General features: G+C 59.9%; 52 protein-coding genes and 1 pseudogene (1 of these 53 cut by a window edge). 11 read left to right on the forward strand and 42 right to left on the reverse strand.

Going from position 1 to position 56947, the window contains the following annotated elements; all coding sequences use genetic code 11:
- Window positions 1-205: 205 nt before the first annotated feature.
- The 6 genes from CLH61_RS15260 to CLH61_RS15285 all read right to left on the reverse strand — a co-directional run bounded on the left by CLH61_RS15260 (window position 206) and on the right by CLH61_RS15285 (window position 6161).
- Window positions 206-838, reverse strand: a complete 633-nt coding sequence (locus CLH61_RS15260; protein ID WP_228152674.1) for a protein-methionine-sulfoxide reductase heme-binding subunit MsrQ — start codon at window positions 836-838, stop codon at window positions 206-208.
- Entirely contained in the window at window positions 838-1806 is a 969-nt protein-coding gene (gene msrP, locus CLH61_RS15265; RefSeq protein WP_099615633.1) for a protein-methionine-sulfoxide reductase catalytic subunit MsrP, read from the reverse strand. Before msrP ends, CLH61_RS15260 begins: the two co-directional genes overlap by 1 nt.
- A 144-nt stretch (window positions 1807-1950) precedes the next feature.
- Window positions 1951-2781, reverse strand: a complete 831-nt coding sequence (gene pssA / locus CLH61_RS15270) for a CDP-diacylglycerol--serine O-phosphatidyltransferase (RefSeq protein ID WP_099615634.1) — start codon at window positions 2779-2781, stop codon at window positions 1951-1953.
- 85 nt (window positions 2782-2866) lie between these two features.
- Window positions 2867-3883, reverse strand: a complete 1017-nt coding sequence (gene ilvC / locus CLH61_RS15275) for a ketol-acid reductoisomerase (protein WP_099615635.1) — start codon at window positions 3881-3883, stop codon at window positions 2867-2869.
- 65 nt (window positions 3884-3948) lie between these two features.
- Complete coding sequence (gene ilvN, locus CLH61_RS15280; protein ID WP_099615636.1) at window positions 3949-4440, reverse strand: acetolactate synthase small subunit; 492 nt, start codon at window positions 4438-4440, stop codon at window positions 3949-3951.
- Between the two features lie 2 nt (window positions 4441-4442).
- Window positions 4443-6161 (reverse strand): acetolactate synthase 3 large subunit, encoded by a 1719-nt coding sequence (locus CLH61_RS15285; RefSeq protein WP_099615637.1) that lies wholly within the window; start codon window positions 6159-6161, stop codon window positions 4443-4445.
- Window positions 6162-6633: 472 nt separating this feature from the next.
- On the opposite strand from CLH61_RS15285, the gene CLH61_RS15290 reads away from it, so the two are divergent.
- Window positions 6634-7098, forward strand: coding sequence for a DUF4124 domain-containing protein (locus tag CLH61_RS15290; protein ID WP_099615638.1), 465 nt, complete (start codon window positions 6634-6636; stop codon window positions 7096-7098).
- Window positions 7099-7179: 81 nt separating this feature from the next.
- Here CLH61_RS15290 and clpB read toward each other — a convergent pair whose 3' ends face one another.
- From clpB to rluD, 3 genes are all read right to left on the reverse strand, one after another.
- Window positions 7180-9756 carry an ATP-dependent chaperone ClpB gene (gene clpB, locus CLH61_RS15295; RefSeq protein ID WP_099615639.1) on the reverse strand — a complete coding sequence of 859 codons (2577 nt, stop codon included), beginning with the start codon at window positions 9754-9756 and terminating at the stop codon, window positions 7180-7182.
- 147 nt (window positions 9757-9903) lie between these two features.
- Complete coding sequence (gene pgeF / locus CLH61_RS15300) at window positions 9904-10647, reverse strand: peptidoglycan editing factor PgeF (RefSeq protein ID WP_099615640.1); 744 nt, start codon at window positions 10645-10647, stop codon at window positions 9904-9906.
- The gene (rluD, locus tag CLH61_RS15305) at window positions 10637-11614 is read right to left on the reverse strand and encodes a 23S rRNA pseudouridine(1911/1915/1917) synthase RluD (protein WP_099615641.1); all 978 of its coding nucleotides are present in this window, start codon (window positions 11612-11614) and stop codon (window positions 10637-10639) included. The genes pgeF and rluD overlap by 11 nt, the downstream gene beginning before the upstream one ends.
- A gap of 137 nt (window positions 11615-11751) precedes the next feature.
- Here rluD and CLH61_RS15310 point away from each other — a divergent pair, with 137 nt between their 5' ends.
- Window positions 11752-12585 (forward strand): outer membrane protein assembly factor BamD, encoded by an 834-nt coding sequence (locus CLH61_RS15310; protein WP_099615642.1) that lies wholly within the window; start codon window positions 11752-11754, stop codon window positions 12583-12585.
- Window positions 12586-12627: 42 nt separating this feature from the next.
- On the opposite strand, the gene CLH61_RS15315 is transcribed toward CLH61_RS15310, so the two are convergent.
- Entirely contained in the window at window positions 12628-14295 is a 1668-nt protein-coding gene (locus tag CLH61_RS15315) for an NAD+ synthase (protein ID WP_099615643.1), read from the reverse strand.
- 84 nt (window positions 14296-14379) lie between these two features.
- Between CLH61_RS15315 and CLH61_RS15320 the strand changes: the two genes are divergently transcribed.
- Both CLH61_RS15320 and CLH61_RS15325 read left to right on the forward strand, forming a co-directional pair.
- Window positions 14380-16032, forward strand: coding sequence for a sensor histidine kinase (locus CLH61_RS15320; RefSeq protein ID WP_099615644.1), 1653 nt, complete (start codon window positions 14380-14382; stop codon window positions 16030-16032).
- 27 nt (window positions 16033-16059) lie between these two features.
- Entirely contained in the window at window positions 16060-17442 is a 1383-nt protein-coding gene (locus tag CLH61_RS15325; protein WP_099615645.1) for a sigma-54-dependent transcriptional regulator, read from the forward strand.
- 67 nt (window positions 17443-17509) lie between these two features.
- Here the strand turns inward: CLH61_RS15325 and CLH61_RS15330 are convergent, their stop codons facing one another.
- The 5 genes from CLH61_RS15330 to CLH61_RS15350 are packed head-to-tail and all read right to left on the reverse strand — an operon-like array spanning window position 17510 to window position 24189.
- Window positions 17510-21568, reverse strand: a complete 4059-nt coding sequence (locus CLH61_RS15330) for a pilus assembly protein (RefSeq protein ID WP_099615646.1) — start codon at window positions 21566-21568, stop codon at window positions 17510-17512.
- Entirely contained in the window at window positions 21565-22125 is a 561-nt protein-coding gene (locus CLH61_RS15335) for a pilus assembly PilX family protein (RefSeq protein ID WP_099615647.1), read from the reverse strand. The genes CLH61_RS15330 and CLH61_RS15335 overlap by 4 nt, the downstream gene beginning before the upstream one ends.
- Window positions 22126-22128: 3 nt before the next feature.
- A complete protein-coding gene (locus CLH61_RS15340) occupies window positions 22129-23211 on the reverse strand; it encodes a PilW family protein (RefSeq protein WP_099615648.1) in 1083 nt (360 codons plus the stop codon).
- On the reverse strand, window positions 23204-23680 hold the full coding sequence (pilV, locus tag CLH61_RS15345) for a type IV pilus modification protein PilV (protein ID WP_099615649.1): 477 nt from the start codon (window positions 23678-23680) through the stop codon (window positions 23204-23206). Before pilV (CLH61_RS15345) ends, CLH61_RS15340 begins: the two co-directional genes overlap by 8 nt.
- Entirely contained in the window at window positions 23677-24189 is a 513-nt protein-coding gene (locus CLH61_RS15350) for a GspH/FimT family pseudopilin (protein ID WP_099615650.1), read from the reverse strand. The genes pilV (CLH61_RS15345) and CLH61_RS15350 overlap by 4 nt, the downstream gene beginning before the upstream one ends.
- Before the next feature lie 252 nt (window positions 24190-24441).
- Between CLH61_RS15350 and CLH61_RS15355 the strand changes: the two genes are divergently transcribed.
- A complete protein-coding gene (locus CLH61_RS15355; RefSeq protein WP_099615773.1) occupies window positions 24442-25017 on the forward strand; it encodes a GspH/FimT family pseudopilin in 576 nt (191 codons plus the stop codon).
- Between the two features lie 34 nt (window positions 25018-25051).
- Here CLH61_RS15355 and CLH61_RS15360 read toward each other — a convergent pair whose 3' ends face one another.
- The 13 genes and pseudogenes from CLH61_RS15360 to murJ form a co-directional block, all read right to left on the reverse strand.
- Complete coding sequence (locus CLH61_RS15360) at window positions 25052-25489, reverse strand: type IV pilin protein (RefSeq protein WP_099615651.1); 438 nt, start codon at window positions 25487-25489, stop codon at window positions 25052-25054.
- Between the two features lie 6 nt (window positions 25490-25495).
- On the reverse strand, window positions 25496-29113 hold the full coding sequence (locus CLH61_RS15365; RefSeq protein WP_170003761.1) for a pilus assembly protein: 3618 nt from the start codon (window positions 29111-29113) through the stop codon (window positions 25496-25498).
- 22 nt (window positions 29114-29135) lie between these two features.
- Entirely contained in the window at window positions 29136-29705 is a 570-nt protein-coding gene (locus tag CLH61_RS15370; protein WP_099615653.1) for a pilus assembly PilX family protein, read from the reverse strand.
- Complete coding sequence (locus tag CLH61_RS15375; protein ID WP_099615654.1) at window positions 29695-30801, reverse strand: PilW family protein; 1107 nt, start codon at window positions 30799-30801, stop codon at window positions 29695-29697. Before CLH61_RS15375 ends, CLH61_RS15370 begins: the two co-directional genes overlap by 11 nt.
- The gene (pilV, locus tag CLH61_RS15380) at window positions 30801-31250 is read right to left on the reverse strand and encodes a type IV pilus modification protein PilV (RefSeq protein ID WP_099615655.1); all 450 of its coding nucleotides are present in this window, start codon (window positions 31248-31250) and stop codon (window positions 30801-30803) included. The genes CLH61_RS15375 and pilV (CLH61_RS15380) overlap by 1 nt, the downstream gene beginning before the upstream one ends.
- Window positions 31241-31639: a GspH/FimT family protein gene (locus tag CLH61_RS15385; protein WP_265734794.1), complete on the reverse strand. Its 399-nt coding sequence runs from the start codon at window positions 31637-31639 to the stop codon at window positions 31241-31243. Before CLH61_RS15385 ends, pilV (CLH61_RS15380) begins: the two co-directional genes overlap by 10 nt.
- Window positions 31640-31642: 3 nt before the next feature.
- A pseudogene (locus CLH61_RS18685) lies at window positions 31643-31780 on the reverse strand (type IV pilin protein); the annotation flags it as partial.
- A gap of 140 nt (window positions 31781-31920) precedes the next feature.
- A complete protein-coding gene (gene ispH / locus CLH61_RS15390) occupies window positions 31921-32874 on the reverse strand; it encodes a 4-hydroxy-3-methylbut-2-enyl diphosphate reductase (RefSeq protein ID WP_099615657.1) in 954 nt (317 codons plus the stop codon).
- Window positions 32875-32940: 66 nt separating this feature from the next.
- Window positions 32941-33393 (reverse strand): FKBP-type peptidyl-prolyl cis-trans isomerase, encoded by a 453-nt coding sequence (fkpB, locus tag CLH61_RS15395; RefSeq protein ID WP_099615658.1) that lies wholly within the window; start codon window positions 33391-33393, stop codon window positions 32941-32943.
- A 5-nt stretch (window positions 33394-33398) separates the two neighbouring features.
- On the reverse strand, window positions 33399-33905 hold the full coding sequence (lspA, locus tag CLH61_RS15400) for a signal peptidase II (RefSeq protein ID WP_228152669.1): 507 nt from the start codon (window positions 33903-33905) through the stop codon (window positions 33399-33401).
- A gap of 11 nt (window positions 33906-33916) precedes the next feature.
- A complete protein-coding gene (gene ileS, locus CLH61_RS15405) occupies window positions 33917-36736 on the reverse strand; it encodes an isoleucine--tRNA ligase (protein ID WP_099615660.1) in 2820 nt (939 codons plus the stop codon).
- A 15-nt stretch (window positions 36737-36751) separates the two neighbouring features.
- Window positions 36752-37723 carry a bifunctional riboflavin kinase/FAD synthetase gene (ribF, locus tag CLH61_RS15410; protein ID WP_099615661.1) on the reverse strand — a complete coding sequence of 324 codons (972 nt, stop codon included), beginning with the start codon at window positions 37721-37723 and terminating at the stop codon, window positions 36752-36754.
- A gap of 120 nt (window positions 37724-37843) precedes the next feature.
- A complete protein-coding gene (murJ, locus tag CLH61_RS15415; RefSeq protein ID WP_099615662.1) occupies window positions 37844-39424 on the reverse strand; it encodes a murein biosynthesis integral membrane protein MurJ in 1581 nt (526 codons plus the stop codon).
- A gap of 200 nt (window positions 39425-39624) precedes the next feature.
- Between murJ and rpsT the strand changes: the two genes are divergently transcribed.
- Window positions 39625-39894, forward strand: a complete 270-nt coding sequence (rpsT, locus tag CLH61_RS15420) for a 30S ribosomal protein S20 (RefSeq protein ID WP_099615663.1) — start codon at window positions 39625-39627, stop codon at window positions 39892-39894.
- 176 nt (window positions 39895-40070) lie between these two features.
- Here the strand turns inward: rpsT and proB are convergent, their stop codons facing one another.
- From proB to rplU, 4 genes are all read right to left on the reverse strand, one after another.
- Window positions 40071-41195 (reverse strand): glutamate 5-kinase, encoded by a 1125-nt coding sequence (gene proB, locus CLH61_RS15425; protein WP_099615664.1) that lies wholly within the window; start codon window positions 41193-41195, stop codon window positions 40071-40073.
- A gap of 24 nt (window positions 41196-41219) precedes the next feature.
- The gene (cgtA, locus tag CLH61_RS15430; RefSeq protein WP_099615665.1) at window positions 41220-42419 is read right to left on the reverse strand and encodes an Obg family GTPase CgtA; all 1200 of its coding nucleotides are present in this window, start codon (window positions 42417-42419) and stop codon (window positions 41220-41222) included.
- 164 nt (window positions 42420-42583) lie between these two features.
- Window positions 42584-42844 carry a 50S ribosomal protein L27 gene (gene rpmA, locus CLH61_RS15435; protein ID WP_099615666.1) on the reverse strand — a complete coding sequence of 87 codons (261 nt, stop codon included), beginning with the start codon at window positions 42842-42844 and terminating at the stop codon, window positions 42584-42586.
- 37 nt (window positions 42845-42881) lie between these two features.
- Window positions 42882-43193, reverse strand: a complete 312-nt coding sequence (gene rplU, locus CLH61_RS15440) for a 50S ribosomal protein L21 (protein ID WP_099615667.1) — start codon at window positions 43191-43193, stop codon at window positions 42882-42884.
- A gap of 298 nt (window positions 43194-43491) precedes the next feature.
- Here rplU and ispB point away from each other — a divergent pair, with 298 nt between their 5' ends.
- Window positions 43492-44460: an octaprenyl diphosphate synthase gene (gene ispB, locus CLH61_RS15445; protein WP_099615668.1), complete on the forward strand. Its 969-nt coding sequence runs from the start codon at window positions 43492-43494 to the stop codon at window positions 44458-44460.
- Between the two features lie 51 nt (window positions 44461-44511).
- Here ispB and CLH61_RS15450 read toward each other — a convergent pair whose 3' ends face one another.
- On the reverse strand, window positions 44512-45498 hold the full coding sequence (locus tag CLH61_RS15450) for a glutathione S-transferase family protein (protein ID WP_099615669.1): 987 nt from the start codon (window positions 45496-45498) through the stop codon (window positions 44512-44514).
- A 97-nt stretch (window positions 45499-45595) separates the two neighbouring features.
- Here CLH61_RS15450 and CLH61_RS15455 point away from each other — a divergent pair, with 97 nt between their 5' ends.
- Window positions 45596-46507, forward strand: coding sequence for a LysR family transcriptional regulator (locus CLH61_RS15455; protein WP_099615670.1), 912 nt, complete (start codon window positions 45596-45598; stop codon window positions 46505-46507).
- A 112-nt stretch (window positions 46508-46619) separates the two neighbouring features.
- The gene (locus tag CLH61_RS15460) at window positions 46620-48143 is read left to right on the forward strand and encodes a WS/DGAT/MGAT family O-acyltransferase (protein WP_099615671.1); all 1524 of its coding nucleotides are present in this window, start codon (window positions 46620-46622) and stop codon (window positions 48141-48143) included.
- 56 nt (window positions 48144-48199) lie between these two features.
- Here CLH61_RS15460 and CLH61_RS15465 read toward each other — a convergent pair whose 3' ends face one another.
- Window positions 48200-48865, reverse strand: a complete 666-nt coding sequence (locus CLH61_RS15465) for a DUF2057 family protein (protein ID WP_228152670.1) — start codon at window positions 48863-48865, stop codon at window positions 48200-48202.
- A gap of 254 nt (window positions 48866-49119) precedes the next feature.
- Between CLH61_RS15465 and CLH61_RS15470 the strand changes: the two genes are divergently transcribed.
- Entirely contained in the window at window positions 49120-49323 is a 204-nt protein-coding gene (locus tag CLH61_RS15470; RefSeq protein WP_099615673.1) for a DUF6316 family protein, read from the forward strand.
- A gap of 35 nt (window positions 49324-49358) precedes the next feature.
- Here CLH61_RS15470 and CLH61_RS15475 read toward each other — a convergent pair whose 3' ends face one another.
- The 8 genes from CLH61_RS15475 to glyA all read right to left on the reverse strand — a co-directional run bounded on the left by CLH61_RS15475 (window position 49359) and on the right by glyA (window position 56012).
- On the reverse strand, window positions 49359-49886 hold the full coding sequence (locus tag CLH61_RS15475; RefSeq protein WP_099615674.1) for a phosphatidylglycerophosphatase A family protein: 528 nt from the start codon (window positions 49884-49886) through the stop codon (window positions 49359-49361).
- Window positions 49883-50839 carry a thiamine-phosphate kinase gene (gene thiL, locus CLH61_RS15480; protein ID WP_099615675.1) on the reverse strand — a complete coding sequence of 319 codons (957 nt, stop codon included), beginning with the start codon at window positions 50837-50839 and terminating at the stop codon, window positions 49883-49885. The genes CLH61_RS15475 and thiL overlap by 4 nt, the downstream gene beginning before the upstream one ends.
- Before the next feature lie 3 nt (window positions 50840-50842).
- On the reverse strand, window positions 50843-51328 hold the full coding sequence (nusB, locus tag CLH61_RS15485; RefSeq protein WP_099615676.1) for a transcription antitermination factor NusB: 486 nt from the start codon (window positions 51326-51328) through the stop codon (window positions 50843-50845).
- Complete coding sequence (gene ribH, locus CLH61_RS15490; protein ID WP_099615677.1) at window positions 51328-51804, reverse strand: 6,7-dimethyl-8-ribityllumazine synthase; 477 nt, start codon at window positions 51802-51804, stop codon at window positions 51328-51330. The genes nusB and ribH overlap by 1 nt, the downstream gene beginning before the upstream one ends.
- Before the next feature lie 51 nt (window positions 51805-51855).
- Window positions 51856-52971: a bifunctional 3,4-dihydroxy-2-butanone-4-phosphate synthase/GTP cyclohydrolase II gene (gene ribBA / locus CLH61_RS15495; RefSeq protein WP_099615678.1), complete on the reverse strand. Its 1116-nt coding sequence runs from the start codon at window positions 52969-52971 to the stop codon at window positions 51856-51858.
- Window positions 52972-53045: 74 nt separating this feature from the next.
- Complete coding sequence (gene ribD, locus CLH61_RS15500) at window positions 53046-54161, reverse strand: bifunctional diaminohydroxyphosphoribosylaminopyrimidine deaminase/5-amino-6-(5-phosphoribosylamino)uracil reductase RibD (RefSeq protein WP_099615679.1); 1116 nt, start codon at window positions 54159-54161, stop codon at window positions 53046-53048.
- Window positions 54158-54694 (reverse strand): transcriptional regulator NrdR, encoded by a 537-nt coding sequence (gene nrdR, locus CLH61_RS15505; RefSeq protein ID WP_099615680.1) that lies wholly within the window; start codon window positions 54692-54694, stop codon window positions 54158-54160. Before nrdR ends, ribD begins: the two co-directional genes overlap by 4 nt.
- Window positions 54695-54758: 64 nt before the next feature.
- Complete coding sequence (glyA, locus tag CLH61_RS15510) at window positions 54759-56012, reverse strand: serine hydroxymethyltransferase (protein WP_099615681.1); 1254 nt, start codon at window positions 56010-56012, stop codon at window positions 54759-54761.
- Window positions 56013-56332: 320 nt separating this feature from the next.
- On the opposite strand from glyA, the gene ettA reads away from it, so the two are divergent.
- Window positions 56333-56947 carry the start of an energy-dependent translational throttle protein EttA gene (ettA, locus tag CLH61_RS15515; RefSeq protein WP_099615682.1) on the forward strand. It continues 1047 nt past the right edge of the window, so 615 of the gene's 1662 nt are visible here — the first part of the coding sequence; the start codon lies at window positions 56333-56335; the stop codon falls past the right edge of the window.

Genomic DNA, 56947 nt, shown 5'->3' on the forward strand with positions numbered 1-56947 from the left:
AGAACTTTCAAACTCAATTTCTTCAATACTTTCAAACGGTTGTCTTTCGATTTTTGGCCCGCCCTAGTGGCTTGCCCCTCGAAAGAGATGCGCATTCTACAGACCCCAGCCGGGGTGTCAACGGGGTTTATCAACAATCTTCAACTTATCTCGGATTCCCCCTACGCCATTGTTCAGAATGCACCCAATGCGTTCAGAAAACAACCTATGCAGAGGGTGCTCCGCGCCTCCCTGCCCTAAGCAGGCGCGACCATCGCACTCTTACCACCAACAGAACCAGAACAACCACCCCATAAGCCAGCATTTCGCCAATGTCACTGCGCGCCTGCCAGAAAAAATGCACCCACGCCAACAGGACAATCACATAAACGGATCGGTGAAGGGTTTTCCAGCGCCGACCCAAGCGTCGCATCATGCTATTCGTCGACGTGACGGCCAACGGGATCAGCAACACGAACGCCAGAAAACCAGCAATGATGTATGGCCGCTTGGTAAAGGTCGCCCACACATCACCCCAGCCAAGAATAAACTGGAGAAATGCCAGCAGGTGCAGAACAGCATAGAAAAACGTGAACAATCCCAGCATTCGGCGAACTCTGAGCCACCCCACCCAACCAGTCCAGCGCTTCAGCGGCGTTAATGCCAGGGTCGCCAGTAGCAACTGGAAGGCAGCAATCCCCAAGCTTTCGGTAATCTGCTGCCCCGGGTCCGGGCCCAGACCACTGCCAACCAGCCGAGACAACAGAATTGCCAAGGGCAGAAACGCCATGAACGCCACCAACACTTTGAATGCCCGCACCGCTCGAGGACGATTCAGCACAGCACCTGCCATCCCCATCAATAGAACTTCTCCAGATCCATCCCTTTGTAGAGGTGGCTAACCTGCTCCCCATACCCGTTAAATTTCACCGTCTCCCGCCAGTTAGGGCTCAGCAAGCCAGAAGGTAACCGACGCTCTCGCTTCTGACTCCAGCGGGGATGATCTACCTCCGGATTAACATTGGCATAGAAACCATACTCCTGGGGCGCGATAAGCTCCCAGGTTGTTTTCGGCCGCTCTTCCTGAAAACGGATCCGCACAATCGACTTGATGCTCTTGAAGCCGTACTTCCAGGGTACCACCAGACGCAACGGAGCACCGTTCTGGTTTGGCAACTCCCTGCCATAAAGACCCACCGCCAAAAATGCCAATTCATTCATGGCTTCGTCCACACGCAAACCTTCCCGGTAGGGCCAGTCAATGGTACTGAACAGCGACCGTTGTCCTCGCATCTGCTCCGGATCGTGCAGTGTCTCGAAGTACACGTACCTGGCCGAGGATGCCGGCTCAAAGCGCTTGAGAAGCCCGGCCAGGGGGACGCCGACCCACGGAATCACCATGGACCAGGCCTCCACACACCGCAGACGATAAATCCGCTCTTCGTACTGCGACGGCTGCAACAGGTCTTCAAGGTTATAGGTTCCGGGCCGGCCACAGGCGCCGTCGACTTTCACCGTCCATGGACTGACCGACATTTCCCCCGCATAGCGGGCCGGATCATCCTTGCCGGTGCCGAACTCATAGAAATTGTTGTACCGGACAACGTCTTCGTATGGCGTAAGCTTCTCGGAAGTCGACATTTCCGGGCGAGACATCGACGGAAGCTCCTTGCCCGGCACCGACGCTGCCGCGAGCAGCCCGGGCAAAGCTACCCCGGCTGACGCAGCAAGCGCACTCACCATAAAGGAACGGCGGTTCAGGTAGATCGCTTCCGGGGTAACGTCATTCTCGGGCAAGGCCCAGGCAGGACTGTTCTTGATAAGCATGCAGCATCTCCACTAACCGCCGAATGGACACTACGGTTGACCGGAGAAATGCCTGGAAATTCCCCCCGACGGCGACACCGCCAGGGGAATATCTTCGTGTTTCCGGCCCACTGATTCCGCGCCGGACAACAGCGGAGGGGATAACTACTGGCGGCGGGGCTTTCTTACCAGGGCACGGAACGGGCCGGACAACGCATAGATCAGGAAACCACTGAACAATACGGTTGCCGGGTCCAGGGCGATCACTACAAAAATCAGCACCACCAGCAAAATTGCAGCAAACGGTACCCGACCACGCATATCCAGATCTTTGAAACTGCGGTAAAGGATGTTGCTCACCATCAACACCCCACAGCCACCGACCACCACGATCGTCATGGCCGTCAGCCATCCGGCAGGCTCGAAGGTGTGGAAACACCAAACCAGCCCGGCGACACAGGCAGCAGCGGCCGGACTCGGCAATCCGACAAAGAACTTCTTGTCGACCGAGCCGATCTGGGTGTTGAAACGCGCCAGCCGCAAGGCCGCACCGGCAACATAGATAAAGGTGATAGCCCAGCCAAACTGGTCCAGGTTATTCAGGGACCAGAAAAATGCCACCAGCCCCGGTGCCACCCCAAAGGCCACCATATCGGCAAGACTGTCGTACTCTTCGCCAAACTTGCTTTGGGTATTGGTAAGGCGTGCCACCCGCCCGTCCAGGCCATCCAGAATCATGGACACAAAGATCGCGATGGCGGCATTATCGAACACGCCATTGGCCGCAGACACGATGGCGTAGAATCCGGAAAACAGGGACGCCGTGGTCAGTGCGTTAGGCAGCAGGTAAATCCCCTTGCGTCGAACAGGCGCTCCCTCAACCAACTCCTCCTCGACCACTTCGCCGGAATCCGGATCAACCACGGACTCCTCTGGCGGGTTAACGGCAGATACTTCGACCGGATCACTTTCCGGGTGTTTTTTTTCGTCAGTCATTCCAATCATTCCGGACAACGTGTGAGTGGAGTATATACAAAAAACGCGGCCTCTTGGGCCGCGCTTTTCAGATCTGGCCGGAGGCTCAGTTCTTGCTCTTGTCCACGATCTTGTTCGCGGAGATCCACGGCATCATACCGCGCAGCTTCTCACCCACCTGCTCAATCGGGTGGGCAGCGTTGTTGCGACGGGCGGCCGTCATGGACGGATAGTTGTGTGCGCCTTCGGAAATGAACATCTTGGCGTACTCACCGCTCTGGATGCGCTTGAGTGCGTTGCGCATGGCTTCGCGGGACTGCTCGTTGATGACTTCCGGACCAGTCACATACTCACCATACTCCGCATTGTTGGAGATGGAGTAGTTCATGTTCGCAATGCCGCCTTCGTACATCAGGTCAACAATCAGCTTGAGCTCGTGCAGACACTCGAAGTAAGCCATTTCCGGCGCATAACCGGCTTCAGTCAGGGTATCAAAACCGGCCTTGACCAACTCAACCGCACCACCACACAGAACCGCCTGCTCACCGAACAGATCAGTTTCAGTCTCGTCTTTGAAGGTTGTTTCGATAATACCGGTACGACCACCACCCACACCGCTGGCGTAGGACAGCGCGACGTTCTTGGCGTTACCGGAAGCGTCCTGGAAGATCGCGATCAGGTCAGGAATACCGCCACCCTTGACGAACTCGGTGCGCACAGTGTGGCCCGGAGCCTTCGGAGCGATCATGATGACATCCAGATCCTTGCGCGGCACGATCTGGTTGTAGTGGATAGCAAAACCGTGGGCAAATGCCAGGGTGGCGCCCTGCTTCAGGTTCGGCTCGATTTCGGCCTTGTAAAGCTGAGCCTGGAACTCGTCCGGAGTCAGAACCATAACCACGTCGGCTGCCGCAACGGCGGTCGGTACGTCAGTTACCTTCAGGCCATGGGCCTCAGCCTTGGCGATGGAGGATGAACCCGGACGCAGGGCGACCGTCACGTCAACACCGGAATCCTTCAGGTTGCACGCGTGGGCGTGACCCTGGGAGCCGTAGCCGATGATGGCAACTTTCTTGCCCTGGATGATGGAAAGGTCACAATCCTTATCGTAATAAACCTGCATGAGAAACCTCTTCTTTGTGATGGCTCCCCGGGGAGCCATGTTTGTGCAATTGATTGGCGAGCTGCTTAAAGGCTCAGTACTTTTTCACCGCGGGCAATGCCGGAAACACCGCTACGCACGACTTCAAGCACACCGGCAGTACCGACGGCCTGGATAAAACCATCGAGTTTGTCACTGTCACCGGCCAGCTGAACAGTGTAAACCGAGCTGGTCACGTCGACGATCTGGCCGCGGAAGATATCCACCGTGCGCTTGATTTCGGCGCGCTGGGAGCCGGTGGCCTTCAGCTTGACCAGCATCAGCTCCCGTTCGATGTGGGCGCCTTCCGTCAGGTCCACCAGCTTGACCACCTCAATCAGCTTGTTGAGCTGCTTGGTAATCTGCTCGATAACCTTGTCGGAGCCGGTCGTGGTTACGGTCAGCCGTGACAGGGTCGAATCCTCGGTGGGCGCCACCGTCAGGGTTTCGATATTGTAGTTGCGCTGGGAGAACAGCCCAACCACCCGCGACAGGGCACCCGGTTCGTTCTCAAGCAAAACAGAAATGATTCGACGCATGATCACACCCTCTCCGTCTTGCTGAGCCACATGTCTTTCATCGAGCCGCGAGCGACCTGCATCGGGTACACGTGCTCGAACCGATCGACATAGATATCAACAAACACCAGCTTGTCCTTCATTGCCAGGACTTCTTTCAGCTTCGGCTCAAGATCTTCCTTGCGATCGATCCGCACGCCAACATGACCGTAGGCTTCCGCCAGCTTGATGAAATCCGGCAGGGACTCCATGTACGACTGGGAGTGGCGGGACTCGTAGTTCATGTCCTGCCACTGCTTGACCATGCCCAGGGCCTGGTTATTCAGGTTGATGATCTTCACCGGCAGGTTGTACTGCTTGCAGGTGGACAGCTCCTGGATATTCATCTGGATGCTGCCTTCGCCCGTGACACACAGCACTTCGTCGTCCGGATGTGTCAGCTTCACACCCATGGCCGCCGGCAGACCGAAGCCCATGGTGCCGAGGCCACCGGAATTGATCCAGCGATTGGGCTTGTCGAACTTGTAGTACTGGGCGGCAAACATCTGGTGCTGCCCCACGTCGGAAGCCACGAAGGCGTCGCCATTCGTCAGCCGCCACAGCGTCTCGATCACCTCCTGGGGCTTGATCACCTCAGGGTTGTTCTCATAACGCATACCGTGAAATGCACGCCATTCCTCGATCTGTTTCCACCAGGCCGACAGCGCCTCGGCGTCCGGCCGGGCCTTGCTCTCCCGGACCAGGGCGATCATTTCCTTCAGCACGGCGTCCACCGGCCCAACAATGGGCACGTCGGCATCAATGGTCTTGGAAATGGAGGCCGGGTCGATGTCGATGTGGACAATACGGGCCCCCGGGCAGAACTTCTCGGTGGCGTTGGTGACCCGGTCATCGAACCGCGCACCTACGCAGAGGATCAGGTCCGAATGGTGCATCGCCATGTTGGACTCATAGGTACCGTGCATACCGAGCCAACCCAGGTGCTGTTTGTCGGTCGCCGGATAGCAGCCAATCCCCATCAGCGTGTTGGTGATCGGATAGCCCAGCATCCGCACGAGTTCCGTCAACTGATCGGAAGCCTTACCCAGAATGACACCACCACCGGCATAGATGATCGGACGCCGGGCGGCGAGCAGCATGTCCACAGCCTTCTTGATCTGGCCGGCATGGCCACGGATCGCCGGGTTGTAGGAGCGCAGTTTGACCTTCTTGGGGAAGGCATACTCAAAACGCTCGTTCGGCGTGGTCATATCCTTCGGGATGTCCACGACCACCGGGCCGGGGCGGCCGGTTGAGGCGATATAGTAGGCTTTACGGATCACTTCCGGGATCTCTTCCGGATGACGCACGCTGAGGTTGTGCTTCACCACCGGCCGGGAAACGCCGATCATATCGGTTTCCTGGAAGGCGTCTTCACCGATCAGGGTGGACGCGACCTGACCGCACAGAACCACCATGGGGATGGAATCCATAAATGCGGTGGCGATGCCGGTAATAGTGTTGGTGGCTCCAGGACCCGAGGTCACCAGTACGGTACCTGGTTTTCCGGTCGCACGGGCATAGCCGTCGGCCATATGGACCGCAGCCTGTTCGTGACGAACCAGGATATGCTTGACTTTGTCCTGCCTGAACAGCGCATCATAAATATGAAGGGCTGCACCACCCGGATAGCCGTAAATGTATTCGATCCCTTCATCCTGCAAGGACCGGATCAGCATGTCGGCGCCAGACAATAACTCCACGATTTTCTACCCTCTGCTACGAGTGAATGAGCCGGGAATTCTCCCGGTTGCCTGGATACCCGGGCTCAGGCTTCTTGTGGAAGCAGGGCCGGACGTTCCGCCACACCAGTATAAAAAGAGGTTGTCTCCTGGCCGGCCGTACTCCTGAGGGTTGCGGAAAACGGCCAATCAACGGGTTGCACGTAAGCAACAACCATTCCACGAAAAGACTCGCGGACGTTCAGTGTGGTAATTAACGGGGGATACTTGCTCGGGATTGCCTGCCGTATTGACCCCTGTCTTCAGGCAATCGGTAATTCTGACAGGGCGAAACTCCCTGTCAATAGCGGTGTATGCATTCTCTCCTTATACTTTCTTCCAGATTTTGAACTAAGCTTGGAAAAAACCGCCTGATCAGTGGCATTATGGGGAAAATAAAGGAGGCCCGGCTGACGCTGACCTCTGCCAATGACTAACCATCGCGAGTAAAGGCATGAATTCCAGAACCTTCATCCTGGCCCTGGCTATTGCTGTAACACCAGGCATTGCCACCGCGGCCTCCGTTTATAAATGGACCGACGAAAACGGTATCACCCACTTCGGAGACCGCCAGCCTACCGGCAAGAATGCCGAAACGGTGAACGTCCGCACGGGCTCGCCCGCCGGAGCCGTCAAACGCCAAAGCCCACAGGACCGGGTAGAAAGCATGGCGCAAGAGCAGGAACAGACTGCCGAGCAGGAACGCCTGTCCGCCCAGGAAGAAGCCCGACAAAAGCAGCGCAAGGCCAATTGCGAGACCGCCCGCAGCAACCTGAGCATCCTGCGTACCAGCAGTCGTATCCGGATCGAGGAGGATGGCCAGCAGCGCTACCTCAGCGCCGAGGAAATCGAAGAACAACGGGTGAAGTTCCAGGAAATCGCCGACCAGAACTGCGATCCGGAACCCACGGAAGACTGAGCGTGCGGCCAGCATGGGCCGCTGCAAAACAAAAATGGCCGGGCAAATGCCCGGCCATTTTTGTTGCAACTCGCTTTAAATTCAGGCCTTGCTGAACACCAGCTTGTGATCATCCACCGAAACGCGGATGGTGTCGCCTGAAACAAAGGCACCTTTCAGCAGCTGCTGCGCCAGCGGGTTTTCAATCATCCGCTGGATTGCCCGCTTCAACGGTCGCGCACCATATACCGGGTCATAACCCACAGCGGCCAGCAGCTCCATGGCCGCCTCGTCCAGCACCAGCGACATGCCCTGCTCGCCAAGGCGCTTGCCGAGCATACCGATCTGGATCTTCGCGATGCCCTGGATCTGATCGCTGGCAAGGGGATGGAAGACCACCACTTCGTCCACCCGGTTGATGAATTCCGGCCGGAAATGGGTACCGACCACTTCCATGACGGCTGCCTTCATATCCTCGTAGTTTTCCTCACCCGCTTTTTGCTGAATAACGTCAGAACCCAGGTTTGACGTCATCACAATCACGGTGTTGCGGAAGTCCACGGTGCGGCCCTGGCCATCGGTCAGGCGGCCGTCGTCCAGCACCTGAAGCAGGATGTTGAAGACATCCGGGTGGGCTTTCTCCACCTCATCCAGCAACAGCACGGAATACGGCCGGCGGCGCACCGCCTCGGTCAGGTAACCGCCTTCCTCGTAGCCCACGTATCCGGGAGGGGCACCAATCAGCCGTGCCACCGAGTGCTTCTCCATGAATTCGGACATATCAATTCGAACCATGGCTTCCTCTGTGTCGAAGAGGAACGACGCCAGCGATTTGCACAGCTCGGTCTTACCCACCCCGGTCGGCCCGAGGAACAGGAACGAGCCGTTGGGCCGGTTCGGATCAGACAACCCGGCACGGGACCGGCGCACGGCATTGGCCACCGCCTCGACTGCTTCATCCTGACCGATCACCCGGTCGTGCAGAGCCTCTTCCATCCGCATCAGCTTGTCGCGCTCGCCCTCCAGCATCTTGGACACCGGAATACCGGTCCATTTGGACACCACCTCGGCAATTTCTTCATCGGTCACCCGATTACGCAACAGTTCCATCTTTTGCATCTCGGCCTGCCCCGCCATTTCGAGCTGCCGTTCAAGCTCGGGGATTCTGCCGTACTGGAGCTCGGACATCTTGCCCAGGTCACTCGCGCGACGGGCATTCTCCAGGTCGATGCGAGCCTGCTCCAGGTCGCTCTTGATCTTCTGGGAGCCGTGCAGGGCTGCCTTTTCGGAATTCCACACCTCCTCCAGGTCCGAGTATTCCCGCTCAACCTTGGCGATGACCTCGGACAGCTCCTCGAGACGTTTCTTTGATGCGGCGTCGGTTTCCTTTTTCAGCGCCTCACGCTCGATCTTCAGCTGGATCAGCCGCCGCTCGAGACGGTCCAGCGCCTCCGGCTTGGAGTCCATTTCCATGCGGATCTGGCTGGCAGCTTCGTCTACCAGATCAATCGCCTTGTCCGGCAACTGCCGGTCGGTGATGTAGCGATGGGACAGCTTGGCGGCTGCGATGATGGCGCCGTCGGTTACCTCGACACCATGGTGTACCTCGTAGCGCTCCTTCAGGCCGCGGAGAATGGCAATGGTGTCTTCCTCGCTGGGCTCGCTGACCAGAACCTTCTGGAATCGACGCTCCAGGGCCGCGTCCTTCTCGATGTTCTCACGGTATTCGTTAAGAGTCGTCGCACCTACGCAGTGCAGCTCACCGCGGGCCAGGGCAGGCTTGAGCATATTGCCGGCATCCATCGAGCCCTCGGCCTTACCGGCACCGACCATGGTGTGAATCTCATCGATAAACAGGATGATCTGGCCTTCCTGCTTGGACAGCTCGTTCAGCACTGCCTTCAGGCGCTCCTCGAATTCACCGCGGAACTTGGCACCGGCAATCAACGAGCCCATGTCGAGGGACAACACCTTCTTGTCCTTCAGGCCGTCGGGCACTTCGCCGTTCACAATACGCTGGGCCAACCCCTCAACAATGGCGGTCTTGCCCACCCCGGGCTCACCAATCAGCACCGGGTTGTTCTTGCGGCGACGCTGCAACACCTGAATGGTGCGGCGGATTTCATCATCACGTCCGATAACCGGATCAAGCTTGCCGGCGGCGGCACGCTCGGTCAGGTCAATCGTGTACTTGGACAGAGCTTGACGGTTCTCTTCAGCACTGGCATCACTCACCGGTTCGCCTCCACGGATATCATCAATCGCTTTTTCCAGGGCCGCTCTATCGACGCCCTGCTCTTTCAGCACCCGACCGAGGGTACCGCGGTCTTCCAGCGCCGCCAGCAGCATCAGCTCACTGGAAATAAACTGGTCCTGACGCTTCTGGGCCAGCTTGTCGGCAATATTGAACAGCCGCCCCATGTCATTGGAAATCCCGACATCCCCCGCAGACCCCTGGACGACGGGGAGGCTGTCAATTTCCCGGGCAACCGCCTGGCGCAAACGGCCCGGATCTGCGCCGACCTGTTTCAACAGCGGTTTTACGGAGCTGCTGTCCTGGTCCAGCAAGGCCTGCATCAGATGCACAGGCTCAATAAAGTTATGGTCCTTGCCCACCGCAAGGGACTGGGCATCCGCAAGGGCGGTCTGCAACCGGCTGGTAAGCTTGTCGATTCGCATAGTGTGTCGATCCCTAATCTCTGTCGTTCGGTGCCACCGGCCCGGTAAATCGGCGGGCAACACCAGATTGCTTTGACATTTAATGTAGGGGCTCGCGGGCCGACTTCAAGCTGGGGGGCACGCTAATGGCCCGGAACTTGACCGGTATCAGGTAAGCCAGATGATGCTCGCCATGCGACCGGTCTGGCCGTCACGACGATAGGAGAAGAAGCGGGCCGGGTCACTGACAGTGCATAAACCTCCGCCATAGATCTCGGCCAGGCCAATGCCGGACAGGCGCTGACGGGCAAGCATATAGATGTCGGCCATGAAATGACCGGGGCGGGCACCGGTCGGCGTAAAAGCCGTCGCAGCTTGAGGATCGCAACCGACAAAAGCCTGCCGGACCTCCGGCCCCACCTCAAAACAGGCCGGACCAATCGCGGGCCCCAGCCAGGCCATCAGCCCGGATGGATGGCCAAGCGACTTTGCTGTGCGCTCCAGCACGCCATCGCACAAACCGCGCCAGCCGGCGTGGGCCGCGGCAACCCGGGTGCCGGCCCGATCGCAGAAAAGCACCGGCAGGCAGTCGGCAGTGAGGATCGCGCACACCGTGTCCGGCACGGTCGTGAAACTGGCATCGGCCGGTGGCACGCCACTGACCGGCAACTCGACTATCGAGTTGCCGTGAACCTGATCAAGCCAGCCAAAGCGCTGGCCTGCGATACCACAGTAGCGCGCCAGGCGCTCCCGATTCTCCCGGACTGCCGCAACGTCATCTCCCACATGGCTGCCGAGATTCAGACTCGCCCAGGGTGCCGGGCTGACTCCACCCAACCGGGTCGTACACAGCGCCCGGACATTCGCGGGCGCCGGCCACTCCGGTATCAGGAGGGTTTGCTCAGAAATCATCACGCTCGAGATCCTGGACGTGCTTGCGCAGGGCGGCCAGCAACCGCTCCATATCCTCCGGCAAGGGCACTTCCCAGCTCATCTCCGCTCCGGTTGCCGGGTGCTCAAGGGTCAGCTTGCGGGCATGGAGAGCCTGCCGGTGGAAGGCGGACAACACTTCCCGCAGCTCATCGGTAGTGCCTTTGGGGAGGCGAATCCGGCCGCCATACAACTGGTCACCCACCAGTGGATGTCGAACGTGGGCCATGTGGACCCGGATCTGGTGGGTACGGCCGCTTTCGAGTTTGCAGCGGACGTGGGTATGGGCGGCAAAGCGCTCGATCAGGCGATAATGGGTAACCGCCGGTTTGCCAGTACCGACCACCGCCATCTTCTTGCGCTCACGGGGGTGGCGGCCGATAGGTGCATCCACCGTCGCACCGCCGGTCAGTGTCCCGACAACGACCGCTTCGTATTCGCGCCCCATGGTACGGGTCTGCAACTGGTCCACCAGAGAGGTATGCGCGATCAGACTGCGGGCCACCACCATGATTCCGGACGTATCCTTATCAAGACGGTGGACGATGCCGGCACGGGGCAGGTTTTCAACCTCCGGGGCATAATGCAGCAACGCATTCACCAGGGTACCGGCAGCATGACCTGCGGCCGGGTGGACCACCAGGCCGGCGGGTTTGTTGATCACCAGCAGGTGTTCGTCCTCGTAGACGATATCCAGGGTGATGGACTCCGCCTCCCAGCTCACCTGGGCTTCGGGCTCGGCATCCAGCTCGATCCGGTCATCCAGCATTACCCGGTCCCGGGGCTTGCAGGTCTTGCCATTTACCGTCAGGGCACCGCTTTTGATCCAGCCCTGCAGGCGAGACCGGGAGTGTTCCGGCATCAGCTCCGCAGCCGCCTGATCGAGGCGCTTGTCGCTCAGTGACGAGGGTACGGTAAAGGTTGCAGTAATACGATTTTCAGCAGTCATTCATGCCCCAGGGCCAGTTTGGGTGTTACGCTTGGTCCGGATTGGCAGCTCAGGGTACCGGGACACTGCACAAGGGCAGACAACCCCGCTACAATGGCCAACCAATCCGACGCTTCATCATTATACGGGAATCCGGCATGAGATCGTTTGTTCGTTTTACAGCAGTGTTCGCCATGGCGTTACTGATCAGCGCCTGCGCCTCCAACAAACAGGAGGAAGTGCTGCCGGAGGAGAGCTACTACGAGAAAGCCCGCGAGGCCATGAACTCGGGCAACTTCAACGAGGCGGAACAGAACCTCGATTTCCTTGAAACCTACTACCCGTTCGGCCGCTACGCCGAGCAGGCCCAGCTGGACCTTATCTACGCCCGCTACCAGAATCTCGACCTGGAAGGAGCCCGGGCTGCGGCAGACCGCTTCCTGCGCCTCAATCCGCAGAGCGAACACGCGGACTATGCACTCTATATGCGCGGAGTCGCCTCGTACAACCTCGATGTTGGCCTGGCTGCCCGTTACTTCCCCACCGACGTCAGCGCCCGCGATCCCGGTGAGCAGCGCCAGGCCTTCCGGGACTTTTCCGAACTGCTTAACCGTTATCCCGCCAGCGAGTATGCAGCGGACGCCCGCCAGCGCATGATTGCCATTCGCAACCGGTTGGCCGAACTGGAGGTGCATGCAGCCCGCTACTATATCAAGCGCGAAGCGTACGTGGCTGCCAATAACCGGGCCCGTTTTGTCGTGGAAAACTACTCGACGTCCCCCGCCGTGGAAGAGGCTCTGATTATTCTGGCGGAAACCTACCAGGCCATGGACCTGAGCAAAGCCGCCGACGATACCATTGCCATGCTGGCAGCCAACTTCCCGGACAGCGATGCCTTTGACGACAACAAGCAGTTCCAGCCCAGCAAGCTTAAGCGGGAAAACCGCTCGCTGACCAGCGTGATCACCTTCGGCCTGTTCGGCGACGAATAATAGGCCCGGGCGGGTGCCCTGCCAGCTACCCGCCCAAGGCCCTCACTTGCCGCTCTTCCAGCCGTTGGTGATCGGATAGCGGCGATCCTTGCCAAAGCCACGCTCGGTAATGCGCACCCCGATGGGTGCCTGGCGGCGCTTGTATTCGTTGATATCCACCAGCCGCACCACGCGATCCACGTCGGCACGCGCAAAGCCTTCCGCTACGATGGCATCGGCACTGAAATCCCGCTCAACGTACAGATTGAGTATCTGGTCCAGCACGTCGTAGCCCGGCAGACTGTCCTCGTCCTTCTGGTCCGGCGCCAGTTCCGCTGAAGGTGGCCGGGTAATCACCCGCTCGGGAATCACCGCAGACACCGTATTACGGTAACGGGCCAGGCGGAACACCAGGGTTTTCGGCACATCTTTCAGCACATCAAACCCGCCGGCCATGTCACCGTACAGGGTGGAATAGCCAACCGCCATTTCACTCTTGTTGCCGGTGGTCAGCACCAGCGAACCAAACTTGTTGGACAGCGACATCAGCAAGACGCCCCGCAGCCGTGCCTGCAGGTTCTCTTCGGTGGTATCCGGCCGGGTGCCGTTGAATGGCGCGGCCAGGGTGGCCATGAACGCATCGTACATCGGTTCTATAGAGAACACGTCGTACTGTACGCCGAGTGCTTTTGCCTCCGCCTCGGCATCTTCCAGGCTCATGCTGGAGGTGTAGCGGAATGGCATCATCACCGCCCTCACCCGCTCGGCACCGAGGGCATCCACCGCAATTGCGACGGTCAGCGCCGAATCGATGCCACCGGAGAGACCGAGTACCACCGAGCGGAAACCGTTCTTGTTGACGTAATCCCGTACCCCCAGCACCAGCGCCCGGTAGACATTCTCTTCCAGGGACGGCTCGGCCAGCGGCGGCTGCGACACCGGCTGGCAATGGTGCTCATTGAGAAACTCCACCGGGAACAGTCCTTCGGCAAACTGGGGCACCTCCACCGCCAGGGCACCAGAGTGATCGAACACCATGGAGCCGCCGTCAAACACCAGCTCGTCCTGCCCGCCCACCAGGTTGGTATAGACGATGCTGACCCGGTTCTCGCGGGATTTACGCTCCAGCAGCGACTTGCGACGGGCCTGCTTGTCGATGTCATAGGGTGAGGCATTCAGATTAAGGACCAGTTTTGCACCGGCGGCGGCCGCTTGTTCCACCGGACCATCGTGCCAGATATCCTCACACACGGTGATCCCCACCGGGATCCCGCGAATGTCCAGAACACAGGGTTGCGAACCGGCTGCGAAATACCGCTTCTCGTCAAACACCTGGTAGTTGGGAGGGAACTGCTTGAAGTAGCGGGCGCGCACCTGCCGGCCCTCGATCACCAGCGCCGCGTTGTACAACAGGCCGCCATGACGGACCGGTGCACCAATGACCACCACCGCCGCAAAATCCTCCTGCAGCAGGCTGTCCAGCGCCTCCTCGATGCGCAGGTCCAGACTGGGCCGCAACAACAGGTCCTCGGGAGGGTAGCCGGTCAGGCAGAGCTCCGGAAACACCACCACATCCGCCTGATGGTCCTGCTCGGCCTTGCGCACCGCTTCGATCACAGCACGGGTGTTACCCGGGATATCACCCACCAGGAAATCCGTTTGCGCCATCACCAGTCGCAGGCGGTGGGCGGAACTGGCGGCGCGCGCTGGCGCTTCGGCGGGACGGGACATAAAGCGGCTCCTGTAACTCATTGCCATGAAAAGGCTATTATAACCCCCTCAGGCACAGGAATTCTCCCGGGAAACCCGCAAACAATGGTCAATACTGCTCCACCCAGCACCGGCAACTGGCCACAGGCCCCCCTGCTGGCCCAGCGCGGCAAGCTGTTTCGCATCTACAACCACTACCGGGTAGTGATCAGCCTGCTGTTACTTGGCCTGCTGTTTGTCGACCCGGCCAATTTCGACAGCCGGTTCCGGATGCTGGACTACTACCAGGCCGGGGTGGTGACCTACCTGGCCATTAACGGCTTTATTTCCCTGATCATGTTCGCCGGCTTCCAGCCCCAGCAACGCCACATCACCCTGTCGATTCTGGCGGACATCCTGATGATGCACTGGCTGCTGCTGTTCAGCACCGGCATCACCAACGGGCTGGCCAACCTGGTGATTGTGTCCGTTGCCGCTGGCAACATTCTCACGCCAAGCCGCGTCGGCACCTTCTATGCCGCCCTCGCCGCCATCTGTTCGCTGGGCATTTCCCTGTGGGCGGTGATTGCACTGGACGCCCACGCCGACGACATCGTACGGGCCGGCTCGCTGGGCATCCTCTACTTTGCCGCCGCCTTTGTTCTGCAATACATTTCCCGGCGGATGATCCGCAGCGAAGCCCTTGCCTCCTCACGGGCCCAGAGCCTGGCGGAACTGGAACAGATTAACCGCCAGATTATCCAGCGCATGCGCACCGGCATCCTGGTCATGGACCACCTCGGACAGATCCGGCTGGCCAATGCCGCTGCCGAGGAAATGCTGTTCGAGCACACCGTCGAGGACGACAACCGGCTGCCGGCACGGGGCCGCGCCCTGCCCGTCACCTTGCGGGAAGGCCTGAACCACTGGCTACAGGACCCCAACCGGCGGGTAGAAACCTTTCAGCCAACCCCCGGCTCCCCTGTCCTGCAGGCCAGCTTCACCCGCCTCGACCAGGAACGGGGCGACCAGATCCTGGTGTTCATCGAAGACACCAGCAAAGTGACCCAGCAAGCCCAGCAGATGAAACTGGCTTCGCTGGGAAGGCTGACTGCAGGCATCGCCCATGAAATCCGCAATCCGCTTGGCGCCATTAGCCATGCCGCGCAACTGATGGCGGAGTCCGGTCACCTTGAGGCCAGCGATCGTAAAATGCTCGACATCATCCAGCGTCATTCCCGACGTGTTAACGGCATCATCGAAAACGTACTGGACCTGTCCCGCCGCCGGCCCGCCGATACCGACCTGATCGATGTCGGGCAATGGCTCAGTGAGTTCCGCGAAGACTACCTGCACACCGTCGGTGCCAATGGCAGTGCCAATCCCCCGGAGATCAGCCTCCACCTTGCCGAGGGCACGCCACCGGCACGCTTCGACCGCAGCCAGATCGAGCAAGTGCTGGTCAACTTGTGTGACAATGGCCTGCGCTACAGCGCGCAACACTGCGGCCACCCTAGCCTGGAGTTGTCGGCAGGGGCCACCGCCGATGGCCAGAAAGCCTACGTTGACGTGCGGGACTTTGGTCCGGGCATCTCCCCGGAGAACCGCACCTCGGTATTTGAGCCCTTCTTCACAACCGACAAAAGTGGCACCGGACTCGGTCTTTATCTGGCGCGGGAACTGTGCGAGGCTAATCAGGCCCATCTGTCTCTGCTGGACGATGGCCAGCCGGGGAGCTGCTTTCGCATTACCTTTGCCCACCACGGTCGGCTGATCTGAACAACAACCGGAAACTGACACCACCTGATGACCAATCACACCGCGCTCATTGTTGACGACGAACCGGATATCCGGGACCTGCTGGAGATTACCCTCACCCGGATGGGCATCAACACCCTCACCGCACCCGACATTTCCAGTGCCAGGGCGCTGCTGGCAGAGCACCAGCCCCAGTTGTGTCTCACCGACATGAACCTGCCCGACGGCAATGGTATCGACCTGGTAGGCTGGATTGGCCAGAACTGCCCCAACACCCCTGTCGCAGTCATTACCGCCTACGGCAACATGGATACTGCCATCGAAGCCCTGAAGGCGGGTGCCTTTGATTTCGTCTCCAAACCGGTGGAACTGCCACGGCTGCGGGAGCTGATCAACAGCGCCCTCAAACTGTCGGACGCTCCGGCCGACGCAGCTACCCTGGGTGATGATCCCGGGCTGTTACTGGGCAATTCGGCGGAGATCAAACGGCTACGCAGCCAGGTGAGAAAGCTCGCCCGCAGCCAGGCGCCGGTCTTTATCAGCGGCGAGTCCGGCAGCGGCAAGGAGCTGGTGGCGCGGATGATTCACCTGCAGGGGCCGCGGGCAGAAGGGCCGTTTATCGCCGTCAACTGCGGCGCCATCCCCTCCGAGCTGATGGAAAGCGAATTCTTTGGCCACAAAAAGGGCAGCTTCACCGGCGCGGTGGACAACAAGGACGGCCTGTTCCGCTCGGCCGATGGCGGCACCCTGTTTCTCGACGAGGTAGCGGATTTGCCGTTGGCGATGCAGGTCAAACTGCTGCGGGCCATCCAGGAAAAAGCCGTGCGACCGGTGGGTGACACCAAGGAAATCCCGGTGGATATCCGGGTACTGAGTGCCACCCACAAGAACCTGCCGGAACTGGTCCGTGAAGGCAGCTTCCGCCAGGACCTGTTCTACCGCATCAACGTCATTGAACTGGCGGTCCCCCCGCTGCGGGAACGACCGGACGACATTGCGCTGCTGGCCCGTCATATTCTCGAGCGCATTGCCCGGGAATACGAATGTGAGCCGGCTACCCTGGCGCCCGCCGCCCTGGAGCGACTGAAAGCCTATCGCTTCCCCGGCAACGTGCGGGAGCTGGAGAACATCCTCGAGCGGGCGTTCACGCTTTGCGACAACGATCAGATTGGCGCCGGGGACCTGCACCTGGGCAATGCTCCGCAACCGCTGGCAACCTCCGACGCCACAACCGACAGCCGCGACGATCTGGTGGCGCCGGAACTGCCCGACGGCGACATCGACCTGGAGGGCTTCCTTGAAACCATCGAGCGTCAGGCCATCGAGAAAGCCCTGGAAGCAACACGCTGGAACAAGACCGCCGCGGCCAAGAAGCTGGGCATCAGCTTCCGCGCATTGCGCTATCGGCTGAAGAAGCTCGGGATGGAGTAGGAAACCCGCCGCCAGCATGACTCGGGGCAGCCCCTGGCTGCCCCGAATACCACTCCCGCGAACCGAATCAGCGACTGATCAGCTCGCGCCAGCCCAGCCGGCCGCGGAGAGTCTGGTCGCCGAAATCCACCACGTTTTCGTTGGTGAAGTCCTGCAGATCGCCGATCCCGCCCGCGGTATTATCGAACATCACATTACCCAGAATGCGTGACATCGACAGGATTCCACCGGTGAAATAGAAACCCGAGGCCACCAGATCCTGGCTGTTTACCTGGCCGTCGCCGTTGGTATCAAACACCTGGCGCCCCGGATCCGTGCCGTCCAGATCCACAAACATGCGGAAGCTGGCACCGTTGGAGGCGCAGTCGTTGGTGGGCGGGATGGTGGTGTTGAACAGTATGGTGTTACCCCGCACCTGCGGCACCATCACCACCCGCTCCCCGGAGATAGTGTCAAAATCGATATACCAGCCGGAGTATTCACCGTTTTTGTCGCCCCAGGCCAGGCTGTCACTACTCAGGTTGCGCACCAGGCCGTCTGCCGTCACGGTTTCGCTGATATCCCGGGCCAGCAGGTCTGCCTTCGTCAGTGCCGAACTGCCCGAGTCCCAGACTGCGTAAAACGACTGCGTCGCCGGCGTGACCAGCACGTCATCCTGGCTCAGGTACTGCCCGGTTCCGAACAGCACCAGCAGGTTAGGGGCGTTCTGGCTGGTGGATTGCACATAGGGGTTGCGCACCACCATTGGCGCCGAAGTTACCGGTTGCCCTGAAGGTGCTGTGAACAACGGTACCGGCACGTCAGTGCCACTGACCTTCTGGTTGTAGGCGCTACTCCACGCATCCGTGGCGGCATCGTAGGCAAACGCCCAGATCCGGCCATCCAGGTCACTGGCGAAGATCCGGTCCACGAGTTTGTCCGCGTCAAGATCGATCAGGCGCAGGTCGGCGTTCATCCCGCCGGATTCCGGCCCTGCATCAACTTCATAAAACCAGTAATCGCTGTTCTCCGTCCAGGTACCGTCCAGACCACCTTCGAGGCGCAGCATGAAAAGTCCGGTACGCCCGCTCGGCGCATCCAGTCCGTTGCCGAACACCGCCACCCACTCATAGCCGGAACCCAGGTCCGTCAACATGACGTTGACCGGCTCGATTACATAACCGAGGTCATCACTGACAAACTCCCAGAGTGCGAGATCACCCGCATCGAACTCACTGACCGCATCCGGATCAGTGATATCCAGCGCAAACAGCCCACGCCCGCCAGCCCTCAGGCCACCGATCAGGAGCGTCCGCCACTGGTCGCCGCTACCAACATCAATAAAGGCATCGGCCACCGTTGGCGTCAGGTCGACATAGTAACGGTGCAGATAGGCCGGATCCGTCAGGTAATTGAGCCCCTGCCCCGGCTGGTCACTGAACACGAGGTTGGGTACATAGGCGAACAGCTCGGTACCGCCGGTAGCTTCCCGGGTCGCGTCGAAGGCGTGGAGCATGCCGTCGTTGGCGCCGACGTAGACTACCGGTGTGCGCGCCGAAATTGCGTCGGAATTGCGGAAATCGGAATAGCGGGCGCCTTCCGCGCCATAGGGCGGCACATCTGGCCAGCCCATCCCGGGACGATCAACAAACACTGGCGCGCTGTGCACGATATCCCCGAGACGACTGTCACGGATCCGGAACGGCCCTGCCGGCACTTCGCTGCCACGATCGCCACGGAGATAAGCCAGCCGGTCCTTGGCGAGGTCCTCGGCCGCCGCGGCGTCCAGCGCGTCGGTGCCCACCAACAGATCCGCCCTCTGAGCGGTCGTCAGTGCATCCCAGCTGAATGCCACGCCGGTTCCCGAATCCGGGTTGTAGGTGATGATGTCCCGCGGGCTGGCACTCAGGTTACGGTCATCCAGCCGGGCACCGGCTTCCCACACCACCTCCCCGATGTAGGACCCTGACTCATCCTGCACCAGACGGCCATTGTTGCTGTTAAGGCCGCGCGCCGCCAGCTGGCCACTCCAGCGCCGGCTGTTGAAAATCGCACTGAAGATCAGTGAATCGGATTCCACCGTGGCGCTGCTGAAGGTCACGGCGGCCGCCGCACCTGACTGGTTGTCGATATCCTCCAGCGCCCGGTTGAGCCCTTCGCTGATTTCCGACGGCAGGCGGGCATTGTAGATCTCACCTTTGCCGTTAACCGTGGCCCGGTAAAGGTCATCAATCTGGTAGGTCAGGATATTCGCACTGACGGTGTTGGCATCCGGCCAGACGGGCGGGTTGTCATAGGCTGCATCCACAGAGTTGTAGAGCGTGCCGTCAATCTGCTGGCCGTAGACGCTTCCTTTGGCGCCGAGCAAAACCCCGTAAGTATTCATGTGCAGGTTGGTATTGCAGTCCAGCCGTGGGTCGGGATCGTCGTCCAGACACTGGCCGGGCACGCGCACCTGCCCCGCCGGCAGATCACTGCGCAGGTTATCGCTGTAATACCGGGAGGCGATCTCCGCCAGGGTGGACGATTCGGACTCGTAGTCGGTGGCAAAGCCGTCGGTGTACATCAAGGTGTAATTGCGCTGGCACTCATACTGAATCGGTGCGCCGTCTCCCGTACGTTTGTACTGGGCACCCACGAAGTCCAGCGCACCGCGTAACGGCGCCTCGTTGGTGGCGGGAACACCGTCGTATGCGTGGTAGACCTTTGTCAACAGGCTCTCGAAATCGCCACCGGTGCTGCGGTCGCTGGTATCAAGCATAGCGACATCAGTGGCCTGATCGTTCACCGTGACCAGATCGGCGCGGACGCCACTGATGGACTGCAGCGATTTGCCGAGCCCGTATCGCACGGACTGGTGACGGCGGCGGTGGTACTGGAACCAGTTGGAAAAGTTCTGCAACTCCTGGTGGTAGGTGCGCTCGTATTCAGTGCCGGCGTTGTAGATTCGGTCTTCGTTCACCCGGACCTTTTCGAGGCAGCGGCCATCCGGCGCAAGAGTACCTTCAAATTCGCCGCCGCCTGGTCGTTCAAAAACCAGGGAATTTTCCAGTGACCAGTCCTGGATCACCGATTGGTACAACGCAGGATCCGGCGCCGCACAGCTGCCATCAAGGAACAGTGCGAGCGGGTCCGCTTTGAAGCGGAAGCTTCCTTCGGCAACCGGGACGAAGTAGGTTGCCGGTGTGTAGGCGACACACTGGTAAAACACATCCTGAACACCGTCGCCCACGAAATCCTGGAAGTTCAGGGTCAGTTGCTCGGCCGTGCACCCCAGCCCCATGCTGGTCACACTGGAAAGGCTGGTTTTGCCGTCGAGCCCTTCCGTCACGACCGTGCTGATGTTTTCCAGTGACTGGTTGCCAATTTTCAGTTGCTCGCCAATACCACCCGAGAACGCGAACGGCATGATCCGGGTTTCTGCCAGCGGATACGTTGCCAGGCAGAATTCCGGCACCTCGCCGATGCCCCACTGGGCCCACCATTCGGCAACCGCACACCAGCCATCTTCAAACACACTGGTAAAACCATCCAGCAACTCGGCGCCAGCCGTGGTAGCCGCGTCATCGAAGGTCAGCGAATAGTTGGGATCCAGCAGCGGATTACCGAGTTCCGCCGCGGCGTAGGCTGCGCCCGGCCAGGGCTCATAGGTCGCAGAGGGGTCGTAGTACTGCGGGTTGTATGCGCTGGAGCGCATGAAGCCAAACGCATTGATTGGCGGCACAACAAGGTAGTCTTCGTTCAGGCGCTGGCCGTTATAGCGGCGCACGCCTGAGCTCTCCGGAGCCAGCGAGGTCTCAAACAGATAACCGTAGGCGGCATCGCCGATCAACTGGCTGGTGACTTGTGCCTTGAACGCCGCCAACTCGTCACTGCCAAACGTTGGTGCGGTCTGTTCAATCAGATTACCCAACCAGGTCGTCAGGGTCTCGTCGTCAACACGGCCATAGGCCGCGCCATCGAAGAGAACCTCCAGATCCATATGGCGGGAGTCATCCATCGTGAAGACGACGTTATGTTTGACCCCCTGACTGATGAACAGCGGCGTTTGCGACGGGGTCAGTTGCGCGGCAAAGCCTGCCGCCGGGAACACCAGTCCGCAGGCAATCAACAGATTCCGGACAAACACAATCAAGCGGCCACTCATAGTTCACCTGCGTAATAGACTTCGACGATACGGCGGGCGTTGCCGCTGAACCCCTGGGACATAGCGACAATACGGAATCCCTGTGGCCGCGCAGCGCCGGTGGTCATATCCTGGCGACCGGCCATCACCACATCGGTCACCTGACTCATACCGGCCACATCACCGACCAGTTCAATGAAATAACGGGGCACCGGAAACGTCCTGCCGTCAAAGGCGCCCTGCCAGGCGGTGTAGGTTTCGGTGGCCTCGAAACTGGCACCGTCGGCCCAGGTAGCGGCCTGTTCCGGATCGGGAGCAGAGCCCGCCACGTAGAGAGGACCGCCTTCGTCAAAATCCGAAAGCACGACCAGGCCATTATCGATACGGCGCTCGGCCTCCCGCAGCACATCTTCGGTAAGCTCAAGGGTGACGTCGCCATCGCGCTGGGCGTTGACCATCAGCTCCTGCATAGTCACCCGCTCCATGTTGCTGGCGGCGAGCAGGGTCAATACCAGCAGGATCAGCAGCGTCATCACCAGCGCAGCACCGTGCTGGCGCCTCAGATTCGTTGTCACCATCGCTCACCCCTCCCCGATAATCCGGTTGCGAATACTGGACGTGAAGGTATAGGCCCGATACAGAGCGCTGTCCGCCGGTGTCTGCAATCCGGTAGCCGCACTGGTGCAATCCAGCCAGCCCGGGAAGCAGACCGCCACCGGGTCATCACTCACACTCTCATCGCGGGACCGCACAAGGAGGCTGACCCTGACCGCCAGCGTGGTCGCCAACACATCCTCGGCACCGGCATCGGTGGCTGCGGGCGGATCCCGCCATTCATTCACCGCGCCATCGCCATCCGTGTCGACACCGATGAGCGTGCGCATGTCACGGACTTCCGCAACCAGCTCCACGGCAGCTCCCAGACTGCTGGCATCGCCACTGTTGCTCTCCACCAGGGCTCGTTCAACCACCAGCGAACGCCGGCCGCTGGCGTCTGCCTGTACCGAGTAACGGGTCACGGAGGGCCGATACACCTTGGCGTTGTCGCTGTACTTCTTGGGCATGGTTTTAATGGCATTGCCGGGCGTCATGGTTCCACCGGTGTTGTGAACCACCAGATCGTTGCCATTCTCGTTTGCCTTGCTGACCTGGAAAATATTGGCGTTCTCGCAATCGCTAACCAGCAGGATGTCACCCACATCAAACATCGATGCATCACTGACGTGCAGGGACGCTGAATCCGCCGCCGGCACCTTGTCCACGGTAACCTCCGGGCCGCCACCAATGCCGCGGAGGACAATCACGTGGGAGCCATCAACGATGGCATTGGTGGAATAGCTGTCAGCGTAAATTTCCAGGCCCCGGGTGAAGTCCAGCACGTCATCCGTGCCCCCCGGATTCAGGTTGTTCTGCACCGATGTTGCCTCGGTAATGCAGCCCCAGTAATCGGCATTACGAACTTCCCGCGCCAGGATCATCGCGCCTTCACGGCCGGACTCCTGAACGTTCGCCAGCGCCTGGCTAAGGACAAACGATTGCTTGTTGGCGACAAAGATCTGCACCAGCCCGGCCATCAGGATCAGCCCGAGGGTCATGGAAATCATCAATTCGATCAGTGACAGGCCGGTTTGCCCACCGTGTACTGGCTTGCTGGAGTTACGCATTGATCAGCCTCGCCCTGAGAACGAATTCATTGCTGCTGCGCTCGGACCCTGTGCTGTTGCCATCCCCGTCGACCAGTTCCCGGCCCTCGCGCTCCTCCCAGCGGATGGTTATGGTGGCCACGCCATTCGCCATATCGACTGCCGCCTGCGCATCCGGCAACTCCCGGCTGACGTTCATACACCACTGGCGACGATCCAGCGCGGCCACATCCGTCGATGCAGGGGTGTCCGCGACCGCCGCGGTACACTGGGCGAAAGTCATGTTGTACGCGTTCCACTGGCCAGGATTGGCCCGCATCCGCTCCACCATATCCGTGGCCAGCAGGGTTGCCCGGGTACGGGTTTCGGCATTACTGTTCATCTTGAGGGTGAAAACCTGCATGCTGGCCACCCCCAGTAACCCGATGGCAAAGATGAGTACCGCCACCAGCACCTCAATCATTCCCACACCACGCTGATGCCCCGTCATCCGCCACCTCCACAGTTTGCTGCACTGGTCCGAATCTGGCCGCCACCGTTGATCTCGATCAGCTGGCCGTTCGAAAGACCATCGGCACACAGGGTCAGGCTGTAGGCCTGCTCTTCGATCGCAAAGCCTGCACCGTCAAATCCGAAAGGAGCTGTAGCAAGGGATGAGGCAGATCCACTAACAGATACCAGCCCGCTGTTGCCTTCCATCATGCGGATGATCTCCGCGTCGGAGCGGGCGCCATCGCCATTGGCATCCCGCCAGACAACCGCGCCGGAAGACCAGGCGGTGCCGGTCAATGGCGATACCCAAACCCGATCCGCACGGCGCAGCGCCTCGCTGCGTGCCTGGTTAAGTAACCCGAGCATCTGATTGGAGGTGGCCGTCAGCCGGTTCTGGTTGATCATGGTGACCATGGAAGGTACGGCCCAGCCAACAACAATGGCCAGCACCGCGATGGTTACGATCAGCTCAATTAACGTGAACCCTTTTGCGGGTTTGAGCGTCATATAAAAAAACTCCCGATACAGCGCGCTGTGCAGGAAGAAAAAACCCTCCCTATCATCGCGACATTACAGCATCTCGCGAGGCTTGTACGTGGCATAAACGGACAGATTCGGGCAATTTTTCAACAATTGACAATCCTGAAACATTGCGACGTGCGTCACAAATCTCCAGATACATTCCACAACCAACGGAAGCACTGCTAGTCTTGGCGATTCCCGGGCAGGATGCCCGATCAAGTGCATGGATGACGACAAATGAAGAACCTCCTGAGGCTCAGGCCCACGAGTGGCTTTACACTTGTGGAGCTGCTTATCGTATTGGCAATTGTTGCAATCGTTGCTTCCCAGGTAGTGCCCGCCATGGGCGGCGTAATAGCTAACTCCCGCAAACACTCTGCAATCAGCGACCTGATTACCTTGATCAATCTTGCCCGTAACTCAGCGGTTCAGGAGCAGGGAGCCGTAACACTCTGCCCTCTTGATGCCACGAATAGCTGTATTGCTGACTGGTCTCATCCCATTGCCGTTTTCCGGGACCCGGCACGAACAAAGACCTTGAGTGACCCAAGCCAGTTGATTCGGTTAAGTAGTGGACTTGCAGGGGGCAGGTTAATTGTTAAGTCCGGCAACAGACCCTACTTCCGCTTCCGGCCAACCGGTATGGCATTGGAGGCAATTGGCAATCTGGTCTGGTGCCCGCCAGACAATGACGTAACACGGGCTGCGCAGATCCGGATCAATATGGGAGGACGGCCCCAGTTAGCCCGGGATACGAACGGTGACGGGATTGTTGAGGACGCCTACGGGCAAGCGATTTCCTGCGGAAAATAAGCAAAAACGCCCCGAAATCGGGGCGTTTTTTCGTTTACTGCCAGTTTATTCGTTGACCATTCGACAACAGGACAATTGTACCCAAGCCCTGTCCGTTTTTGGGGCGAGCTTCCAGGCGATAGGAGTTTGCTGCGGTATTCGCCTTTGTAGGGTCCGCCACGTCAACGATCACCAGGTCATAAAACTTGGTGTTGCCATCAATAGGCGCTTCATCCGGAAAAACACCTCCAGCACCGAGAGTCGCACCGAGATAGGTGTTGTTCTGGGTGTAATACCGTTCCAGCGCATTGGCAGCGGACATCAATGCTCCCTGAGCGTCCGTTGCCCGGGTTCGCTCTATGTAACGGTTGTAGCTGGGAAGAGCGATTGCCGCGATGATTCCGATGATAGCAACGACAATCATCAGCTCAATCAGCGTAAAGCCCCTTTCGCGGCCTTGGCGGCCTGGTATCCGGCTCATACTTCGAGTCATCCTGCATTACTCCTGATAGATTTCACGCCAGCCCGACCGACCCAGCGTCTTACCGCCACCCAATGCAATCTTCCCCTGATCCACTTCACCATCCGATGCCTGACGATAAAGGTTATCACCCAACAGGTTCATGTTCAGAATCAGAGCGTCGCCATAGCGCACACCCGCGACCAGGCCGTCCGTACTATTCACTGAACCGTCATTATTTACATCAAAGACAGCTCTGTCAGGGGTCGTGCCATCGAAGCGCACCGCCATTGTCCAGCTGGAACCACCACTTTCACACAGCCCCTGCTTGGGGGTAATGGTGTTGAACAACACGTATTCGCCCCGCACCAGAGGGCTTGAGATAACCCGCTCACCCAGCGGCTCGCCTGTTACGGCAGAATCGAAGTCCATGACCCAGCCGTGGGCAGTATCTGCGGTCCAGTCGATGCTTTCCCCGGACACTGTGCGGATCTCAAAACCCTGGTCTGTTGTCTGGGTAATGGTGCGAGGTTCAAGTTCAGACCGAAGCACGGTCGTTCCCGTATCCCAAACGCCGTAGAAGCTCTGCGTTGCTGTACTGGTGGGGTCCGTGTCGGAAAGATACTGCCCTGTGCCAAAAAACACAAAGAGATTGGCACCCGCTCCCGCAGTGTTATACAGGTTTCGCCCCATTACCGGCGCGGACGTAATTGGCTGCCGGTTGCCAGACGCATCGGTCGCGACAAAGAACGGCACAGGTGTAGCATTATTGCCATTGCCATCGGCATAGACCGTCCCCCAGTTTGCACTGCCGCCGGTCATATCAATGGCCCAGAGGTTACCTTGCAAGTCCCCCGCATAGACCCGGTCAATGATGCCGTCGCGCACCATCACGCCATCCTCATCCATGAAATCGACAGCCCGCAGGGGCGACAAACCTCCGGTATCCGCCAAATCAACAAATATCACTTCGCCCGAATCCCAGCCATCCTGGCCAGCCTCAATGTCCAGTACGAAGAGTCCGGTTTCGCCAGTATCCGAGTTATAGCCACTGGAGATCAGGGCACTCCAGCGATAGTCACTGTTACCCCACTTCACCATACCAACGACCGGCGCCTCAAGGTTGTATCCCAAGCGACTGTCAGCGAACTCCCACAACACCAGATCAGCCGCAGCCGCATCGGTGTTGGCAAACTGGGAAGGGTCGGTCACATCCAGGGCAAATACACCTCGACCACCAGCCCGCATGCCTCCCACCAATACCGTTTTCCACTCAGGATCCAGCCCGGCAGCGGAACCTATGAAGACATCCGAAACTGCCGGCGTAAGGTCGACATAGAAGCGATGCTCATACAGCGGGTCGGTAAGGTACTTCAGCCCCTCATTACTTAAACTTGAATAAACACCGGAGGGGATATAGGCCAACAGCTCTTCCCCGGTGTTGGCGTTAAATCCGTGCAACATGCCATCGTTGGCTCCGGCATACACAATCGGCGTCCTCTCGGACTGATTCTGCTTGAAGCCCGAGTACCGTCCGGTGTTGGTATATGTACCGTCACCCGTCAAAGTGTCCGGCACGCCAAAGGGATCCCGATCGGGCCAACCACTGGCAGGTTTTCCCGCATATATTGGCGAGGAGTTGACCACATCACCAAGTACGGTGGATCTGGTGCGGAAAATGGAACCTTCGTTACTCCGGTCCCCGCGCAAATACGCGAGGCGAGCCAGACCAAGACTGTCGGTTCCATTCAGATCGAGTTGCTGATCCGCACTGAGATTATCCCAGTTGAAAAGCACGCCATCGATAACATCACTGGCAACGGCGGGCACACCCGTGACAATAAACCGACTGGATGGCGCTTGCGTGTTCAACACATCAGCCGCATCCCAAACAATCTCGCCGATGCCGCCGGTTACTGTGTTCAACGCCCGAGCCGCAACCGACCCACTCCAGTCCCCGCTGTTGAACGAAGCGGTGTAGACATTACTGCCTTCTTCCAGGGTCGCAGTGTTGAAGGTTACGTTGGTCGCACTTCCGGTGGTCTTGATAATATCCCGCAACGCTGCGGACATGGACTTACGTAAATCCGCAATGTTTGTCGCGTTATAGAATTCGCCACGACCATTGACCGCAGCATGGTAGAGGTCGTCGATCTGGTTCGCGTCTGCAGCGTTGTAGTCAACCAACGACCAGTCGGGGTACGTCGCCCAGTCAGGATAGCCGTCATAAGCATCCGCAACCGTGTCATAACCCTGACCGGCAATATGGGCACCCTTGGAACCAAAGCCGATGGTAAAGGTATTCATGTGCAGATTGACATTACAGTCGGCCGAGGGATCGTAACTTGGATCGGTGGTTTCAACCGGGATATCGGTGTAGGGCGAGTATCCAGGGTCTCCCTCTTTCTTGAAGCAAGCTTCCCCAAGGGGCACTTGCCCGGCCGCCAACGAAGCGTCCGTCGATCTCAACTGCCGCTTGTAATAGGTCATAGCGACGTCGGCAAGGGTATCCGAAGCCTCATCTGCGTATGGCTTGCCTTCCGTGCCATCCGCATTGTTAACCGTCCCGGCGATAAACTCGTTATTGAATCCGTCGGTAAATAGAAGCGTGTAATTCCTTTGACACTCAGCTTCAATAACATTGGTATTGCTGTCAAATTGCTCGCCCGCGTGCTGCAGGGCCTTCCTTAACGGAGTCCCTCCGCCCGTCCAGGTTGAATTGAAATGGTTGTACGAATCCGACAGGAAAGCGCCCCCCTGAGTATCCAGATCCATCATCGCCAGTTCATCCAGCTGATTGATCCAGAAAATATCCAGGTTCATGCCGGATAAACCACGCAACGCCTCACCAATTGCCGCACGGGTCGTGTGGTGCAGGCGCCGATAATACGAGAACCAGTTCGCGAAGTTCTGCATTTCGGGCGTCCCGGCTGTAATTTCCACTTCCTGCAGGCAGGCATTATCCGGCCCAAACCCGTCAATACCATCCGGGAAATTAAAGGTTCCTGGCTGATCCACCCACTCCTTATAGGCGCCGTCGGTGCCGCAGGATTTGCTTACACCGCTTTGCGAGTAGTTACCCTCGGTTAAACGGACATAGTAGGTTGCAGGATAGAACGTGTTGCCGGCGGTATCTTTGGTATCGGAGGTCAAATCCAGCTTCAGGCTACCGGCTAGCGTCGGCTCGTAGGGTGCGGCTGTCGGACTTACATCACCATAGGTTTCGTCAACAGATGCGTCTTTCCAAGGCGTATAAAGGTCGCCGGGATCAAAATAAGCCGCATTATAATCTGGCGAACGGAGATACTTGAACCGGTTAATGAACGGCAGTTGGCCTCCACGTCCTGTGGTTGTCAGCCAACCGCCCCCGAAATCGGGTGAGGCGCCACTGTTGAACAGATATCGAGCCTTATACGAGATATCCTTGCAGTTCGCGCCATCATTGTCACAAACGGTCTGGAAAAACGGCTCAGTGAAAGTGGTGACCACTTCATAATCCATGCTCCCCGAATCATCTACCGCAAAGACAATATTCGGCTTGGCATTACCGTCAACAAATAACGGCCGGTCCGAGATTGAAACGTTACTGTAACCGGCTGCAGGCAACACAAGCCCCAGCCCTGCGACAACATGAGCCAGCTTTTTCAGTTTATTCATAAATTTATCCTCCGGGCTGGCGTCAGAAGTCGCGCCGGTAATATTCTTCAAGCATCCGCTCACTGTCCCCGGTTGCACCGGTTCCGCGAGCCACAATTCGAAACGCTTTTGCCACCGCCGCACCCGTTTCATGGGTGTAGTTGGTTACATTCACGTCTGCGGCCTGGTTACCCACACTGACCGACGCGTCACCAACATATTCCACGATGTAACGCGGTGCCTCCGGAAACAGAGTACTGCCATTAACCGTTGGAACCGTCACGGCAACCGATAATGTGTTATCGGACCACAAATTGTCGTCAAACAGGGACGTCCCCCTCGGAGCGGTTCCCGACTCATAGAAGCCCGGCAGGTTACCCAGGTTGGCGGGACTTGCCAGGCTATCAATCGCCTGCTCGGCCTCACGTAGCGCCAGTTCCGCGCCTTCCATAGCCATGTAGCCCTCACGCTGGGCTTGCACCATACGTTCCTGCATTGCGGTATTCTGCATGCTGGAAATTGCCAGCAGAGTCAGGACCAGAAGAATCAGGAGACTGGTCAGCAATACCGCGCCACGCTGGCGATTCATCGAAATTCCGCAATCAGCTTTCATTCTGCTCCACCTTCAGAACCCGGTTACGAATGGTTGAAGTAGCGGTATAGACCCGGTAAAGGTGCCGTGAGTCAGCATCGATTTGTGTCGCAACGTTGAAGTTCGGGCCACCACTGCAATCACTCCAGGACGGATAGCAAACCGCCATGGCCGCATCAGCTACCCGGTCCTGGGGCGAACGAACCAGCATCGAGATCTGCACGGCCACCACCTCAGACGCTGCGGCCGACGACAGTGCTGTTGTGCTGTTGATATCAACCCACTGGGAGGCCTCACCGGTGGTTAGGCCAGGATCAATACCAACCCTCATCTGGAAATCCCACACGCCATCCATGATTTCTACCGGGGCCTTCAATCCGTCCTTTCGATACAGTGCACGGCGGCCGTCAACAATATCGAGGTAATATTGGTAAAAATAGGGTTTAAAAATCTGGGCGTCACCGTCATATTGCTTGGAAAGGCAGTTGGCGGCATCTCCCGGGCAATTGTTATCGACTACCACAAGCACGCCATCGCGGGTCTTGGCGTTGCCTGGCTCCTGCTTGTTACCGCCGTTATGCTGAATCTTGTTTGAGGTAGTCGGCTCAGCCGTAACCTGAAAGATATCACCGGCGATGCAGTCACTGATCAGCAGAATGTCTCCTTCATGAATTCCCTCCGTCGTGTTCACATCGAGGTTTGCGGAGGAATTGGGCATCTCATCTTCAATCGAGACATCACCCGCCCCCCCAACGCCTCGGAGAACCATCACGTCGGTACCTGCAATACCGACCGTCCCATCACTCTGATAGGCCTGGAAGCCATCTTCGAATTCATGAAGGTCGGTACTGTAGCCGGTACCCGTCGGGTCAAGCTTGTTGCCGACATTGTCCCGGGGAATACAACCCCAGTAATCGGCATTGCGGACGGCGCGATTCAGGAACTCGACCGTCATCCGTCCGGTTTCCTGCACGCGCATGTTGGCTTCTGCCACTGTGAAACTGCGCTGGTTGCCACTGAAAATCTGAACCAGACCGGCGGTGAGAATGAGCCCAAGGGTAATGGCCACCATAAGCTCTATGATTGAGAGGCCTGTTTGCCTGATGATTCCCCTCATTATCGTAACCTCACAAACAATGTATAACTTTGAGCCGCAGCGTCGTTGTAGAGATCCCGCTCAGCCCAGCTGATGGTAATTTCTGCAGTCGTCAGGTTGGCATTGGTTGTTACATCAACCGCCGTTGTTGCTGTGGGGATATCAGTGACAACTGCAGTGTGCCAACTGGCAAGATCATCCGCGCAGTTATTACAGGTGGCAGCTGCCGCTTTTTCATAATCCGCGAAATGACCTGGCTCTGCCCTCATCCGCTCGGAAAGGTCGTAGGCATACATGGTGACCAGTGATCGGATATTGGAGTTTGCCGTCTGCTTGAGCGACAGCGCCTGAACGCCAGCCACGCCCAATAGCCCAATTGCGAGGATAATCAGTGCCACCAGCACTTCGATCATGGTGAAGCCTTGCTGTTTTCTGTTCCGCCCCACCCGAGATGAACCCATCACGTACATGTTATGTCCTCCGCACGAATCCTGCCGCCAGCGGTTATTGTGACTTCGCGACCGCGCTCGCCACTGCGATCGTCGCAGATAGTCAGGGTTGGCGTGGTTGACGAGAATCCGCCTCCGGTAAACGCAACGTTGGCGGTTGCCGTCAATGTCACGGCGCCCGGTACTGCACTGGTCTGACGAAGAATTTCAGTGGCCTGGCGGGCACCGTCATCGTTTTCATCAACCCAGGCCACCGCGCCGGACGTCCAGTCAGCGCCGCTGACCGGCGAGACCCGCACAATCCGCCCCCGCTTCACCGCCTCGGCACGCGCATAGTTGAGTACACCCACGACATCATTCGAGGACGAAGCGATCCGGCCGTTGGCGATAATGGTGCTGAATGATGGCACGGCGAATGACGCAACAATTGCGACCAACGCCAAAACAACCATTAACTCAATCAACGTAAACCCCGAACTCCGGACCTTTTTATGCAGTTCACACAGTTCACGCAGCTCACGCATTGCAGATATTTCGGATATTCCAGACATAGTCCACTTCCATTCTGACGTATCGGAAGATTAAACAACGTCCATCAAGGGGGCTACTGTCTGTCGATAAACGGTTTTTTTGCGGGGATGAGCGGTAAGTCGGGACGGGAGGACGTGATGCGGGTCACAAGCGGCCGAGGTCAGGAGACCTCGACCGTATTGATGCGAAGCTCGCGGGGCATGGAGAAGACGATGTTCTCCTCACGGCCGGCGATTTCCTGGGGGGCGTCACCACCGAGTTCCTGCAGGCGGCGGATGACTTCGTTCACCAGCACTTCCGGGGCGGATGCGCCGGCGGTGACGCCGACCGCCTTGCAGCCTTCCAGCCATTGCGGGTCGATCTGCGAAGCCTCGTCAATCAGGTAAGCCGGGGTGCCCATGCGCTCGGCCAGCTCCCGCAGGCGGTTGGAGTTGGAGCTGTTCGGCGAGCCCACCACCAGCATCAGGTCGCAGTCTCCGGCCAGCTGCTTGACGGCATCCTGGCGGTTCTGGGTGGCGTAGCAGATGTCGTCCTTGCGGGGGCCCTGGATCTCGGGGAAGCGGGCCCGCAGGGCATCGATGACCCGGGCGGTGTCGTCCATCGACAGCGTGGTCTGGGTCACAAAGGACAGCCGGGCCGGATCTTTCACCACCAGCCGGGCCACGTCGTCTTCATTTTCCACCAGGTAGATATCACCACCGTTACTGTGGTCGTACTGTCCCATAGTGCCTTCCACTTCCGGGTGGCCGTGGTGACCGATCAGGATGCACTCGTGGCCGTCACGGCTGTAGCGCATCACTTCCATGTGGACCTTGGTCACCAGCGGGCAAGTGGCATCAAACACTTTCAGGCCACGGCGCGCCGCTTCGTTCTGTACGGCCTGGGAAACGCCGTGGGCGCTGAAGATCACCAGCTTGTCGTCCGGCACTTCGTCCAGTTCGTCCACGAAGATGGCGCCGCGGTTACGCAGGTTGTCCACCACAAATTTGTTATGGACGACTTCGTGACGCACGTAGATGGGGGCACCGAACACATCCAGTGCCCGGTTTACAATCTCGATGGCCCGGTCAACGCCGGCACAGAAGCCGCGGGGGTTGGCGAGTCGGATCTGCATGGTGATGTCCCGATGGTTCAGTCCGGGGCCGCCAGCAGGCCGCCACCGGTCAGTGGTCGTGGGTGATCAGTGGGCCGGACCTGCCGGCTCCACATCGATGATTTCCACTTCAAAGGTCAGTGTACGCCCCGCCAGCGGATGGTTGAAGTCCACCTCAACTTCATCGCCCTCGACACGGCGAACCACCCCGGGCAGCTCCTGCTGGCGCGCGTCCGCGAAGGAGATCATGACGCCTGGCTCCAGCACCATGTCCGCACTGAACTCGTGACGCTTGAAGGTCTGCACGTTGTTCGGGTTGTGCTGGCCAAAGCCCTTCTCCGGTGGCACTTCAAAGCTGTTGCGCTGACCGGCGGTCATGCCCATCAGGTACGCCTCGAAGTTTTCCGGCAGGTTGTCGTCACCGATTTCCAGGGTCGCCGGCTCCTTCTCGAAGGTAGAGTCGATCACCTCACCGTCGGAAAACTTGAGGGCAAAGTGCAGGGTTACCCGGGTCCCTTTATCTACAGGCAGTTCGTTCATCAGCGTTACTTACTCCCGTCCGCCGCCTCGTCAGAGGGTTTGCGGAACATATCGAGAATCATCATGCCGGCACCCACGGTAATCGCGATGTCGGCCACATTGAAGGCGGGGAAGTGCCAGTCCTGCCAGTAAAAATGCAGGAAATCCACCACATAGCCGTGAACCACCCGGTCATACACGTTACCGAGAGCCCCGCCCAGAATCAGTACGATGGCAATGGCGGTCCAGGTTTCACTGCGCTTCAGGGAGCGCAGCCAGTACACCAGCACCACACTGACCACCAGCGCCAGGGTGACGAAGAACCAGCGCTGCCAGCCATCAGCCCCCGCCAGGAAGCTGAATGCGGCGCCGGTATTGTGTAGCAGCGTGAGGTTGAACATCGGCACCACCGGTACCGGGTTGGCGTAGGTCAGCAAGGCGGTGGCCAGGGCCTTGGTGCCCAGGTCCACCACGATGACCAGAACGGCGAGCCACAGCCACTTCAGCTTGGACCCGGTATCTTCATCCGTCATAACCGCTTCCATCAGGCAAACGAGCGGGCTTCACCCTGCCCGTCCACGTTGGTCACGCAGCGGCCACACAGGTCGCTGTGCAGGGCGTTCTGGCCAACATCCTCGCGGTGGTGCCAGCAGCGCTCGCACTTGGCGTGGCTGGTCGGCGTTACCTTCACCAGCAGACCTTCGAAGGAGGTCTGTTCGGCGCCATCGGCTTCCGCGACCGGCTTGACGGTGGCTTCCGAGGTAATCAGTACGAAACGCAGCTCCTCGCCCAGATGCTTGAGCTTGCCCGCCAGTTCGCCCTCGCAGTACAGGGTCACCTCGGCACTCAGCGAGCCTTTGATCTCACCGCGGGCGCGGGCCTCTTCCAGGCACTTGTTGACGGCTTCTTTCACGCCGTAGATTTCGCGCCAGTAGTCACGACCCAACTCGGCGTCTTCCGGCAACGCCGTCAGACCTTCGTACCAGGTCTCATAGAATACCGTTTCGCCCCGCTTGCCCGGCAGGTGTTGCCAGATTTCATCGGCGGTAAAGCTGAGGATCGGAGCAACCCAGCGCACCAGGGCTTCGGCGACATGGTAGAGCGCGGTCTGGCAGGAGCGCCGCGGCAAGCTGTCCGCCTGGGTGGTGTACTGACGGTCCTTGATGATATCGAGGTAGAAGCCGCCCAGGGTGGCTTCGCAGAAGTTGTACACCTTCTGATAGATCCGCAGGAAGGCGTAGTTCTGGTAATCCTCGTTGAGCTCGTTCTGCAGTTGCAGGGCGCGGTCTACCATCCAGCGATCAAGGGCAATCATGTCCTCCGGCGCCACCATGTGCTGCTCCGGCTCGAACCCGGTGAGGTTACTGAGCAGGAAACGGGCGGTGTTACGGATCCGGCGGTAGCCGTCGGCGGTCTGGCGCAGGATATCCTTGGATACGGTCATCTCGCCACTGTAGTCCGTCGCGGAAACCCACAGTCGCAGAATATCGGCACCCAGCTCGTTCATCACCTCCTGGGGCGCAATCACGTTGCCCAGGGACTTGGACATCTTGCGGCCGTTGCCGTCCACTGTGAAACCGTGGGTCAGCACCTGGCGGTATGGCGCCACGCCGTTCATCGCGATGGAGGTCTTCAGGGATGACTGGAACCAGCCGCGATGCTGGTCGGAACCTTCCAGGTACATGTCGGCCGGGAACTGGCCCAGCTCGTCGCGTACACGCAACACGGAGTCGTGGGTTACCCCGGAATCAAACCACACGTCCAGGGTGTCCAGCACTTTTTCGTAGTGCTCGGCATCGTCGCCGATCAGCTCGGCAGTGTCGATCTCATACCAAGCATCAATGCCACCAGTTTCCACCGCCCGGGCGACTTTCTCGATGATGCCCTGGGTGTCCGGGTGCAGCTCCTGGGTTTCCTTGTGAATCAGCAAGGTGATCGGCACACCCCAGGTACGCTGACGGGAGATACACCAGTCCGGAGACTGCTGGAACATCGCCTCGATGCGATTCTGGCCCCAGGCCGGCACCCAGCGCACGCCCTTGATGGCCTCCAGGGCATCGGCACGCAGGTTGAGTTTGTCCATGCTGATGAACCACTGCGGGGTGGCCCGATAGATCAGCGGAGTCTTGGTTCGCCAGCAGTGGGGGTAGCTGTGGCGGAACTTTTCAGCGCGGACCAGCTTGCCTTCCCGCTCCAGTGCCGCGCACACCGGCTCATCTGCCTTGTAGACATGGACGCCGGCAAACTCGCCGGCGGCACTGGTGTAGGTGCCGTCCGCCTGCACCAGGTTGATGGTGCCGATGCCGTAGGCGCGGCCCACCTCAAAGTCTTCCATACCGTGATCAGGGGCAGTGTGAACCGCGCCGGTACCGGCGTCGGTGGACACATGGTCACCGAGAATCACCGGTACCTGCTTGTCGTAGATCGGGTGGTGTAGCGGCAGCCTTTCCAGTGACGCGCCGGAAACCGTGGCCAGCACCTCGTACTGTGTCACACCCCAGCGGGCCATGATGCCGTCGACCATCTCAGCGGCCAGGATGAGCCGCTCCGCGCCCTGGCCGGCATCCACCTGCACCAGGGCATAGTCCAGATCCGCCCCCAGGGATACCGCCTGGTTGGCCGGAATGGTCCAGGGGGTGGTGGTCCAGATCACCACCGATACATCGCCCTCTCCCTGATCGGTGCCGAACAGGTTCAGGGCCTTGTCCTGGTCAACCACGGTGAAGCGCACGTCAATCTGGGTAGAGGTCTTGTCCTGGTATTCCACCTCGGCCTCAGCCAGGGCGGACTGCCCCACCACGCTCCAGTAAACCGGCTTGTAACCCCGCACCAGGTGCCCCTTGGCAACAATCTTGCCGAGTGCCCGAACGATGCCCGCCTCTACCTTCGGATCCATGGTGAGGTACGGCTTGTCCCAGTCCCCCATTACCCCGAGACGGATAAAGTCGGCCTTCTGACCGGCGATCTGCCTGGTGGCGTAGTCACGGCAGGCCTGGCGGAACGTCTTGTAGTCGACCTTTACCCCGGCCTTGCCGATTTCCTGCTCGACCTTGTGTTCGATGGGCAATCCGTGACAGTCCCAGCCGGGCACATAGGGGGCGTCATACCCCATGAAGCTGCGGGACTTGACGATCATGTCCTTGAGGATCTTGTTGACCGCGTGACCGATGTGAATGCTGCCGTTGGCGTAGGGAGGGCCATCGTGAAGGATGAACTTGTCGCGGCCGTCACGCTGCTTGCGCAGGTTGCCGTAGACATCCATATCCTGCCAGCGCTGGAGCATTTCCGGCTCGCGCTTGGCCAGGTTACCGCGCATGGGGAAGGCGGTTTCAGGCAGATTCAGAGTGTGCTTGTAGTCGCTCATATGCTCGTTCGTCGGTCAGTGTTTGGTGGCTACGGAGCCATGTTCAGCAATCCATCCGCGGGCATTCTCGAAATCCCGGGCGATCTGGTGTTTCAGGGCCGTCACAGACTCGAAACGGATCTCATCCCGCAGCCCGTGCCGAAATACTACATCTATATGCTGGCCATAGAGTTTGCCAGTAAAGTCGAACAGGTGCACTTCCAGGGCCGGCTGCTTGCCGTCCACCGTCGGCCGCAGGCCAATGTTGGCAACACCGTCGAGCTCCCGGCCATCGGCCAGCGTCGCGCTGACCACATACACCCCCTGCAGCGCCGGCATCTGGCGCAACAGGATATTGGCGGTTGGCGCACCGAGCTCCCGGCCCAGCTGGCGACCATAGACCACCCGGCCACGAATACGGTACGGATGACCCAGCAAGGCTTCGGCTTGCTCGAGATGATTCACGTCGAGCAGCCCGCGAATCCGGGTACTGCTTACCCGCTCACCGGCTACCGTCACGGTGCGGGTATTCTCCACGGTGAAACCGCAGTCCGGGCCCACCTTCTCCAGCAGGGCAAATTCGCCGGCCCGGTCGCACCCGAAGCGGAAATCATCGCCGACCACCAGATGACGGACCTTCAGCCCCTTGACCAGAATGTCCTCCACAAACCCCATCGCGGAATAACTGCGGAAGCGCTCGTTAAAACGCAGGCAAAGCACCATATCGATACCGGCAGCAAGCAGGGCTTCAAATTTCTGGCGAAAGGCGGTCAGCCGCGGTGGCGCTTCGGCACCCCGGAAAAACTCCTGCGGCTGGGGCTCAAAAATCATCACCACCGAAGGCACACCCAGCTCCCGGGCCTTGCCGGTCACCTGGCGGATGATGGCCTGATGGCCGAGATGAACCCCATCAAAGTTACCAATGGTGGCAACACACCCGCTGGCGAGGGGTGAATCGTTACGTTGAGACAGTATGTTCAGGTTGGTCAGACCCCGGATCAGACGCATGCAATGCGAACCTTTTTTGCCAGCGTTGCTTTCAGCGTATTCCGCCGCTGTGTCGTTGCGGCCGCAGCATCCTGGATCGCTGCTGGAGGATACACTGGTGAGAAAACGCGCGATTATAACCTACCTCTGGCGGAAATGTCTTACCCGGACGCCCGCGAGGGCCAGCGCGACGAAGTAACCACCGACCCCGGCTGCCACCAGCAGGGCCATGTCTGCCGACCGTTGCAGGCCGCCGGCAGTCAGCCACTGGCCAACGGGAGGTTGCAGATAAAGGATGATCGCCACCAGGGTTGCATTCGCAAACACCAGCTGCGCCAAAAATCGCGGCCAGCCGCTCTGACTCTGCCAGGCGCCTTCTTTACGTAGGCCACGCCACAACAGCCAGGCGTTCAGCCAGGCCGATAACGAGGTCGCCAGCGCCAGCCCGGCGTGGGCCAGCGGGAAGATCAGCGCCAGGTTAAAGACCATGTTGGCTATCATCGCGATAATGCCGATCTTTACCGGAGTTGAGGTATCCTCACGGGCGAAGAAGCCCGGTGCCAGCACCTTGATCAGCATGAACGCCAGCAGACCCGCCGAGTACGCCCGCAGACTCTGGGCCGACATGGCAACGTCCCGGTCTGTCACCTCGCCGTAATGGAACAGGGTTGCAATCAGCGGCTCTGCCAGCAACCCCAGCGCAATAGCCGCCGGCACCCCGATCAGCAGCACCGCCCTGACGGCCCAGTCCAGGGTTGCCGCGAACTGGTCTGCGGACGCTGCCGCATGTTTGCGGGACAGGCTGGGCAGAATCACTGTGGCAATGGCAATACCGAAGACGCCAAGTGGCAACTCCGACAACCGGTCGGAATAATACAGCCATGACACGCTGCCGGTTTGCAGAAACGATGCCAGCACGGTATCCAGCAACAGGTTGATCTGGCTTACCGAGACGCCAAACAACGCCGGCACCATCAGCTTGAGGATGCGGCGCACCCCCTCGTGGCGATAATCCACCCGCGGTCGCGGCAACAGCCCCAGGCGCATAAGGAACGGTAACTGGAAGAACAGCTGCAGGGCACCGGCAATAAACACCCCCCAGGCAAGCGCCATGACCGGCGTGTCCATCAGCGGTGTAAGGAAAATCGCCGCACCGATCATCGCCAGGTTAAGCAGCACCGGGGTAAATGCCGGAATTGCGAACCGGTCATAACTGTTGAGAATGCCGCCGGCAAAGGCGGTCAGGGAAATCAGCAGCAGATACGGAAAGGTAATCCGCAGCATATCGCTGGCCAGCGCAAACTTGAGGTCATCCCCCAGGAAGCCCGGCGCAAACACCGCCGTCAGCAAGGGAGCTCCCAGCATGGCCACCAGGGTAACGCCCAGCAGCACCAGCCCCAGCGACCCGGCAACCGCATTGACCAGGCCGCGGACCTCGTCCACGGATTGCTGTTCCCGGTACGACGACAGCACCGGCACGAAAGCCTGGGAGAAGGCACCTTCGGCAAACAACCGGCGCAGGAAGTTGGGTATCTTGAACGCGACAAAGAAGGCATCGGCACCGGCACCCGCGCCGAAATAACGGGCGATGACCATGTCCCGGACCAGCCCCAGCACCCGCGACAACATGGTCATGACCCCGACCACACCGGACGACCTGAGGAGGCCTGGCGCCTTGGGAAGTTCGCTGTTTCCGCTGGTTTTTTCCGGTTCCGCTGACATGCCTGGCCTGGTCGGTTATTCGGGTGGCGGCGAGTTTACCACAGCCCTTTGCCAATGCGGGATGAAATGGCATTCGCCCTTGACATTTTGAGCCGTTGGCGGCATAGTTCCGCGTCATTTATTTCGACGCGCTGGTTTTGGCGCGCCCGCGATTTTAACGAATCGATTCAGCAACGAATTTTGTTTTCAGGAGTTTTACGGTGGCAAATTCCCCACAAGCCAAGAAGCGCGCACGTCAGAACGAGAAGAACCGCAAGCACAATGCCAGCCTGCGTTCCATGGCTCGTACTTACATGAAGAAGGTCCAGGCCAAGATCGAAGCCGGCAACTACGAAGAAGCACAGGCTGCCCTGCAGACTGCCCAGCCGATTCTGGACAGCATGGTCAACAAAGGCATCTTCTCCAAGAACAAGATTGCTCGTCACAAGAGCCGTCTGAATGCCAAGATCAAGGCCCTGAAGAGCGCGTAAGCGGCTTTCCTTCAGCGTTGAAAAAACCGGCTTCGAGCCGGTTTTTTTATGTCTCAAATTGGTGCAGGAATTCAGGTCCGGGAACTGCGACAACACCCCGACCATCAGGGCCCGGAAAACAACCCGCAGGCCCTGCAATGCAACCGCACGCCCCCATCCCTTCGGAGGCCCGGCGGTCAGACAATAACCAGGTTATCGCGGTGGATCATCTCCTCGCCGGAGATATAGCCAAGCAGCTCGGCAATGCGATTGCTGGGCCGGCCGGCAATGGCGCGCGCCTCGTCCGCATCGTAGTTGACCAGCCCCCGGGCGACTTCCTTGCCGTGCTGGTCGACACAGGACACCATCTCGCCCCGGCGGAACTGGCCGGAGACGCTTTTGATCCCCACCGGCAGCAGGCTGCGGCCACCGAGGCAAAGCACCCGCACCGCACCGTCGTCGATGATGAGCTGGCCACGGGTCTGCAGATGACTGGCCAGCCACTGCTTGCGGGCGGCCGTACGGCCCTGTTCGGGCAGCAACAGGGTGCCGATCTGATCACCTTCGCGCAGGCGGGTAATAACCCCTTCAATGCGCCCACCCACGATCACCGTGAAGGCGCCAGACCGGGCAGCCAGGCGAGCTGCACGGAGCTTGGTCTGCATACCACCACGCCCGAGGGCTCCCGCGCCGCCGCCAGCCATGGCGTCAAGCTCATGATCACCGGCCTTGCGCTCGGTGACCAAGCGAGCATCGTCATGCTTGCGCGGGTCCTTGTCGAACAGGCCGAGCTGGTCGGTGAGAATGATCAGGCCATCGGCCTCGATCAGATTGGCCACCAGGGCGCCAAGGGTGTCGTTGTCACCGAAACGGATCTCATCGGTAACCACGGTGTCGTTTTCATTGACGATGGGAACCACGCCAAAATCCAGCAACGCCCGCAGGGTGCTTCGGCCGTTGAGGTAGCGCTTACGGTCAGACAGGTCATCGTGGGTCAGCAAGATCTGGGCAGTATGAATCCGGTGGCGCTTGAATTGCGCCTCCCAGGTCTGCACCAGCCCCATCTGGCCAACGGCTGCGGCAGCCTGCAACTCGTGGAGTTGCTCCGGCCGACTGGTCCAGCCGAGCCGACTCATACCTTCGGCCACCGACCCGGATGACACGATTACCACCTCAACGCCGTTCTCGATAAGCTCGGCAATCTGGTCAACCCAGAGCCCGAGGGCAGCGACATCCAGGCCCTTGCCATCGTTGGTCAGCAGGGCACTACCGATTTTTACCACCAGGCGACGGGCCTGGCGCAGCTGGGAGCGTTCACTCATGATGATTCAGGGTGCTCTTGATTATCACTCGGGCGCGTAAACTACCTCGACGTCGTAATCGTCGTCGTCAAAATCGTCATCATCGTCGTCGTCCGCAGCGCGGGCGGCACGGCGAGCCTGGCGCTCAGCCTCGATACGGGCGCGGGCCTCTTCATCCATACGCCGGCGACGGGCCGCCTCACGCTCGGCCACCTCGGGATTCTGGGCCTCTTCTTCGGCCTGCTCCTCGATCCACCGCATCACCGCCTGCACCAACGGCTTGGCACCTTCGCCGCTGAGCGCGGAGATCCGGAACACCGGGCCCTGCCAGCCCAGCTCGTCAACGATGGCCTGACAATGGGCGTCCCGATCGGGCTCGGGCACCATATCCACCTTGTTCAGCACCAGCCAGCGCTCACGATCGGCCAGGGTTTCGCTGAATTTTTCCAGCTCGTGTTCGATAGCTCGTACATTCTGGGCCGGAGAGGAACCGTCAAAAGGCGCCACATCCACCAGATGCAATAACAGGCGGGTTCGCACCAGGTGCTTGAGGAAACGAATTCCCAAGCCGGCACCTTCGGCAGCGCCTTCGATCAGCCCCGGAATATCGGCAATCACAAAGCTCTGATGCGCCTGCACACTGACCACCCCGAGGTTCGGAACCAGCGTGGTAAAGGGGTAGTCTGCGACTTTCGGGCGCGCTGCCGAAACCGCGCGAATGAAGGTGGACTTGCCGGCGTTGGGCATACCCAGCAGACCTACATCCGCCAGCACCTTGAGCTCAAGGCGCAGGTTGCGCAGCTCGCCATCGGACCCCTTACTGGTCTGCCGTGGCGCCCGGTTTATCGAAGATTTGAAGCGGGTGTTTCCAAGACCATGGAAGCCGGCCTGGGCCACCTTGAGGCGATCACCGGCGTGGGTCAGGTCACCGAGCACTTCATGGGTGTCCATGTCGACCACGGTCGTACCCACCGGCACCGGCAACACCAGGTCTTCGCCCTTGTTGCCGGTACAGTTACGACCGGCACCGGGCTCACCGTTCTGGGCCTTGAAACGACGCTGGAAGCGGTAATCGATCAGCGTATTGAGCGCGCTGTCGGCCTCCAGGTATACCGACCCGCCGTCCCCGCCGTCACCGCCATCGGGACCGCCTTTGGGGACATATTTTTCCCGCCGGAAACTCAGGCAGCCGTGGCCGCCCTTTCCGGCTTCCACGATGATGGTGGCTTCGTCTACGAATTTCATATTCCGGAATGCCTTTGGTAACGCAAATATCGGGTAATTTTTGACTCACCCCAAACTAAAAAAGCCCCGCAGCCTCATGGAAGCTTTGCGGGGCTCCGGATGGCTCTGATACCTGATCATATCAGGGCCACCCCCGGTTCGACAGAACCTGAGATCGCCGCTGCTTACGCAGCTGGAACGATGCTCACAAACTTGCGGTTCTGCGGACCCTTGGTCTCGAACTTGACCTGGCCGTTTGCGGTTGCAAACAGCGTGTGGTCCTTGCCCAGACCGACGTTTTCACCAGGGTGGAAACGGGTACCGCGCTGACGGATGATGATGCTGCCTGCAGTGACAGTTTCACCGCCGTAGCGCTTCACACCAAGTCGTTTCGACTCTGAATCGCGACCGTTACGGGTACTACCTGCTGCCTTTTTATGAGCCATTGCTAGCCTCCTGTGTTGCGGGGGTTAACCGAGGGACTTAGCCCTTGATACCCGTGATCTTGACTTCAGTGAACCACTGACGGTGGCCCTGACGCTTCATGTGGTGCTTACGACGACGGAACTTGATGATCTGAACCTTGTCGTGACGACCGTGGCTGACCACTTCCGCAGTCACTGTGGCACCTTCAACAACCGGTGCACCAACCTGAACCTTGTCGCCGTCAGCAACCAGCAGAACACGATCGAACTCGATCTTGCCACCGGTTTCCACTTCCAGCTTTTCCAGCTTCAGGGTTTCGCCTTCTTTCACACGGTGCTGCTTACCACCGCTTACGATAACTGCGTACATTCATGCTCTCCGCGATTGACCCATCCCTGCTCTTATCCACCTGGTTCTAAGGGAAGCGCTTCGGCAACCCTATAGCAGGGAGCGCAGGTTGGGATGAGTTGGGCGCGTGATTGTACGAAAACCGGCCATGCAATACAAGTCTGTTGCCGGCAAGTTGACACTGTCTGCGGCAATACCTAGCATTGCCGCGACCTGCCAGTATTATCTACGAACGTATCGACAAAAGTACCGACAAAGTTCCAACAAAAGTACCGACAAGGCATCAACGCAATCACCAGCAAGGGACCAGACCAGCCCCATGACAGCCCAGCGTATCTACGACACCGTGGCCGATGACTTCAGCCGCGTTAACGACCTGATCATCAAGCGGCTCGCCTCCGACGTCCCCCTGGTGGAAAAGATTGCCCACTACATTATTGAAAGCGGTGGCAAGCGACTCAGACCCTTGTTGGTTTTGCTGTCCAGCCGGGCCGCAGGCTTCACCGGCGACGATCACCTCAAGCTGGCCGCCGTCATCGAGTTCCTGCATACCGCCACTCTGCTCCATGACGACGTGGTCGACACCTCGGACATGCGCCGGGGTCGCAGTACGGCGAACGCACGCTGGGGCAATGCGCCGAGCGTCCTGGTAGGTGATTTCCTCTACGCCCGCGCCTTCGAGATGATGGTGGAGCTGAAAAGCCTGCCGATCATGGAGGTGCTGTCCCGCGCCACCGCGGTAATTGCGGAGGGCGAGGTGATGCAGCTGATGAACATAAAAAACCCGGATCTGACCGAAGATCAGTACATGACGGTCATCCACAACAAGACCGCGATGCTGTTCGAGGCCGCCTCCCACACCGGTGCACTGCTGGCAGGCGCCGATAAGGCCCGGGAACGGGCGCTCAGGGACTACGGCAAACATCTGGGGCTGGCGTTCCAGCTGGTGGACGATGTGCTCGATTACCAGGGTGATGCCGAGGCCATGGGCAAGAATGTCGGTGACGACCTGGCAGAAGGCAAGACGACACTGCCACTGATCCACGCAATGGCCTACGGCAGCGACGAAGAACGCCAGCTGATCCGTCAAGCGATCCGCAAAGGCGGGCTGGATGAGCTGCCGAAGGTCCTGGAGATTGTCGAACGGTCTGGCGCGATCGAATATACCATGGCAAAGGCCCGGCAACAGGCCGATCTGGCCCGTGCCTGCCTCGACACTCTGGCACCGTCAGCCCAGAAGGATTCCCTGGAGCTGCTGACCGAGGTTGCCGTAGCCCGGGTCAGCTAACCGGCCCAGCCACACCAGGTCCGGGGCGCCATGCCCCGGCGCGTCGCCACCTTATTGCAGGCGCTCACGACCGTGGGGCGTGCGGAAGTCCAGTTGCGGTCCCACCGGCACAATCTGGGTCGGGTTGATGGTGCGCTGGCTGACATAGTAATGCCGCTTGATCTGGCCGATATCCACCGTCTCTGCCACGCCGGGCACCTGGTACAAGTCACGCAGGTAGGCCGACAGAACCGGGTAGTCACTGATGCGCTGCCGGTTACACTTGAAGTGGCTGAAATACACGGCATCAAAGCGAATCAGGGTAGTAAACAGCCGCCAGTCCGCTTCGGTGAGCTGCGCCCCCACCAGGTATCGCTGCCGCGAGAGCCGCTCTTCCAGCCAGTCCAGCGAATCGAACAGGGCACCAAAGGCCTGCTCGTACACCTCCTGATCGGTGGCAAAACCGGCCTTATAGACACCGTTGTTGACGGTGTCGTAAACCCGCTGGTTTACCTCGTCAATCTCGCCCCGCAGTGACTCCGGATAGAAATCCAGCTCCGCCCTCACCCCCTCGAGGCCATCGAACGCCGAGTTGAACATGCGGATAATGTCGGCGGATTCGTTACTGGCAATGGTCTGCTTTGCCGTGTCCCAAAGCACCGGCACGGTGACCCGCCCGGTGTACCCGGGCGCCGCCCGGGTATATAGCTGATGCAGAAAGCGGAAGTCATGCAGCCGGTCCTGATGCTGTTGGTCATCGGGACGGAACTCCCAACCGTGTTCCACCATGTCCGGGTGCACCACCGATACCGGAATATGCGGCCCCAGCCCTTTCAGCTGACGCACGATCAGCGTGCGATGCGCCCAGGGGCACGCCATGGAAACATAGAGGTGATAGCGACCGGATTCCGCGGCGAAACCACCTTCACCAGCCGGCCCCGGCGCACCGTCGGCCGTCACCCAGTTGCGAAAGCGGGCCGCTTCCCGCTCGAATTTGCCACCGGTCTTATCCGTGTCGTACCACTTGTCGTGCCATTTGCCGTCAATTAACAGGCCCATCGTGTTGCCTCCGCTATCTTTAGAGGGGAAGAATACCCGCCATCCTGCTACCCTCTCAAACAAGCATTTCTGGCCAACAACCTCAGATAATTCGAACATGCATAACGCCATCACTATTGATGCCCTGAAAGTACTGGATGCCATTGATCGCAAAGGTAGCTTTGCCGGCGCTGCCGGCGAGCTGTTCCGGGTACCGTCGGCCATCAGCTATACGGTTCAGAAGCTCGAGGAAGACCTTGATGTGGAAGTCTTCGACCGCAGCGGTCACCGTGCTGTGCTTACGCCCGCCGGCCGCTACCTGCTGGAGGAAGGCCGGGCCCTGCTGCAGGCTGCCGAAGCACTCGCCCACACTACGCGCCAGGTGGCCCAAGGCTGGGAAACACGGCTGAGGATCGGGTTTAACTCCCTGCTTCCGGCGGAGGCGCTGTTTCCCGCTGTCCGCGAGTTCTATGCCCTGGGGGTTCCGGTGGAGGTCCAACTGGTGGAAGAGGTGTTCGCCGGCGCGTGGGACGCACTGCAGAGCCGCCGCGTCGACCTTGTGGTCGGCGCCGACCAGTTCAGCAAGCCCGCCGGCGCCTTTGCCACCCAGGCCTTGGGGGAGATGAACTTTGTCTATGCCGTGGCCCCCGGGCATCCGCTGGCCGACCTGACACAACCGCTGACCGAAGACGATATCGCACGTTACCCGGCCGCCGTCGCCGCCGATACCTCCCGCTCCCTGCCTCCGGGCAGCGCCGGTATTTTCCAGCGCCAGCGGGCACTGACCGTCTCCAATATCGACCAGAAGATTGCGGTCCAGGAGGCAGGCCTGGGCGTCGGCTGGCTGCCCGAAGCCCGCATCCGCCAGCAACTGGCGGATGGCCGGCTGATCGCCAAGGAGGTCCATGACCGGCGGCAGCCCATCATGTTGCACCTGGCCCGTCATTCCGAAGACCAGGGCAAAGCCCTGATGTGGTTCTGGGAACGCCTCGGCCAGTCACCGGAGATCGCCCGCTGGCTGCGCTGCTGAAGCATTACCTTCCCGGACCGGCCGGCACGGGCATCACAGCCAACCGAAGGCCGGAGTGCTTCGTCTATACTGCGGCAGCACGGCACTATTTCAAACGCAAGGGAGTTCATTAATGCGGCAGTTATCGGAACTGGATGCGTCGTTTCTGTACCTGGAGTCAGAAACCGCTCCCATGCACATCGGCGGCGTCTACCTGTTCGATGCCCGCGGCAGCAAGCCGCTGCCCTTCAGCACCTTTGTCGCCTATCTGCGTAGCCGCCTCCACGTCATTCCCCTGTTTCGCCAGCGCCTGAAAGAAATCCCCCTGCGGCTGGGCCGTCCCTACTGGATTGATGACGCCAACTTCAGTATCGAACGCCACCTCGCCTACGTGAACCTGGGTGAGCACGGCAAGATTGATCAGCTGTCCCGGCTCGCGTCGCGGATTCTGGAGGAGCCCCTCAAGCGGGACCGGCCGTTGTGGCACATTACCTTTGTGGACGGCTTTCACCACGACGACGACCCGGACAGCCCGGGTTTTGCACTGATCGTGAAACTGCACCACGCCGCGATCGACGCCTTCAGCGGTGAGGAGATCATCGGCAAGCTGCTGGAATATACGCCGGAGCCGCGGCCCATCCTGGCACCAAAACCCTGGCAACCGCGACCGGAACCGTCCGAGGAGCGGGTCATGCTGCAGGCCGGGGCCAATCTGATCCGCACCCCGGTGCAGGTCACGTCGCTTGCGATCAGCGCAGCCGAGGCCACCGCCCGCGGTCTGATCCACAAACAACTGCGGAAGCTGCCGCTGCCCTTCCCGCTGTTTTCGGCCCCCCACAGCCCCTTCAACCGGCAGATCACCGGCAACCGGCGCATCGTATCCGCCACCGTTGCGCTGTCACGCCTGAAGGCCATCAAGGCCAGCATAGGCGAGGTAACCCTCAACGATGTGGTACTGGGCCTGTGCGCCGAAACCCTGCGCCGCTACATGATGAATCACGACACCGACAGCAGCCGCTCGCTGGTCGCCATGACCCCGGTCTCGGTGCGCTCGAAAAGCCTGCGGCGGGCTACCGGTAACCAGATGTCGGCCATGCTGCTCGATCTTGCCACCGACGAACCGGATCCGGCCCGGCGGATCCGCAAGATCCACTGGAACGCGGTCGCGTCAGAGCCCTACCAGGAAGCGATTGCTGCGGACCGGCTGACCGAGCTGGTACCGTCAACCATGCTGGCACTGTCGGCACGGCTGTATTCCGAGTTGCAGATTGCCCAGCGCTACCAGCCCGTCTTTAATGTCCCGATCACCAATGTACCTGGCCCCCAGGTACCCCTGTACCTGCAGGGCGCAAAGCTGGTCCGCCAGTACAATACGGCACCGCTGTTCGACAGCATGGGACTGGTGATTGTGGCGGTCAGCTATCAGGGCCGTCTCACGGTCAACTTTACCCTGTGTCCTGACGTGGTACCGGATGGCGATAGCCTGGAAGAACTGGTTGGCGACAGCCTGGCGGCCATCGAAGCGGCGGTCACCCATTTGCCCGCGGGCCAGGACGACCCGGAAGCGGTTGAGCCCCACCCCACCACGCTGATGGACGATGCCCTCACGGTGATGGAAGGGATCCTGAAAAAGACCCTGAAACGCTTCCGGGCCTAGTGTAGTCGGGAATATGAGGACGGCCGGGAATGATACCCCGGCCGCCTGGGGTCAGCTTACTCGAACGCCCAGCGCAGGAACTCGCGCTTCTCGTCCGCAGTGGCCCGCTGCCAAAGCAGCTTCATGGTCTCCAGGGTATCGACATCTCCTGCGGCTGCCGACGTGGCAGTGCCCGAAGCCGGCCCTGCCAGCAACTCATCGCTACGCTCAGGTCCCGTATAAACACTCGACGTTGCCACAACCGCCCCACTGGCACTGACGATACTGGCACTGAAGTCTGCCATCATGGCCTCGGCCTCGGCGCGGGACGCCGGTTTGTCGAAGCGGAAGCGGTAGGTCTCGCCGGCACGGGCAACCAGATCAACCACCCGGGGCTCCGAGGTTACGGTCGCAACCTTGGACTCACCGTTTTTGACCACGGTAGACTTGGCCCAGATGGTTTTATAGCTGAACACAATCCGGTTGTTGCCCGGCAGCAATTCATAATCCAGTGCCAGGTCATCCATCAGGAAGTTGGTAACCGACCGGCCATTGACTTCGGCCACCTGAATCTCACCCGGGGCCTCCAGCACTGCAACGCCGGAGGCGTCCATCGGCTTGCCCTCCCAGGTCTGGACCCGCGTCATGGAGGAACTGCAGCCGGCCATGCCGGTGGCAACCACGAGCAGCATCAGCAGCCCGGTCAGCGAACACATTTGTTTCCCGAAAGATTTTCCTGTCATCTCACTCTCCTGTAGTCCCCAGCAAAGATGCTTCCATTACCCAAGAGCCGCATTCTGACGAGTGGTGACGGCAATCGCAACAATGGCCTGCCAGCCTGTTCACCCCCCAACCGGTGATCCAACTCACCAGCTGGCGCCTAAAATGTAAAAAAATGTTGATTTAAACCCGGATTGATTTAATTTTAATCAGATGGGTCTGCAATGATGCAGCACCTACTCAACATCCATGGGACAACCGCACACAAGGAGGCCTGATGGATATCGAACAGCGTGTCGGTGAGAACGGGCGCGTTCCGTTCCGGAGCAACCGGTTCTTCTGTGTGGGGAGCAAGTGGTACTTTACCACCCGGGAAGGCTTTGACAGTGGTCCGTTTGCCTCGAGAGAGCGGGCCGAAATCGGTCTGCGCCGGTTCCTGAATGTCGTCCGCCTGCTACCGGAAGACCAGAAACTGCACTAGCCGCACCTCCCGTCGGCGGCTAGCCTGATGCCGGGTCAGAGCATCACCGGCATACCCCAGAGCTCCAGCAGGTAAAGACAGCCCAGCGCCATAAAGCCCGCGACGACGTCATCTACCATGATCCCCAGCCCGCCCGGCATACGTTTGTCCAGCCAGCTGATTGGCCAGGGCTTGATGACATCAAAAAACCGGAACAGGATAAAGGCCATGAGCACTTCCTGAACGTGGTCCGGAAAGATCCCGAGGGCAATCCACATGCCCACGAACTCGTCCCAGACAATACCACCGTGGTCATGAACCTTGAGGGCATTTGCCGTTTGCCCGCAGAGCCAGATACCGACCAGGAATGCCAGCAACACTACCAGCCAGTACGCTACCGGCGGCAACCAGAAAAACGTCAACCAGACCGGAATGGCCGCCAGGCTGCCCCAGGTTCCCGGGGCCCGGGCGGCCGCGCCGCTGCCAAACCCGAACGCCAGCAGGTGGACCGGGTTACGCAGAAAGCCCGGCGGCAGGATTACGTGGGGTGTACTTGGCTCCGGAGGAGGTACGGCATCGGTCATTCGGTGGCTCCAAAGTGATCGTATCCCCTGGCAGCCTGGTGCAGCTCCGCCCCATGACTGAAGAGCCGAAGTCCGCTTTCCTCGGTAATCCGCCCAACAACCGTCAGCTGGTTCCGGCACGCTTGCGGCAGGATCTGCCAGGTTTCCGGCGCCATGGTAACACAGAGCTCATAATCGTCTCCGGCCACCACCGCGCGCATTGCCGCACTCTCACCCGCCAGCCGCATCAGCGCGTCCGACAGCGGCACCTGCTCCAGCTCCAGCCGGGCGCCAACCCCGGAGGCATCGAGGATATGACCAAGGTCCGCCAGCAGGCCGTCGGATATGTCGATCGCGGCACTGGCGTAGCCTCGCAACGCCCGCCCCAGCTCCAGCCGGGGCTGGGGGCGATGGTAGCGGGCAAGGACGAACGCCTCGTCCGGCCCCGGGTGGTTCACATCCAGCCAGCGTAGCGCTTCGCCGGCATCGCCCAGGGTCCCGGACACGCACACCAGGTCGCCGGGGCAGGCACCGGAACGCCGGATTGCCGTGCCGGAGGGTACCGTGCCATGCACTTGCAGGCTGAGGGTAAGCGGGCCGCGGGTGGTATCGCCACCGGCAAGCAACAAGCCGAAACGATCTGCTGCCCGGGACAGGCCGCGGGCGAAACCGGTCAACCATGCTTCGTCAATATCCGGCAGGGTAAGTGCGAGGGTGAAGCAGACGGGATCAGCGCCCATGGCCGCCAGGTCACTGGCCGCGACGGCAAGACTGCGCCAACCAAGGTTTTCGGGATCGTAACTGGCGGGGAAATGTACCCCGGCAACCAGGGTATCGACGGAAAAAACCAGCTCGGCGCCGGGATCGACGCGCTGGATCGCACAATCATCCCCCGGCCCAAGCACCAGGTACGACGATGGACGCCCCCGGGACAGGGGCTCGAAGTACCTGGCAATCAGCTCGAACTCGCCCATGCCTCAGCGCGGGCGGGTTTCCGCCAGTCGTAACCGGCGGCTGAGCTTGTCGAGAATGCTGTTGACGAACTTGTGACCTTCGGTGCCGCCAAATTTCTTGGCCATCTCGATGCCCTCATTGATGACCACCTTGTAGGGCACATCAATGCGGTTCTTCAACTCGTAGGCACCCAGTCGCACGATGGCCAGCTCGATGGCGTCCACTTCATTGATCGGACGGTCAAGGAACGGCTCCAGCAGCTTGTCCAGCTCGCCCTGTTCGCGGTGAACGCCACGCAGCAGATCGCGGAAATAGGCGATGTCCACCTTGCTCATGTCATTATCAACCATGAACTCGGCTTCGATATCGCTGATCGCACTCTTGCTGAAATGGCGCTGGTACAGCCCCTGCATGGCCAGTGCCCGCGCGCGGCGACGGTCACCGGCTTTCGGCTGGCCCGTCGGACGGCTGCTCTCCGGTTGCCCGGCGTTGTCTTCAGGTCCTGTCATCACTCACCCAGCTTCCTGAAAAGGCTAACCATTTCAAGTGCGGTGATGGCCGCTTCGGCCCCTTTGTTGCCGGCCTTGGTGCCGGAGCGCTCGATTGCCTGCTCAATGGAATCCACAGTCAGCACGCCAAAGGTAACCGGTACGTCGGTTTCGAGACTGACGGCACCCAGACCACTGGAAGCTTCACCCGCCACATAATCGAAGTGCGGAGTGCCGCCGCGAATCACCGCGCCCAGCGCGATAATGGCGTCGTAGTTTCCGCTTTCCGCCACCCGCTTGACCGCCAGCGGCATTTCGTAGGCGCCCGGAACCCGTACGATGGTAATGTCAGCGTCGGCAATGCCATGACGACGCAGGGTATCGATGGCGCCTTCCAGCAGGCTTTCCACCACGAATCCGTTAAACCGGCCAACCACCACGGCATAGTTGCCACGGCACTCGGTAAAGTCACCTTCAATTACTCGGATATCTGCCATGCTTGGCTCCTTTGCGGGTACGACGGCAATAAACGGCGCCGTACCGGATTGTCATTCAGGGGTATAGGGTTCGTATTCCACCACTTCCAGGTCAAAGCCGGAAATGGCGGAGAATTTGATCGGCGGGCTCAGCAGGCGCATTTTACCCACGCCCAGGTCACGCAGAATCTGGGAGCCGGTACCCACGGTGAAATAGACACCGGAGCTGCCCTTGGCAGCAGGTGCCTGGTGCTCACCGAAGAATTCGTGGATACGGTCGTCCAGGTTGTAGCTGTCCTCGGCGCTGTTCAGCAGCACCACCACGCCCCGCCCTTCCTGCGCCACTCGCGCCAGGGCATGGTGCAGCGGCCAGCTGCGGGAGTCCGCACGCCGGGCACCGAGCAGGTCGCGCAGGGTGTCCGTGATGTGCACCCGCACCAGCGTCGGCTCATCGGGGCTGATATCGCCCATGACCATCGCCAGGTGGGTCGCACCCTGGACGTTGTCACGGTAGGTGCGCAGATTGAACACTCCGTGCTCGGTGTCCAGATCGTACTGTTCCACACACTCGATGGTGCGCTCGTTGAGGATCCGGTAGTGGATCAGGTCGGCAATGGTGCCGATCTTCAGATCGTGCAGCTCGGCAAACTTCTCGAGGTCTTCCCGACGCGCCATGGATCCGTCGTCGTTCATGATCTCGCAGATCACCCCGGCCGGCTCGCAACCAGCGAGAGCTGCGAGGTCACAGGAAGCTTCGGTGTGGCCGGCACGACTGAGAACACCGCCCGGGTCAGACATCAGCGGGAAGATATGCCCCGGCTGGACCAGATCGGATGCCTTGGCATCCCTGGCCACGGCCGCCTGTACGGTGCGGGCCCGGTCCGCCGCCGAAATCCCGGTGGTGACCCCTTCCGCTGCCTCGATCGACAGGGTGAACTTGGTACCGAACCCTGACGCATTGCGCTGTACCATCAGCGGCAGGCCCAGCTGCTCACACCGATCGCGGGTCATTGGCATGCAGATCAGGCCGCGACCGAACCGCGCCATGAAATTGATCGCCTCGGCGGTGCAATGTTCTGCCGCCATGACCAGGTCACCTTCGTTCTCCCGGTCCTCATCATCCATCAGGATAACCATCTTGCCCTGACGGATGTCTTCGATGATCTCTTCAATACTGTTCAGTGCCATATGGTTTGCACCCTTGCAGCCCCGGCGGCCAGGTTCCTGGCCCGAAATACCCGATGGGCGTGAATGTTGAAAATTTAGCTGGGAACAAGGATCAGCCGTTCATCCTCACCCACCTGACGCCGGTCGCGGACCGCCCACCGTACTTTCTCGGCCATGGTCGCCAGCGGCAGCCTGGCCGTTGGCCGGGCATCACTCCCCAGAAACACCGGTGCCTGGTAGAGCCACAACTCATCCAGTAACCGCTCGGCAATGAACGCCCCGGCCAGGGTAGGCCCGGCCTCGACCAGCAGTTCGTTAATTCCGAGCTCGCCCAGGAAATCCAGCAACTCCCCGAGATCGACGCCGTCGGTCTTCCAGGATACGCCACTCAGGCTGACCCCGAGTGCCGACAGATCCTGTGCCGGTGCCGTCGCCAGGGCCTCGGAGGAACAGAACAGCCGGACATTGCCGCCATGAAGGATTCTCGCGGTCACCGGTGTACGGGCATCCCGATCGGCAATCACTCGCAGTGGCTGGCGGGCCGGCTCGGTCGCCAATCCGATATCCCCCAGCTCGGCACGGCGCACCGTCAGCGACGGGTCATCGGCCAGCACCGTACCGACACCGGTAAGGATGGCGTCGCTGATGGCCCGCAGGCGCTGTACATCGCGACGTGAATCGGCGCCGGTAATCCACTGGCTCTCGCCGGACGCCATCGCGGTACGGCCATCCAGGCTGGCAGCAATTTTGACCCGTACGTACGGCCGCCCGGTTTCCATCCGCTTCATGAAGCCGGGATTGAGCTTCCGCGCATCCTCCGCCAGCACGCCTTCGGTAACGCGGATGCCGGCGTCCCGCAGCATATCCAGTCCGCGACCGGAAACTGCCGGATTGGGGTCCTTGGTGGCGGCAAAGACATGGGCGATGCCGGCATCAATCAGCGCCCTGGCACAGGGTGGTGTGCGACCAAAGTGGCTGCACGGTTCCAGAGTCACATACGCGGTCGCCCCCCGGGCGGCAGGACCGGCCTGGCTCAGCGCGCGGGTCTCCGCGTGGCCTTCGCCGGCACGCTCATGCCAGCCCTCACCCAGAATGCGACCACGCTTGGCAATGATGCAGCCAACACGCGGATTGGGATGGGTGGAGTAACGGCCGCGCCAGGCGAGCTGGATCGCCCGGGCCATGAATGCGGTATCCTGGGCGTCGATCATGTCTTCTCTTCGGCTGCCTTGTCTCCGGACGAAGATTCGCCGGCGAGGGCCTTGGCCACTCCCACCGGGTCGGAACCCTCCCCATTGGCGGACAGCCGCTCGATCTCTTCCTTGAACTCGTTGAGATCCTGGAAACTGCGGTAAACCGAGGCAAAACGCACATACGCCACTTTGTCCAGCTGGCGCAATTCCGTCATGACTTCCTCACCCAGCTGCATCGATTTCACTTCCCGCTCGCCGGTGGCGCGCAGGCGGAACCGGATACGGTTCAGTGCAGCCTCGATTTCCTCGATGCTGACGGGGCGTTTCTCCAGTGCCTTCATAATGCCGGCGCGGAGCTTGTCCTCATCGAAAGGCTGTCGGGTACCGTCCTGCTTGACTACCCGGGGCATCACCAGCTCGGCAGTCTCAAAGGTGGTAAAACGCTCCCGGCACGACAGGCACTCCCGTCTGCGGCGCACCTGGTCGCCTTCGGCAACGAGGCGCGAATCGATCACCTTGGTGTCGGCTTCACCGCAGAACGGACAATGCATAATTCAAAACTCCCAGCAGCAGCCACCCGGCCCCCAACGGGTCGGGCGGCATGGTTCACAAACCTCAGCCATAGACCGGGAAGCGTGCGCAGAGGGCTTCGACCTGCTGGCGAACCCGGCTGTTGACGCTTTCGTCTTCGAGGTTATCGAGAATATCGCACATCCAGCCAGCCAGATCACGGCACTCGGACTCACCAAAACCGCGGGTAGTCACTGCCGGAGTACCGATCCGCAGGCCGGAGGTCACAAACGGGGAGCGCGGGTCATTGGGCACTGCGTTCTTGTTCACGGTAATGTGGGCACGGCCCAGGGCAGCATCCGCATCCTTGCCGGTAATGTCCTGCTTGATCAGGCTGACCAGGAACAGGTGGTTTTTGGTACCACCGGATACCACATCAAAGCCGCGCTCGATGAACACCTCGGCCATCGCCGCCGCGTTTTTCACAACCTGCTTCTGGTAAGCCTTGAACTCATCGCTCATGGCTTCCTTGAAGCACACCGCCTTGGCAGCGATGACGTGCATCAGCGGGCCGCCCTGGCCACCCGGGAACACCGCAGAGTTCAGTTTCTTCTGCAGGTCTTCATCAGCGCAGGCCAGAATCAGGCCGCCACGGGGACCACGCAGGGTCTTGTGGGTTGTGGTCGCCACCACGTGCGCGTGGGGTACCGGATCCGGATAGACCCCGGCGGCCACCAGGCCTGCCACGTGGGCCATGTCGACAAACAGGTAGGCACCGACCTTGTCGGCGATTTCACGGAAGCGTGCGAAGTCCAGCTCCTGGGAGTAGGCAGAGAAACCGGCAATGATCATCTTCGGCTTGTGCTCGACGGCCAGGGCTTCCACTTCGTCATAGTCAATCAGGCCGGTTTCCGGATTCAGGCCGTACTGCACGGCGTGGTAGATCTTACCGGAGAAGTTGACGCTGGCACCGTGGGTCAGGTGACCACCGTGAGCCAGGCTCATGCCCAGCACGGTATCGCCGGGCTTCAGCAGCGCCATGAAAACCGCGGAGTTGGCCTGGGAGCCAGAGTGCGGCTGCACGTTGGCATAGGCTGCACCGAACAGTTCCTTGGCGCGGTCGATGGCCAGCTGCTCGGCCACATCGACAAATTCACAGCCACCGTAGTAACGCTTGCCGGGGTAACCCTCGGCATACTTGTTGGTCAGCACGCTGCCCTGGGCTTCCATTACCCGCGGGCTGGTGTAGTTCTCGGACGCGATCAGCTCGATATGAGCTTCCTGACGCTTGGCCTCAGCCTGCATGGCGGTCCAGAGCTCGTCGTCATAGCCGGCGATTTTCATATCACGATTAAACATGGATGTGCTGCCCCTGTGTGCTGCGTCTGCCCTGCAGACCTTCTGAAAAAGCGGTTCCGGGCGCCGCCGCTGCCACAATTCCCCGGCGGCCGGCGCTTCCCTGTAAAAATGGGCGCTTATTCTAGCGCATTACGGCCGTCAAAATCACCTTTTACCCCTTCCGTATAAACCGATGGAACAGCGCACCTCCGGTCACTGCGGATTGCTATGGCACGGTGGTTTCGCTACCTTACGGGGTTGATTTCCGTTTCGTTGCAGACCGGTCACATCGCACTTGCTGCCCGCCGGCTGCACACCAGACCCAGAGGACATTGCCAGACATGGCCCAGTACGTATACACCATGAATCGCGTCGGCAAGGTGGTTCCACCCAAGCGCGAGATTCTGAAGGACATTTCCCTGAGCTTCTTCCCGGGCGCAAAGATTGGCGTACTCGGCCTCAACGGCTCCGGTAAATCCACCCTGCTGCGGATCATGGCGGGGGTCGACCAGGACTACATCGGTGAGGCCCGTCCCCAGCCCGGCATCAAGGTAGGCTACCTGCCCCAGGAGCCGGAGCTGGACGAGGAAAAGACGGTAAAGGAAATTGTCGACGAGTCCGTCGCCCACGTTCACAACGCACTGGCCGAACTGGACCAGGTATACGCCGCGTACGCGGAACCGGACGCAGACTTCGACGCCCTCGCCAAGAAACAGGGCGAGCTGGAAGCGATCATCCAGGCCACCGACGGTCACGACATCGAACGCAAGATGGAAGTTGCCGCCGACGCCCTGCGTCTGCCAGCCTGGGACCAGAAGGTAAAAGTGCTGTCTGGTGGTGAGCGCCGCCGGGTGGCCCTGTGCCGCCTGTTGCTGTCCGGCCCCGACATGCTGCTGTTGGACGAGCCCACCAACCACCTGGATGCGGAATCCGTGGCCTGGCTCGAGCGCTTCCTG

This window comes from Marinobacter profundi (assembly GCF_002744715.1).
Classification (GTDB): Bacteria; Pseudomonadota; Gammaproteobacteria; order Pseudomonadales; family Oleiphilaceae; genus Marinobacter; species Marinobacter profundi.

Excerpts from the sequence above, each read along its gene's own strand:
- proB (WP_099615664.1), bottom strand. The coding sequence starts at position 41,195 with ATGAGTGAACGCTCCCAGCTGCGCCAGGCCCGTCGCCTGGTGGTAAAA.
- CLH61_RS15330 (WP_099615646.1), bottom strand. The coding sequence starts at position 21,568 with ATGAGTGGCCGCTTGATTGTGTTTGTCCGGAATCTGTTGATTGCCTGC.
- ribBA (WP_099615678.1), bottom strand. The coding sequence starts at position 52,971 with ATGGCACTGAACAGTATTGAAGAGATCATCGAAGACATCCGTCAGGGC.
- glyA (WP_099615681.1), bottom strand. The coding sequence starts at position 56,012 with ATGTTTAATCGTGATATGAAAATCGCCGGCTATGACGACGAGCTCTGG.
- cgtA (WP_099615665.1), bottom strand. The coding sequence starts at position 42,419 with ATGAAATTCGTAGACGAAGCCACCATCATCGTGGAAGCCGGAAAGGGC.
- ispH (WP_099615657.1), bottom strand. The coding sequence starts at position 32,874 with ATGCAGATCCGACTCGCCAACCCCCGCGGCTTCTGTGCCGGCGTTGAC.
- CLH61_RS15355 (WP_099615773.1), top strand. The coding sequence starts at position 24,442 with ATGAAGAACCTCCTGAGGCTCAGGCCCACGAGTGGCTTTACACTTGTG.
- msrP (WP_099615633.1), bottom strand. The coding sequence starts at position 1,806 with ATGCTTATCAAGAACAGTCCTGCCTGGGCCTTGCCCGAGAATGACGTT.
- ispB (WP_099615668.1), top strand. The coding sequence starts at position 43,492 with ATGACAGCCCAGCGTATCTACGACACCGTGGCCGATGACTTCAGCCGC.
- CLH61_RS15455 (WP_099615670.1), top strand. The coding sequence starts at position 45,596 with ATGCATAACGCCATCACTATTGATGCCCTGAAAGTACTGGATGCCATT.
- clpB (WP_099615639.1), bottom strand. The coding sequence starts at position 9,756 with ATGCGAATCGACAAGCTTACCAGCCGGTTGCAGACCGCCCTTGCGGAT.
- CLH61_RS15335 (WP_099615647.1), bottom strand. The coding sequence starts at position 22,125 with ATGGTGACAACGAATCTGAGGCGCCAGCACGGTGCTGCGCTGGTGATG.
- CLH61_RS15360 (WP_099615651.1), bottom strand. The coding sequence starts at position 25,489 with ATGACTCGAAGTATGAGCCGGATACCAGGCCGCCAAGGCCGCGAAAGG.
- CLH61_RS15325 (WP_099615645.1), top strand. The coding sequence starts at position 16,060 with ATGACCAATCACACCGCGCTCATTGTTGACGACGAACCGGATATCCGG.
- CLH61_RS15450 (WP_099615669.1), bottom strand. The coding sequence starts at position 45,498 with ATGGGCCTGTTAATTGACGGCAAATGGCACGACAAGTGGTACGACACG.
- ribD (WP_099615679.1), bottom strand. The coding sequence starts at position 54,161 with ATGATCGACGCCCAGGATACCGCATTCATGGCCCGGGCGATCCAGCTC.
- CLH61_RS15365 (WP_170003761.1), bottom strand. The coding sequence starts at position 29,113 with ATGAATAAACTGAAAAAGCTGGCTCATGTTGTCGCAGGGCTGGGGCTT.
- pssA (WP_099615634.1), bottom strand. The coding sequence starts at position 2,781 with ATGACTGACGAAAAAAAACACCCGGAAAGTGATCCGGTCGAAGTATCT.
- pilV (WP_099615655.1), bottom strand. The coding sequence starts at position 31,250 with ATGTACGTGATGGGTTCATCTCGGGTGGGGCGGAACAGAAAACAGCAA.
- ilvN (WP_099615636.1), bottom strand. The coding sequence starts at position 4,440 with ATGCGTCGAATCATTTCTGTTTTGCTTGAGAACGAACCGGGTGCCCTG.
- ribF (WP_099615661.1), bottom strand. The coding sequence starts at position 37,723 with ATGCGTCTGATCCGGGGTCTGACCAACCTGAACATACTGTCTCAACGT.
- murJ (WP_099615662.1), bottom strand. The coding sequence starts at position 39,424 with ATGTCAGCGGAACCGGAAAAAACCAGCGGAAACAGCGAACTTCCCAAG.
- CLH61_RS15290 (WP_099615638.1), top strand. The coding sequence starts at position 6,634 with ATGAATTCCAGAACCTTCATCCTGGCCCTGGCTATTGCTGTAACACCA.
- CLH61_RS15470 (WP_099615673.1), top strand. The coding sequence starts at position 49,120 with ATGGATATCGAACAGCGTGTCGGTGAGAACGGGCGCGTTCCGTTCCGG.
- CLH61_RS15260 (WP_228152674.1), bottom strand. The coding sequence starts at position 838 with ATGGGGATGGCAGGTGCTGTGCTGAATCGTCCTCGAGCGGTGCGGGCA.
- fkpB (WP_099615658.1), bottom strand. The coding sequence starts at position 33,393 with ATGAACGAACTGCCTGTAGATAAAGGGACCCGGGTAACCCTGCACTTT.
- pilV (WP_099615649.1), bottom strand. The coding sequence starts at position 23,680 with ATGACGGGGCATCAGCGTGGTGTGGGAATGATTGAGGTGCTGGTGGCG.
- CLH61_RS15310 (WP_099615642.1), top strand. The coding sequence starts at position 11,752 with ATGAGATCGTTTGTTCGTTTTACAGCAGTGTTCGCCATGGCGTTACTG.
- CLH61_RS15320 (WP_099615644.1), top strand. The coding sequence starts at position 14,380 with ATGGTCAATACTGCTCCACCCAGCACCGGCAACTGGCCACAGGCCCCC.
- ribH (WP_099615677.1), bottom strand. The coding sequence starts at position 51,804 with ATGGCAGATATCCGAGTAATTGAAGGTGACTTTACCGAGTGCCGTGGC.
- CLH61_RS15315 (WP_099615643.1), bottom strand. The coding sequence starts at position 14,295 with ATGTCCCGTCCCGCCGAAGCGCCAGCGCGCGCCGCCAGTTCCGCCCAC.
- CLH61_RS15475 (WP_099615674.1), bottom strand. The coding sequence starts at position 49,886 with ATGACCGATGCCGTACCTCCTCCGGAGCCAAGTACACCCCACGTAATC.
- lspA (WP_228152669.1), bottom strand. The coding sequence starts at position 33,905 with ATGACGGATGAAGATACCGGGTCCAAGCTGAAGTGGCTGTGGCTCGCC.
- ileS (WP_099615660.1), bottom strand. The coding sequence starts at position 36,736 with ATGAGCGACTACAAGCACACTCTGAATCTGCCTGAAACCGCCTTCCCC.
- rluD (WP_099615641.1), bottom strand. The coding sequence starts at position 11,614 with ATGACTGCTGAAAATCGTATTACTGCAACCTTTACCGTACCCTCGTCA.
- CLH61_RS15370 (WP_099615653.1), bottom strand. The coding sequence starts at position 29,705 with ATGAAAGCTGATTGCGGAATTTCGATGAATCGCCAGCGTGGCGCGGTA.
- thiL (WP_099615675.1), bottom strand. The coding sequence starts at position 50,839 with ATGGGCGAGTTCGAGCTGATTGCCAGGTACTTCGAGCCCCTGTCCCGG.
- rplU (WP_099615667.1), bottom strand. The coding sequence starts at position 43,193 with ATGTACGCAGTTATCGTAAGCGGTGGTAAGCAGCACCGTGTGAAAGAA.
- ilvC (WP_099615635.1), bottom strand. The coding sequence starts at position 3,883 with ATGCAGGTTTATTACGATAAGGATTGTGACCTTTCCATCATCCAGGGC.
- CLH61_RS15340 (WP_099615648.1), bottom strand. The coding sequence starts at position 23,211 with ATGCGTAACTCCAGCAAGCCAGTACACGGTGGGCAAACCGGCCTGTCA.
- nrdR (WP_099615680.1), bottom strand. The coding sequence starts at position 54,694 with ATGCATTGTCCGTTCTGCGGTGAAGCCGACACCAAGGTGATCGATTCG.
- nusB (WP_099615676.1), bottom strand. The coding sequence starts at position 51,328 with ATGACAGGACCTGAAGACAACGCCGGGCAACCGGAGAGCAGCCGTCCG.
- pgeF (WP_099615640.1), bottom strand. The coding sequence starts at position 10,647 with ATGATTTCTGAGCAAACCCTCCTGATACCGGAGTGGCCGGCGCCCGCG.
- CLH61_RS15375 (WP_099615654.1), bottom strand. The coding sequence starts at position 30,801 with ATGAGGGGAATCATCAGGCAAACAGGCCTCTCAATCATAGAGCTTATG.
- rpmA (WP_099615666.1), bottom strand. The coding sequence starts at position 42,844 with ATGGCTCATAAAAAGGCAGCAGGTAGTACCCGTAACGGTCGCGATTCA.
- CLH61_RS15350 (WP_099615650.1), bottom strand. The coding sequence starts at position 24,189 with ATGACGCTCAAACCCGCAAAAGGGTTCACGTTAATTGAGCTGATCGTA.
- CLH61_RS15460 (WP_099615671.1), top strand. The coding sequence starts at position 46,620 with ATGCGGCAGTTATCGGAACTGGATGCGTCGTTTCTGTACCTGGAGTCA.
- CLH61_RS15465 (WP_228152670.1), bottom strand. The coding sequence starts at position 48,865 with ATGACAGGAAAATCTTTCGGGAAACAAATGTGTTCGCTGACCGGGCTG.